Below are 48,814 nucleotides of genomic sequence, written 5' to 3' on the forward strand. Positions count from 1 at the left end.
GATCGAACAAGTTCTTGGCGTTGAGCTGCAGCGTGGTTCCCGTCAGGCGTTCGTCGAGCGCGCCGAAATCATAGGCGATCATGGCGTCCACCAGCGTGCGGCCCGGCACGTCCTCACGGACCTTCCCGCCGCGGTCATTGCCGCTGGCATAGAACCCCGGGATGTTGGTGGAGCTCAGATACTGCAACCCGGCACCGATCGTCAGGCCCTTGAGGCCGAGGTCGTCGAGCTTGTAGTCGGCCCAGATCGCGGCATTGTGATACGGGACCAGGGCCAGACGCTCGTCCTTCAGCGCGCCTTCGAGGTTACGCGCATCGGTATAGCTGTAGGCGGCGACGAGATTGAGGTTGCCGATGCTGGCGCGGGCCTCCAGCTCGATGCCCTGCGACCGCACCTTGCCGGTCTGGATCGAGAACAGGTTGTTCTCCGGATCCGTCATCAGGACATGGTCCTGATCGATCCGGTAGATGGCGCCGCTGATCAGGAAGTTCTCGCCCGCCGGCTGGTAGCGCAGTCCGACCTCGTACTGGTCGGCCTTGCTCGGCTCGAACTGCGTTCCGTCGGCGCTGACGCCGGCATTCAGCGCGGTCGGGTCGAAGGACTGGCTGAAGCTGGCATAGGGCGCCAGGCCGTTGTCGAACAGATAGAGCAGGCCGACGCGGCCGGTGAAGGCGCTGTCCGAGCGGTTCTGCTTCCGCTCGATGCCGAGGGCGTCGAGCGTCGCCTGGTTGCGGTAGCTGTTGTTGTAGGCGTCGGCCCAGTCGTAGCGGCCGCCGAGCACCAGGATCAGCTTGTCATAGATCTTCATCTGGTCCTGGAAATAGACGCCGATCTGCGAGCCTGAGTTCTTGAAGCCGGTGTTGTTGCTGTTGAGGGTGACGGTCGCGTCATAGATCGGGTCGAAGATATCGTTGAGCGGAGCGACCGAGCCGCCGAGGCGGTTGGTGTCGTAGCTGACGCCGTAGGTGTTGATGCCGGCCAGCAGCGTGTGCTGGACCGGCCCGGTCTCGACCTTGGCCTCCATCGAGGTGTCGGTGGTGAACCCGGTCGACAACTCGTCGCGATTGATCACGCCCCGGGTCAGGGAGTTGTCGGGCCTGAGCGTCCCGTAGCTCAGATAGTTCCAGTCCACTTCGGCATGGTAGTAGCGAAGCGAGTTACGCAGGATCAGGCTGTCGTTGAATTTGTGCTCGAGCTGGTACCCGAGGGTGTAGCTCTCGCTATAGTACTTGTCGTAGCCCTTCTGGCCGATGAACAGGTCGCGCGGGATCTTGCCTTCGCGCAGCTCGGTAAAGGGCATCGGCGGGGCGAAGCGGGTGTAGATCTCCTGATAGTCGCTCAGGAAGGTGATGGTGGTCGCGTCCGAGGGCCGGAAGGTGAAGGCGGGGGCGATGTACAGCTTGTCGTCCGGGACGTGATCGACCCAGTTGCCGGAATCGCGCCACAGGCCGGTCAGCCGGTAGGAGAGCTTGCCGTTGTCGTCGATCGGGCCGCCGGTATCGCCGGAGAACTGGGTCCGGCCATAGCTGCCGTATTCGGCGTTCAGCTCATGGAACGTCGTCTCGGTCGGCCGCTTGCTGATGGCATTGACCACGCCGCCGGGGCTGAGCTGCCCGTAGAGCACGGAGGAAGGGCCGCGCAGCACCTCGATGCGTTCGAGGCCATAGGGCTCCTGGTTGCCGTCATAGACGTTGGACTGCAGCCGCAGGCCGTCGCGCAGCATGCCGGATCCGCCGGTGGATACGTTGAAGCCGCGGATCATGAAGTCGTCGTTCAGCCGGCTGTAGGCGCCGGACTGGAAGGTGATGCCGGGGGTATAGGTCAGTGCCTGCGACAGGGTCTCCGCATTGGTCGCCGTGATCTGGTCGCGGGTCACCACCGAGATCGACTGCGGCGTCTCGATCAGCGGCGTGTCGGTCTTGGTGGCACTGAGGCCGGTGTTGGCAACAAAGCCCTGCACCGGTCCGGTCGGGTCCTCGCCCTGGCCGGTGACGACGATCGGGGCCAGGACGACGCCGTCTCCGGCATCCTGTGTCTGCGGCTGTGCCGGCGGCTGAACTTGCGTCTGCGCCATCGCGAACGTCCCGACCGATCCCCCGGCCGCGACGAGAATGGTTGTCGTTAGCAACTTCCGCACGCGATCGCGCGCGCCGTATCCAGCACCCATGCCACCCCATCCTTCTTATTCGGAACCGCGGGCACCGGCGGCCTGCGCCATGCCCGTCTTCGAATGCCGGGTGCTCATTATCAAGAATAATAATGACTCGCAATCTCAATTCGCGGGGATTTTCATCGAACTCCACGGATCGGCGGGTCCGCGCCGGCCGTCACGCCTTGTTGAGGCGGTCGAGGATGGTCTGAGCCTGGTCCAGGTGGCGCTTGACGATGGGCACCAGCTGGGTCGCGATCGCCTTCAGCGCCGGATTGGCGCCGAAGCTGCTGTAGTCCTGCTGCAGCTTCAGCGCCGCAGTGTGAGCTTCGACCTGGGTCCGCATGTACAGCCGGTCGAAATCCTGCTCGGTCGCGTTGGCCAAGTCCTGCAGCCGCTGGTCGTGTGGGGCATCCACGCTGGTCGGCAGGGAGGTCGCGACATTCTGCCCTTTGGCCGCCTCCGCCAGCTGCTCGCCGACCTTGGTGTGGTCGTCGATCATCATCCGGGCGAAGCTGCGGACCTCGTCGGAGGACGCTTTCTGCAGCGCCGCCTGGGCGGCCGAGATCTCGAACAGGTCGCTGATCGCGGTCTGCTCGACATAGCCGGCGGCGTCGGTCTGCGCCGGCTGCGCGGCAGCGCTCTGTGCCGATGCGGCCGGGACGGTGGCGAGGCTGGTCAGGGCGGCGAAGGCCGCAACCGCCAGGAGGCGTCTCATGGTCGGCTCCGTGCTGGAGACAGGCGGGCTCGCTTTTTCAACGAGACGCCCGGATCGCCGGTTCCGACGCCATCGGCACCGGGTCGACGCGGATCTCGGCGATCAGCGGCAGATGGTCCGAGACGTGCCGGCCCTCCGGATCGACCCAGCTGCGCAGCAGGACCTGGCGCGGCCGGCAATATACCCGGTCCAGTGTCAGCACGGGGCAGCGGGCCGGATAGGTGCGTTGCGGCGTCCGGCCCGGCAGCACCTCGGCCAGCGACCGCCGGACGGCGCCGTTCCAGGTCCAGTCGTTGAAATCGCCGAGCATCACCGAGGTCCGCGCCGCGCTGTCGGCGATCCGCGCCAGCATCGCCGCCTGGCGTCGCCGCTCGGCGAAGGCGAGGCCGAGATGGACCGAGGCGAGGTGAAGCGGCCCGCCCGGGGCCGAGACCATGGTCTCGATGGCGCAGCGCGGCTCCCGGCGGGAATGAGTCAGGTCGTGCAGCTGGATGGCGGACAGGGGCCAGCGGCTGATCAGCAGGTGCCCGTAGTGGCCGTCCGGCGCGACGATGGTCCGCGCCGCGGCGGTGTGGTTGCCGAGCGCCGCGGCCAGCCGGGCGAAGGGCGAGTCCGGGCCGGTGCCGCGGCCGCGCGAATCCACCTCCTGCAGGGCGACGATGTCGGGCTCGTGACGCTGCACCAGGGCGATCACCCGGTCCAGGTCGTAGCGGCCGTCCGGGCCGAGGCCGGCATGGATGTTCCAGGTCAGCAGGCGAAGCGGCGCGTCGGTCACGACCGGGAACGCCGCCTCCGGCTGACCAGCGCCTGCAGCCCGATCGACAGCGCGATCCAGGCGGCGATCACCGCCAGCAGGACGCCGATCTGCGCCGGCGACGGGTCGTTCAGGATCGACAGCAGGCGGTCGCCCAGCGTCGACAGCACCAACAGCCCTGGGGCCAGACCGATGGCCGTGCCCAGGACGAAGTCGAGGATCGGGATCCGCGCTGCGCCGGCCACCAGGTTGACCAGGGTGAAGGGCGCGATCGGGACCAGCCGGATGGTGGCCACGGCGACGACGCCGCGGCGGGCGATGCCGTCCCGGATCCGGTGCAGCCGCGGGCCCATCACGGCACGCAGGGCATTCTCGCCGGCCAGCAGGCCGACCAGATAGCCGGCGAGCGCGCTGGCCAGTGCGCCGGCCCCGGCGTAGGCCAGACCCGGCCAGGCGCCATAGGCGGCGGCGGTGGCGGCGATCAGCACCGTCACCGGGAACATCACCATGCCGCCCAGCACGAAGGCGGCGACGACCAGCGGCAAGGCCCAGCCAGTGCCGGCCAGGCCGTGCAGCGACTGCTGCAGCCGCTCCGGCTGGGCCCAGCCGGCGAGGTCGGTGGTGCCCCAGGCGAGCGCCAGCAGCAGGGCCGCGACGACGATCGGCACGATCCGCAGCAGGCCGCGCCAGCGCGCCCTGACCGAGGCCAGCGCGCGGTCGACCAGGCCGGTCGCCGGCAGCGGTTGGTGGGGATCGGCCACTGCCGCGATGGTCCAGCCGCTGTCCTCCGCGACCGCCTGGCCGTCATCGATCCGGACCAGGCGGCGCTCTCCGTCTCCCGTTCGGTCGAGGGCGGCGACCAGCGAGCCGGCCGTGCGGATCCGCCGCTCCATCTCCGTCGGCTCGACCCCGCAATGCTCGCCGAGCAGCCGGGCGCGGACCGCCCCGATGGCCTGGCGCTCCGCCGCATTCATGGCCTCGATGGTCAGGTCGCATTCGCTGTCGACGGCCATCGATCGGTTGCACAGATTGGCGGAGCCGATCCGCAGCAGCCGGTCGTCGACGATCATCAGCTTGGAATGGACCATGATGTCGGCGGTCGCGCCGTCATGGCCGGACTGGGGATGCAGCAGCCGGACGCGGTCGGCGACGCCGGCGGCGCGCAGGATCTCCACGAAGCGGATGCGGCCCGCCGCCATGGCGCGGTGCTCGACCCAGCTGTGATGGATCCGCGGCGCCGTCAGCACCGCCTGCAGCGTCGGCACCTCCCGCATCCGGCGGGCCAGGCGCTCGGCGATGCGGGCGCAGGTCAGGAACTGGTTCTCGATGTAGATCGTCTCCCGCGCCGTATCGACCATGTCCTCGAAAAGCGCCTCGATCTCGCGCACCTCGCCTTCGCCGGGATAGAGCGGCAGGGTGCGCGAGATGCCGACGACGACGTCGCGGAAGTCGGCTTCGAGCTTCTCCGGCCAAGGGACGGACCGGGTGGCGACGGCGGGCAGCGCCTCGCAGCCGGCGCGTTGCCAACGCCAGCGGGCAAGGTCGCCCAGGGCCCGGGCCGCCGCGCCGTCGACCGCCATCTGCACGTCGTGGAAGGGCGGGTAGGGGGCTCCGGCCGGGTCGATGCGGGCGGGCGCCTCCGGCCGGTGCTCGGAGGTGTCCCAGCGCCGGACGGTGAGGTCCAGCCCGCCGACGAAGGCGACCGCGTCGTCGATCACCACGATCTTCTGGTGATGCGAGGAGCCGACCGGGATCTCGTCATCCAGGCACAGCTCGATCTGCGGCGGCGTGCTCCATTGCAGGGCGAGCAGCGGCAGCGGCTCCCGCTCCAGCGTGTAGTAGAGCGAGTAGTTCCACAGCAGCAGCTTGACCGACAGCTCCGGCCGGTCGCGGACCAGGGCGCAGAGGAAGTCGCCAAAAGTCGCCGGCAGCCCGTCCGCCGGCTCGCCCTCTGGCCCGACCAGCCGGGTGCGGCTGTCGATGTCCCAGCCGATCACCACAATACTGTGCTTCGCCTGCCGCATCGCCGAGCGCAGCGCCCCGAAATAGGCGGCGGCGTCGACCAGCACCGCGGCGCGGTGGGCGCGCTCGATCCGCCAGACGTTCCGCCGCGGCCGCAGCACGGATGTTCGTTCTGCCTCATCCTCGACGGCGGCACTCCGAATGACCCTCACGGTGCGGATCCCTCACTTCATCTCCTGTCCAGTCAACGCGCGGAGGAGGGAAAATGTCGCCGCCGACGGGCTTGCCGCGGAAACGGCGGCCGTCTAGGAGAAGCGGCATTGCCGCCTGGAGACGAACCGCCATGAGCCTGCTGACCGACGGTGCCGCCGCCACCTGGGGCATCGCCGCGCTGGCCACGGGCGGGGTGATCCTGCGGCCCTGGCGCCTGCCCGAGGCGATCTGGGCGGCGATCGGCGCCGTGGCGCTGGTCGGGTTCGGACTGCTGTCCATCCCCGACGCGCTGGCGGCGATCGGCAAGGGTGCCGATGTCTACTTGTTCCTGATCGGCATGATGCTGCTGGCCGAACTGGCGCGGACCGAAGGCCTGTTCGACTGGGCGGCGGCGATCGCGGCACGCAAGGCCCGCGGGTCGGCCAGCCGGCTGTTCGGCCTGACCTATGTCGTCGGCATCGTCGTCACGGTGTTCCTGTCGAACGACGCCACAGCCGTGGTGCTGACGCCCGCGGTCTATGCCGTGGCCCGGGCGGCCGGGGCGGCGCCGCTGCCGTATCTGTTCATCTGCGCCTTCATCGCCAATGCGGCCAGCTTCGTGCTGCCGATCTCCAACCCGGCCAATCTGGTGGTATTCGGCAGCCAGATGCCGCCGCTGCTGACCTGGCTGTCCTGGTTCGCCCTGCCGTCGGTGCTGGCGATCGGCGCCACCTTCGTCGCGTTGCGCCTGACCCAAGCCAAGGCGTTGCGGGCGCCGATTGCGACCGGAGTGACGGTGCCCGCCCTGCCGCCGGGTGGCCACATGGCGGCCTGGGGCCTGGGCGTCACCGCCGTTGTGCTGCTGCTGGCCTCTGGCTTCGGGCTCGATCTGGGCCTGCCGACGGCGCTGGCCGGCCTCCTGACCACCGCGGCGGTGCTGCTGCATCGCCGGGCCGCGCCCTGGGCGCTGCTGCGCCGCATCTCCTGGGAGGTGCTGCCGCTGGTGGCCGGGCTGTTCGTGCTGGTCGAGGGTCTGGACCGCACCGGAGTGGTCCACCTCCTCGCCGCGGCGCTGCAGGACGGGGCTTCCCGCTCGGTCGACGGCGCCGCCTGGGGCACCGGCGCGATCGTGGCGGTCGCGACCAACCTGATGAACAACCTGCCGGCCGGGCTGATCGTGCAGTCGACACTGGCCCAGGCGCCGATGCCGCCGCAGATCGCCGGCGCGGCATTGATCGCCATCGACCTCGGCCCGAACCTGTCGGTCACCGGGTCGCTCGCCACCATCCTCTGGCTGGTGGCCCTGCGCCGCGAGGGGATCGAGGTCGGGGCGCTGCAGTTCCTGCGCCTCGGGCTCGTGGTGATGCCGCCGGCGCTGCTGCTGGCGTTGGCCGGATTTCTGCTGCGTTGGTGAGGCGCGCGCGGCTTACGCCGTCCGCACCCAGACCAGCATCTCGCCCGGATCGCGGTTGTCCCAGGCGTAGTAGGGCACGGCCCTGACCCGCACCGGCCGCTCGACCGCCGGGGTGGTGCGGTACAGCTCGTCGCCCCAATCGGCAGCCGATCCGGCCCGGGCCTCGCCCTCCAGCGTCACCACCCCGCCCAGCAGGCCGGGCTCCTCGCGCGCGGTCAGCGCCGCATCTGCCGGCAGCACCACGCTGTTCAGCGGCACGCCATGGTCGATGCCCTCCAGGCAGTAGACCAGCGGCCCGCGCCGGATCGCGGCGCGTCCGGCATCGTGGCGGATCTCCGGATGGGCGTGGATCCGCTCCACCGCCAGCTCCAGGTCCAGCCGCACCGTGTCGCCGGCCGCCCAGCGCCGGGTGATCGCGGCATAGCCGTTGCGGGTGATCGCGGCAAGATCCTGCGGCTCGCCGTTGACCGACAGGCTGGCCTTCCGGCACCAGCCGGGGATGCGCAGATGCAGGGTGAAGCTGGTCGGCGCTTCCGGCTCGACCGTCAGCGCGATGCCGCCGTCCCAGGGGTAGCGCGTTTCCTGCGCCAGCCGCACCTTGCCGCCGGCGACGTCCAGCGTGGCGGTGCTGTCGCCGTAGAGATGGACCGCGATGCCGTCCTCCGATTGCCCATACATGTAGCTGCCGATCGAGGCGGTGAGCCGGGCGATGTTGGGCGGACAGCAGGGGCAGCGGTGCCAGGTCCAGCGATGGTGGCCGCCGCGGCTCTCCAGCGGGTTCTCGTAGAAGAAGGTGGCGCCGTCCAGCGACAGGCCGGAGGAGGCGCCGTTGTACAGCGCCAGCTCCATCATGTCGGCGTAGCGGGCATCGGGGCCCAGGCCGAGCATCCGCCCGGCCCAGAACACCAGCCCGACCGCGGCGCAGGTCTCGGCATAGGCGCTCTCGTTCGGCAGGTCGTAATCGGCGGTGAAGCCCTCATTGTCGGCAGAGGGGCCGAGCCCGCCGGTGACGTAGAGGCGCTTGCTCGCCAGGTCGCGCCACAGCCGCTCCAGCGCCAGGCGCAGGCCGTCGTCGCCATACTCCATGGCGATGTCGGCCATGCCGCTGTACAGGTACATGGCGCGGACGGCGTGGCCGACGACCTTGTCCTGCTCGCGCACCGGCAGATGCGACTGGTTGTACTCATAGGTCTTGAAAATGTAGTCCTGCGGGTCGCGGCCCTGCTCGCGCGCCTCGGCATCGTAGAAATGCGGCTGCCGGCCGCGCTCGTCGATGAAGTAGCGGGCCAGGTCCATGTATTTCTGCTGCCCGGTGACGCGGGCCAGCTTGACCAGCGCCAGCTCGATCTCCTCATGGCCGCAATAGCCGGGCTTCTGGCCGGGCCCGGTACCCAGCACCTCCGCGACGTGATCCATGAAGCGGCACATGATGTCCAGCAGCTGGCGCTTGCCGGTGGCCTGGTAGTAGGCGACGGCGCCTTCGATCAGGTGCCCGGCGCAGTACAGCTCGTGGCAGTCGCGCAGATTGGTCCAGCGCAGCCCCGGCTGGATCCGCTGGTACCAGCTGCTGAGATAGCCGTCGGGTTGCTGCAGCCGGCCGTAGAGCGCGATGACGTGGTCGACCTTGCGCTCCAGCTCCGGGTTCGGGGTGCGCTGCAGGCAATAGGCCGCGGTCTCGATCACCTTGCCGAAATCGGAATCCCAGAACATCTGGGCGGTGACCAGCCCGCCATGGAACGGGATCTTCACCCCGGGCGCGGGCGCGTCGGGATCGATCTGCTGCAGCATCCCAGCCTCCTCGCAGCGCTGGTACAGCGTGTCGGCGGTTTTGGCGCAGACGGCGTCGATGCGGGAGCCCCAGAAGCCGCGGACCTCGACCTGCGGCACGGCGGGCGGGCGGAAGCGCGCGCGGGGCGCGATATCAGGGGCCAGGTCGGCGGTCATCCGGAACTCCATTGATCGATCGGTCGGTCAGGGAATGCTCGCGCCTACTTCACCGCGCCGGCCGTCAGGCCGCGGATGTAGAAGCGCTGCAGGGCGAGGAACAGGATCAGGCAGGGGATCATCATCACGGTGACGCCGGCCTGCACCGCGCCCCAGTTCACCGCGCCGAAGCGGCCGGAGCGGACGGCGGTCATCAGGATCGGCAGGGTGAACTTGTCCTGGTCGGTCAGCAGGATCAGCGCCGCCAGGAACTCGTTCCAGGCGGCCAGGAAGGCGAACAGCGCCACGGTGACGATGCCGGGGAACACCAGCGGCAGCATCACCCGGGCGAGCAACTGGAGACTGCCGGCGCCGTCGATCCGCGCCGCCTCCTCGATCTCGCGCGGCACCGCGTCGAAGGCGTTGCGCATCATGAAGATCGAGAAGGGCAACTGCAGCGTGACGTAGATCAGCACCAGCCCGGCCAGCGTGTTCTGCAGCCCCAGCCTGGTCAGCAGCAGGAACAGCGGCGTCAGGATCGACTGGAACGGGATCATGATGGTGGCGATGACCAGCACGAACAGCGCGTTCTTCAACGGGAAGCGGAAGCGCGAGAAGCCATAGCCGCCGAGCAGGCTGACGATCGAGGTGATGGCGGCGGTGGCCAGGGCGACGGTCAGGCTGTTGCCGGCATAGTGGCCGATGCCGGCGCCGAAGGCGTCGAGTGCTCTGTAGCTGTCGATGCTCCAGCCCGCGCTGGGCCAGGGCGGCAGCGGCGGCAGGTTGGCCTCCGACGCCGGCTTCAGGCTGGCCAGCATGGTCCAGGCGATCGGGGCCATGAACAGCAGCGCCGCGACCAGCGCCGCCGCCTGCAGCAGGAAGCCGGGTGCGGCCCGGCGCAGCGGCATGGTGGCACTCATGACTCGCCCTCCGGATGGCGCAAGAGGCGCAGCTGGATCACGCTCAGCACCAGCAGGATGGCAAGCAGCACCATCGACAGGGCCGCGCCATAGCCCAGGCGGAACGAGACGAAGGACTGGTTGAAGATCCAGTAGACGGCGGTGACGGTCTGGTTGCGCGGACCGCCGCCGAGGATGATGTAGAACTGGTCGAAGGCCAGCATCGACCCGGTGACCGACAGGATCAGCGCCAGGGCGATGGTCCGCCGCATCAGCGGCAGGGTGATGCGGCGGAACCGGGCCCAGGGGCCGGCGCCATCGATCTTGGCGGCCTCGAGATAGTCGGCCGGGATGCTCTGCAGCCCGGTCATCAGGATCACCATGGTGAAGCCCGCGACCTTCCACACCACCATGGCGATGATCGACCAGAAGGCCGGATCGAAATCGGCCAGCAGGTTGACCCGGCCCTCGGTCAGCCCCAGCGCCGCCGCCGCCGGGCTGAACAGCCCGGCATCGACGTTCAGCAGCCAGGCCCACAGCAGGCTGGCCGAGGCGAAGCCGACCACCACCGGCAGGAAATAGGCGGTGCGGTAGAAGCCGCCGAAGGGCCGCGGCTTCTCCACGAACAGGGCCAGCGGGAAGGCGGCGGCGAAGATCGCGATGGTGACGACGACGGTGTAGAGGGCGGTGAAGCGCAGTGCGTTCCAGAACCGGGTGTCGCGGGCGATGGCGAGATAGTTGTCGAAGCCGATGAAGCGCGACACGCCCATCAGCGGCCAGTTGTGCAGCGACATCCACGCCGTCATCGCCAGTGGCACCACGAAGAACACCACCACCAGCGCCACCGCCGGCAGCACGAAGAGCAGCCCTGCCCATTGGTGCCGGCGGATGGGGCGGCGGCGGGCGGCGGCCCGCGGAATGGCGCCGGCGGCCTGCGTCGTGGACATCAGGCCGGCCTTCCTGATGAGCCCAGCTCTTTCTCGTTCCGAGATGCCATCACCGCCCTCAATTCCCCGGGGCGCTGTCGATGATGCCCTGCATCGTCTCCTGGGCGTTGGCGAGGGAGCCGTCGACGTCGTCGCCGAAGAACACCTCGTTCACCATCTGCGCCCAGGGGCTGTTCAAGCTGTTGATGATGTCGTTGAAGACCACGGAATAGGGCGTCCGGCCCTTTTCCATCGCCTCGGCTGCGATCTTGTAGCGGGGGTCGAGGTCCTTCAGCGCCTCGCCCGAGATGTCGCTGCGCACCGGCAGGCTGCCGTAGCGGGCCAGCAGCGTCTGGCCTTCCAGCGAATAGGAGAAGTCGAGGAAGGCCTTGATCGCCTTCAGCTTGGTGGTGCCCTTGGTGACCACGAAATTGTCGCCGCCGGCGAAGGAGGACCAGCCGCCGGTCTTGCCCGGCAGGAAGGTGACGCCGTAGTCGATGTCCGGGAACTGCGTGTTCAGCGCGCCGATGGCGAAGGCGCCGGACGGCGCCAGGCCGATATTGCCACGGGCGAAGGCGGCGAAGAAGTTCGACCCGGTGTCGGTCCGCGCCCCTTCCGGCACCAGTCCCTTCTTGACCATGTCGCGATAGAAGGCGATGGCGTCGCGCATCTGCGGCGTGTCCAGCGTCGCCTTGCTGCCGTCCTCGGTCAGGATGTCGCCGCCGCTGGCCCAGATCAGCGGCGTGAAGGTGAAGATGTTGCAGCCGCCGCAGGCGCCCGAGAAGTAGAAGCCCTTGGTGTCGCCGCCCAGGGCCGCGACCTTTTCCGCCGCGGCCGCGATCTCGGCCCAGTTGGTCGGGCCCTTGTCGGGGTCGAGGCCGGCCTGGCGGAACAGCTTCTTGTTCCAGATCAGGACCGAGCTGTCGGCGGAATAGGGCAGGCCGTAGATCCGGTCCTTGTAGGTGCCGGTCTTCACATGCGCCGGCGACAGCTTGTCGAAATAGGGCAGGGATTTGGCGAGGTCAGTGATGTCCTCGAGCTGCCCGGCCGCGGCGAAGGACGGGGTGTAGATCAGGTCCAGCGACAGCGCGTCCGGCGCGGCGCCGCCGGCGGCCGCGGTGGCGTATTTCTGCACCAGCTCCGCGGTCGGCACGATCTGCAGCTCGGCCTTGTCCTCATGGCCCTTGTTGAACGCCTCGACGATGCGGGGCATGAAGTTCGACCCGTCGGACCGCACCCACAGGGTGAAGGTCTCGGCCGAAGCGGCGGAGACGGTGAGGGCCAAGAGGGCGATGCCCCCGGCCAGGCGCTGCATCAGACGCTTCATCTCGTGTCCTCCCTCGGTTCCGGCCGTCCTTCGGGGCGGCCTTGTTGCTCTGTTCGGTCCCTCAGCCTCCCGGCGGGGTGCCGCACGAGTCCCGCACCACCAACCGGCAGGGCAGCTTGCGGATGCCCGGCTCGATCGGCTCGCGGTCGACCAGCTTCAGCAGGGTCAGCCCGGCCTCGCGGCCCAGATCCTTCAGGTTCATGTCGACGGTGGTCAGCGGCGGGCGCGTCGCGGCGGCGACGATCTCCCAATTGTCGAAGCCGATCACGGCGACATCGTCCGGCACGCGGCGGCCGCGCTCGCGCAGCGCGTCGACCACGCCGCGGGCGATCTGGTCGTTGCCGCAGAACACCGCGTCGGGCGGGCGGCCGATGCCGTCGAACAGGTAGCCGGCCGCCTCATGCCCCCAGCCTTCGGTCCACTGGCCGGTCAGCACGCCCTGCTCGGGTTCTTCCAGCCCGGCCTCGCGCAGCACATCGCGATAGGCCTTGGCCCGCTGGTGCACGACGCGGAAGCTGGACGGGCCGGTGACATGGGCGATGCGCCGCCGGCCCAGCCGGGCCAGGTGCTCGACCGCCAGCCGGGCCCCGGCCTCGTCATCGGAGACGAAGCCGATCGACTCCGGGTCGGGTTCGGTGAAGGCGTAGATCACCGGGATGCCGAGGTTCGACAGGTCGACCGGCAGATGGCGGTCGATCCGCTTGCCCGAGGCGATGATGCCGTCGACCCGCTTCTCCAGCATGGCGTCGACATGAGTCTGGGCCAGCCTGGGGTCGTCCTCGATGTTGCACAGGAAGACCGAGACGCCGTTGCCGACCAGCGCATCGGCGATGCCGGCCATCACCGGCAGGGTGAAGCGGCCATAGGTGTCGTTGGTCAGCAGGCCGACCGTGAAGCTGCGGCGGCGCGACAGGCTCTGCGCCAGGCCGTTCGGGCGGAAGCCCAGCGCCTTGGCCGCCTGCCGGATCCGCTCCCGCGTCTCATCGGCCATCCGGCCCTGATCGTTCAGCGCCTTCGACGCCGTGGCGACGCTGACCCCGGCAGCCCGCGCCACGTCGCGCAAGGTCACCGGCCGGCCAGGCCCGTTCGGAGCGGATCGTGGTGACCTCTGGTCCATGCCGAGCCCGGTCGCACCTTGCTGAGAAAGTGGTTTCTCTTGTCACTTTCGTGACGTTTGTCTTTCTGAGTGAGAAACCGTTTTCTCAAACACGGTAAGCGAAGTCGGCAGGCGACGGCAAGCGTGAATCGAGCAGGGCCTCTTCGGAACGGCGACCTATCCCCTTGCCGTCATTCCCGCGAAAGCGGGAATCTCTTGCCGGTCATGGCATGACGAGATCCCCGCTTTCGCGGGGATGACGGGTTGGGGGCTGAAGGCGTCCTGCGGCGTCAGGCCGCCCGTACGAAGTGGTTGCCGGCGATCTGGCGTACGCCGCCGGTCATGCGGGCGGCGTCGCGGGCCTGGGCGACGAGGTCGGATTGCAGCTGCGAGGCCTCGCCCTGGAACGGCCGCTCCGGATCAGGCACGGCGGAGAGCAGCAGCTGGGTGTAGGGGTGCTGCGGCGAGTCGATCACCGCGCCGGTGTCGCCCCATTCGACGATCCGGCCGGCATACATCACCGCGATCTCCTCGGCGACGTAACGCGCCGTGGCGATGTCGTGGGTGATGTAGAGGAAGGCCATGCCGCGCTCGCGCTTCATCCTTTCCAGCAGGTTGAGCACGCCGAGCCGGATCGAGACGTCGAGCATCGAGGTCGGCTCGTCCGCCAGCACCACCTCGGCTCCGACCGCCAGGGTGCGGGCGATGTTGACCCGCTGCCGCTGCCCGCCGGACAGCTGGTGCGGGTATTTCGGCGCGGTGGCCTCGGCGTCCAGCTCCACCGCCGCCAGCAGCTCCATCACCCGGGCGTTGAGCGCCTTGCGGTCGGCCATGCCGGCATGCAGGGCGAGGGGGCGGGCGATGTGGTGGAAGATGGTGTGCACCGGGTTCAGCGACCCGAAGGGGTCCTGGAACACCATCTGCACCGCGCGGCGATAGGCCAGGAGCTCGCCCTTGCCGTCCAGCGCGGCGACGTCGCGGCCGCGGAACAGCACCCGACCGGCCGAGGGCTGGTGCTGCAACATGAGAATCCGGGCGCAGGTGGTCTTGCCGCTGCCGGATTCGCCGACCAGCGCCAGGGCGCGGCCGGCATGGAGGTCGATCGACACGTCGTCCAGCGCCTGCAGCGGGCCGAAGCGCTTGCCGACGCGATCGAGGGCGAGGAGGGGGGTCATGGCGTCGCCTCCGCGGCATCCTGCAGCGCCGTGCGCCGGGCCCCGTGCACCGAGGGGAAGGAGGCCCAGAGCTTGCGCGTATACTCATGGGCCGGGGCGCGGAAGATCTGCTGCGCCGCCCCGACCTCGACCAGCCTGCCCTTCAGCATCACGCCGATGCGGTCGCAGAACTGCACCATCAGGCTGAGGTCATGGGTGATGAACAGGATCGAAAAGCCCAGCTTCCGCCGCAGCCCGTCGATCTGCTGCAGGATCTCGCGCTGGACCACGACGTCCAGCGCCGTGGTCGGCTCGTCCATCACGATCAGCTTCGGGTTCAGCGCCAGGCAGATGGCGATGACGATGCGCTGGCGCATGCCGCCGGAGAACTGGTGCGGATAGTCGCGCAGCCGCGCCGGGTCGATGTCGACCATGCGCATCAGCTCGACCGCGCGGTCATGCGCCTCGGCCTTGCTGCAGCCGGTGTGGGTGGCCAGCACGTCGCGGAACTGTGCCTCGACCGTCAGCACCGGGTTCAGGGCGTTCATCGCGCTCTGGAACACCATGCCGACCTCGCGCCAGCGGAAGCGGCGCAGCGCCTCGCCGTCCAGGCGCAGCACGTCCTGCCCGTCGAAGCGGATCTCGCCGCCGCTGATCAGCGCCGGCGGCTTGTGCAGCCGGGTGATGGCGAAGGCGATGGTGCTCTTGCCGCAGCCGGATTCGCCGGCCAGGCCGAACACCTCGCCGCGGCCGATGTCGAAGCTGACACCGTCCACCGCCCGGAAGTCGCCGCGGTCGCCGACATAGTCGACGGTCAGGCCCTGCAGCGACAGCAGCGGCTGCGGCGTCGCGCTCATATCCGGGCTCATGGCCGCGCCTCCCGCAGCCGGGCCAGACGCTTCCACCGCGCCATCGACCGGCCGATGCGCAGCTGCGGGTTGGCGACCTCGTCGATGGCGAAGTTCGTCAGCGACAACCCGGCGCCCAGCAGGGCCAGCACGGCGCAAGGCGACAGCAGCTCCCACCACGCTCCGACCGCCATGGCCGAGGCGTTCTGGGCGTTGAACAGCATAATGCCCCAGGAGATGGTCTGCGGGTCGCCCAGGCCGAGGAACTCCAGCGTCGCCTCCGTGATCACGGAATAGATCACGCTGCCGATGAAGTTGATGCCGACGATCGACACCAGGTTGGGCAGCAGCTCGAACAGCATGATGCGCCAGCGCGGCTCGCCGATCATCTCCGCCGAGCGCACGAATTCCTTTTCCCGCAGCGCGAAGGTCTGGGCCCGGGTCACCCGCGCGCCCCAGGCCCAGGATGTGGCGCCGATGATCAGGGTGATGACCAGCGGGCTGGCCTGGCCGATGAAGGCGGCCAGCACCAGCAACAAGGGGAGGTTGGGGATCACCAGCACGACATTGGTGGCGAAGTTCAGCGCCTCGTCGACCTTGCCGCCGAGATAGCCGGCGGTGATGCCGACCGCGGTGCCGATCACGGTGATCAGCAGCCCGGCGCCGAAGCCGACCGCCAGCGAGGTGCGGGCGCCATAGGTCAGCTGGGCGAAGACGTCGTAGCCGTTGCGGGTGGTGCCGAGCACATGGGTGGCCGACGGCTCCTCATGCGGGCGGCCGACCCGGCGCGCCGGGTTGTAGTCGGTCAAAAGCGGCGCGATCAGCGCCATCACCACCAGGGCCATGACGATGAACAGGCCGATCGCGGCCTTGCGGTTGGACAGGGCGGCCAGGATCATCCGCATGGTTCAGCTCCTGCGCAGCCGGGGGTCGAGCCGGGCATAGGCGATGTCGGCCAGGAAGTTCGCGGTCAGCATCGCCAGGGTCATGATCAGCAACTGACCCTGGATCACCGGATAGTCGCGCCCGAGGATCGCCTTGTAGAGGGTGTTGCCGAGGCCGGGATAGTTGAACACCACCTCGGTCACCAGCGACCCGCCCAGGATCTTGCCGATGGCGATGGCCAGGTTGGTGACGCCGGGGAGGAGGGCGTTGCGGGCGCCGTACATCAGCATCACCCGTCGGTCGGCCAGGCCCTTGGCCCGGCCCATGGTGATGTAGTCCTCGCCCAGCAGGTTGATCATGTTGTTGCGCATGGTGACCAGGAAGTCGCCGGTCAGCACCACAGACAGCGTCAGGACCGGCAGGATCGCGTGGTACAGCACGCTGAGGATGTACTGGGCGGACAAGGCGGGATCGATCGAGGTGTCGGCGGCATAGCCGGTCGGGAACCACTGCAGGGTGAAGCCGAAGACGAACAGCCCGAACAGCGCCACCACCACCGCCGGGGTGGCGGTGGAGATGATGGCGGTGGTCGACACCGTGACGTCGAAGCGGCTGCCGCGGCGCCAGGCGGCGACGATGCCGAGCAGCGTGCCGAGCACGAAGCTGAGCACCGTCGCCCCGCCCATCAGCACCAGGGTCCAGACCAGGGCGCGGCCCAGCACGTCGGAGACCGGGGTCGGGAAGTACTTCACCGAGATGCCGAGGTCGCCGGTGAAGACGCTGCCGAGATAGGTCAGGTATTGCTGCCACAGCGGCCCGTCGACGAAGCCGAAGGTCTGCTTCAGCGCCGCCAGGTTCTCGACCGACAGTCGGGTGCCGGATTGCGAGAACATGATGTCGATCGGATCGCCCGGCATCAGCCGCGGGATCAGGAAGTTGATGCTTGCGGCCACCAGGAAGGCGACCAGGTAGAAGAACAGTCGTCGGGCGACGAAGGCCATATCATGCCCCGGCTTGGTGGATGGGCCTGAGCCACCCCCTCACCCGAAATCGCTGGCGCGATTTCGACCTCTCCCCGGGGGAGAGGTGAAAGCGCCGCTTCCCATTTCCCTCTCCTTGGGGAGAGGGAGGGGCCCGACGCCAAAGGCGGCGGGAGGGTGAGGGGGTGGGCCGTGGCAGGAAAGGACGCTCCGTCTACTGCACCGGCCGCAGCGCCAGCAGGTGCAGCAGCCGCTCGTGGTTCGGGTCGTAGTTCTGCGGGCTGACGAAGGGGTTGTCGGCAGTGGCCCAGCCGGTGAACCGCTTCGAGTTGTACTCGTACCAGATCGGGTTGTTGTAGATCGGCACCACCGGCAGCTTCTCCGCCAGCAGCGTCTGCGCCTGGTCCAGCAGGTCCTTGCGCTTGGCGTCGTCGGTGGTCTGGGTGTAGGCGTCCAGCAGCTGGTCCAGCTTCGGGTCGAAGAAGCGCTGTGCCGAGAACCGGGTCTTGCCCTTGTTCCGGGAATGGAAGGCGTCGTCCATCTGGTAGTAGGGCGTGGCGCCGACGTACCAGGAGTTCAGGGCCATGTCGAACTTGCCGTCCAGCAGGCTCTGGCGCCACACCGCGCCGTCCGGCGTCGCCAGCTTGACGTCGATGCCGATCTGATTGAGACCCTCGATCGCGATCTGCGAGGTGCTGATCCAGTCGGTCCAGCCATTCGGCACGATCAGGTCGAAGGACAGCTTCTCGCCGTCCGGCGTGTCGCGGAAGCCGTCGCCGTCCTTGTCCTTGAAGCCGGCCTGGTCCAGCAGCGCCTTGGCCGCCTCCAGATCGTACTGGGTGTATTTGCCGTACTGCTCCTTGACCTTCGGGTCGGCCCAGCTCTCGAAGCGCCTGCCGAAAGTGCCGGGGTCGTCGTTCAGCGTCGGGTAGCCGTAACCGGCGACGTTGACCATGGCGTCGCGGTCCATCGCCATGCTGACGGCGCGGCGGAACTCGACGCTGTCGAAGGCCTTGCGGTGCACCGGGTCCGGGCTCTCCAGGTTCATGATCACCGCCACCAGGCTGCCCGGCGGGAACCAGTAGCCGTGATGGTCCTTGTCGGAGGCGACATAGGTCTTATCGATGTCCGGCAGGAACGAGGCGAACCAGTCCAGCTCGCCGGCGGTGGCCGCGGCCAAGGCCTGGTCGTTGTTGGCGATCTGCGGGAAGCGCAGGCAGTCCACCTTCAACGACGCCGCGTCCCAGTAATGCGGGTTGCGGCACTGCTCATAGACCTGCGGGGTGAAGCGGGTGACCTCGGTCATCGGTCCGGTGCCGACCGGGTTCTCGTTCAGGAAGGTGACCGGGTCGGCCACGTCCTTCCAGGCGTGCTGGGCGATGATCGGCATTTCGACGATCTTCTCCGGCCCCAGCGCGGTCGGCTCCTTGAAGGTGAACTTCACCTTGGTCGGACTCAGCTTCTCGACGCCGTCGATCACCTGCCAGATGCTGTTGAAATCCAGCGCCGGGAACTTCTTCATCAGCTCGAAGCTGAACACCACGTCGTCGGCGGTGAAGGGCTGGCCGTCCGACCACTGCACGTTCTCGCGCAGGTCGAAGGTCACCGCCTTCAGGTCGTCCGCCAGGCTCATCGCCGTGGCCAGGCGGTAATAGGGCTTGTTGCCCTGCAGCTTGCCGAACACCACCAGCGGCTCGTAGATGAAATCCATCGTGCTCTGGCGGTACGAGGTGCGGTTGAACGGGTTGAAGTTCCGCACCCAGTTCGTCTCCTCCTCGATATGCATCGACAGGACGGTCTGGGCGACGGCCGTGGCGCTGGTCGCCGCCAGCAGCGCGGCGGCGAGCAGGAATACGGATTTCTTCTGTCTCATGACATAGGCCTCCATGCGTTGGTCTTATCGTTGATGCGGCGCCGGCCCGATTTCCCGGGCCGGCGGTCCGGGTGGATCAGGCCGCGGCCAGCAGCGCCTCGACCTCGGCGTGCAGCGCGGTGACGTCGGCGGCGGCGGCGCCCAGGCGCCGCTCCGCCGCTGCCAGCCGGGCAACCGCGGCGTCGTCCAGCGGCCGGGCCCGGGCGGCGGCGCGCCGCATCTCCGGCAGCTCGCCGTGGCAGTGCAGGGCGATGTCGCAGCCGCCGTCCAGCACTTGGGCGACGCGGTCATGCACCTCGCCCTGCAGCGAGTTCATGAACACGCAGTCGGAGATCAGCACGCCCTCGAAGCCGAGGCGGCCGCGGATCACCTCTTCGGTAATGACCGGAGAGACCGAGGCCGGGCGGTCGGGGTCGAAGGCGCTGTAGACGACGTGGCTGACCATGGCCCAGGGCGTGTCGCGCAGCCGGGCGAAGGGCAGGAAGTCGGTGGCGTCCAGCGTCGCGGCGTCGGCGGTCACCACCGGCCGGGTCTTGTGGCTGTCCTCGGTGGCGCGGCCATGGCCGGGGATGTGCTTCATCACCGGCATCAGCCCGACCTCGAGAAAGCCGTCCACCACCTCGCGGCCCAGCGCCGCCACCAGCTCCGGGTCGCCGCCGAAGGCGCGCTCGCCGATCACCGCGTCGGCGCCGGGCATCAGCAGGTCGAGGACGGGAGAGCAGGCGCTGTTCAGCCCGACCTCGCGCATCATCCGGCCCATGGCGACGGAGGACAGGCGGATGGCACGCTTCGCCGCCGGCAGGTCGCGCTCGGCCAGCCGGCCGAAGCTTCTGAAGCTGCGGAACATGGGCCAGGCGCCGGAATCGAGATGCGAGACGCGGCCACCCTCCTGGTCGGTCAGCACCGGCGCGTCCGGCCGGCCCACCGCCTCGCGGAAGGCGGCGCACAAGGCGCGCAGCTGCTGCGGGTCCTTCATGTTGCGGCGGCCGAGGAACAGGCCGTAGGGGTTGGCCTCGCGGAAGAAGGCCAGCTCCTCCGCCGACAGGGTCGGCCGCTGGATGCCGAGGACGAGCGCAAGCGGTCGGCCGCCCATGGACGCATTGGCTGCGGTCACGTCTCTGAACCTCCCATGTCTGCGATGAGACGGCCCGCCTAGGTCGGGCCGCGCCGTCGGATCACTCCGTCGTCTTGGACCGTATCATGCCGTGGTATAGACCACTTGTCGAACCCGGAATCTCGATCGCCCCGACGATTTTCTCGTAGAAGGCGACCGGGCCGGCGCCGCCGATGATGGCGTAGCCGTGGCCGAGGTTGCGCATCGTCTCCATGGTCTCGCGCAGCAGCGCCTCGCCGATGCCCTTGCCGCGCTGGCCGGGGTCGACGCCGGTCGGGCCGAAGAAGCCGATGGCGGTGGCGTTGTGGCAGGCGAAGCCCAGCAGGGCGCCGTCCTGGACCGCGACCAGGCAGCCGACCGGAAGATGGGCGAAGGCGACCTCGACCTCGCTGGCCCAGCCGTCGCCGAAGCGCTCCGCCACCCAGCGGGCGACCGCGCGCTTCTCCGGCGCGATGGCGGGGCGGATGGTTATGCCGGCGGCGGCCATGGCGGCGCGCGACTCCGTCGGCGGCTCCAGCGCATAGAGCTTGACCAGAAGATCGGCCATCCCTGTCTCCTTGTTATTCCGCAATAACGAAATATGTCCCGTTATTGCGTTCCAACAGCTAAAGCCGGGAACGGCCGCGGCGTCAATATGGAAGGGGGAGGAGCGTGTCGTTCACCCCACGCTGCTCTTCCGCTCCACCAGCGCGAAGGGCAGGGTGACGTCGCCGCCGGCGTCGGGTTCGCCGGTGATGCGGCGGCCCAGCAGCGCCATCGCCTCCACACCCATGCGGCGGCGCGGCTGGCGGATCGTGGTCAACGGCGGCTCATAGGTGCCGGCGAACTGGATGTCGTCGAACCCGGCCACCGCCACGTCGCGCGGCACCTCGCGGCCGCTGACGCGCAACGCCCGGATCGCGCCGATCGCCATCTCGTCATTGCTGCAGAACACCGCCGTCGGCGGGGCGGGGAGGGCCAGCAGCGCTGCCATCGCCGACTCGCCGCTCGGGATGGTGAAGTCGCCATGGTGGACCAGGCCCGGCTCCGCCTTGATCCCGGCCGCGCGCAGCCCGGCGCCGTAGCCGGCCAGGCGCTGCCGGGTCAGGATGTTGCTCTCCGGCCCGGCAATGTGGCCGATGCGGCGATGGCCCAGCCCGGCGAGATGGGCCATCACCGCGGCCGCCGCGCCGGCATTGTCGATGCCGACCACCGGCACCCGGCCGCCGGGGATCGCCTCCGACACCGCCACGATCCGGCCGTCGAAGTCGCGGTCGCGCTGCAGCCGAGGCGGCAGCCGGCCGTTCAGCAGGATCAGCCCGTCGACCGCGCCGGTCAGCATCTGGCCGGCATGCCGGTCCTCGCGCGCCGGGTCCTTCGCGGTGTTGCCGACCAGCATGCTGAAGCCGCGCGCTGCCGCCTCCTCCTCGATGCCCAGCAGCACCTCGGAGAAGAATGGGTTGCCGATGTCCGGCACCAGCACCAGGATCTGCCGTGCCTCCTGCCGGCGCAGGCCGCGCGCCAGCGGGTTCACGGCATAGCCGGTCTGGCGCACCGCCGCCTCGATCCGCTCGCGCGTCTCGGCCGTGACAAGAGGCGAGCCGGTCAGCGCCCGGCTGACCGTCGCCACCGAAACCCCGGCCAGCCGGGCGATGTCGACCATCCTGGTGCGGTTCCGCCCATTCCCGGAAGAAGGCAATATTCGATCCTCGATTCCACGGTTGACGCCCCAATGTAATCGATTGTACGATCCGGTCAAAATACGGAATGCGCTGCAGTTCCAATGTTCGCCGCCCGTTCTGCGGGCGGTGATGGGTCCGATGAGCCGGTAACCGAATAATTCGAGGGAGGAAACTTATGAATTTTCCCCAACGACTTCTGCTGTCTGCCGCCTTTTGCGGTGCAATATCAGCGGCGGCTGCGGGAACGGCGACGGCACAGACCGTCGACGTGATCCATTGGTGGACCAGCGGCGGTGAATCCAAGGCGATCAGCGTGTTCGCCGAGGAGTTCAAGAAGCGCGGCGGCACCTGGATCGACAGCGCCGTGGTCGGCGGCACCGCGGCGCGGCAGGCGGCGATGAACCGGATCGCGGGCGGCGACGCGCCGGGCGCCATCCAGTGGAACATCGGCGTCGCCGTCACCAACCTGGCGAAGGAAGGGCTGCTGGCCGATCTCGACGACCTCGCGGCAGCCGGGAAGTGGCAGGAGAAGCTGCCGCCGCTGATCGTCAAGAACGCCTCCTATGACGGCCATTTCTACGCCGTGCCGACCGACATCCACGGCGACAACTGGCTGTGGTATTCGACCAAGATCTTCCAGGAGATGGGCGCCGAGCCGCCGAAGACCTGGGACGAGTTCTTCCCCCTCGCCGACAAGATCAAGGCCAAGGGCTACACCGCGCTGGGCGTCGGCGGCGAGCCGTGGCAGGAGGCGCTGCTGTTCCGCTCGGTCCTGATCGGCGCCGGCGGCAAGGAGACGTATAAGAAGGTCTATGTCGACCACGACGCCGACGCCGCGGGCGGGCCGGAGATGGTCAAGGCCTTCGAGACCTTCGGCAAGCTGCGCGCCTATGTCGACCAGGGCAGCGCCGGCCGGAAGTGGAACGACACCACCATCATGGTCGCCACCAACAAAGCGGCGATGCAGATCATGGGCGACTGGGCCAAGGGCGAGTTCGCCGCCGCCGGCCTGACCCCGGGCAAGGAGTTCGGCTGCGCCCGGCCGCCCGGCAACCAGGACGCCTATGTCCTGACCGTCGATGTCTTCGCCTTCCCGAAGCTGGACGACGCCGAGAAGACCAAGGCCCAGAAGCTGCTGGCCGAGGTGATGATGGACCCGGCCACCCAGGTCGCCTTCAACAAGTTCAAGGGCGCCTTGCCGCCGCGGACGGATGCCGATGTCGGCACCCTCGACATCTGCTCGCAGGAAGGCCAGAAGGTGATGTCCAAGGTCGAGAACCAGCTGCCGAACACGGCGCTGGCCTTCAGCAGCGACGTCGAAGGCCAGCTGCAGGACCTGATCACCCAGTTCTGGACCAGCCCGGAGATGAAGCCGGAGGACGCGGCCAAGCAGTTCTCCGAGATCGTCGCCAACGCCGACATCTGACCGACCACCTCAACCGGACCGTTCCGCCGTCCCGGCGGGGCGGTCCCCGGGAGGGATCATGGCTGCGCTTCGCATCCGCTACCTGACGGCCAAGGCCGTGATGGCGCCGACCGTGCTGGTCATGGCCACGTGCTTCTACGGCGCCATCCTCTGGACCATCTATATCTCCTTCACCCGCTCCAGCCTGGTGCCGAATTACGATTTCGCCGGCATCGCCCAGTACGTCCGGCTGTTCAGCACCGCGCGCTGGTACACCGCCTTCGGCAACATGTTCGTGTTCGGCGGGCTGTTCATCGCCCTGGCCCTGGCGCTGGGCACGCTGCTGGCGGTGCTGATCGACCAGAAGGTGAAGGGGGAGGGGGTGTTCCGCACCATCTTCCTGTACCCGCTGTCGATGTCCTTCATCGTCACCGGCCTCGCCTGGCAGTGGTTCCTGAACCCGGCGATGGGGCTGCAGGATTTCGTCCGCGGCCTGGGCTGGGAGGGCTTCACCTTCGACTGGATCATCGACCGCGACCGCGCCATCTACACCCTGGTTCTGGCCGCGGTCTGGCATTCCTCCGGCCTGATCATGGCGATCATGCTGGCCGGGCTGCGCGGTATCGATCATGAGATCTGGCGCGCCGCCAGGGTCGAAGGCATCCCGCGCTGGCGCACCTATCTGTCGATCGTGCTGCCGATGCTGCGGCCGCTGGTCGTCACCTGCGTCGTGCTGCTGGCGATCGCGGTGGTGAAGAGCTACGACCTGGTCGTCGCCATGACCCGCGGCGGCCCCGGCAACGCCACCGACATGCCGGCCAAATTCGTGGTCGACCTGACCTTCGAGCGCGCCAATATCGGCCTGGCCTCGGCGGGCGCCGTGGTCATGCTGGTCGCGGTGCTGGCGGCGCTGGCGCCCTATCTCTACATCGAGCTGTCGCGGAGGGCGCGATGACCGACACCGCCGTCGCCGGCGCCATCCCCCGCGCCGCCCGCCGCCCGGCCCGCAAGGCGTCGGCAAGCCGGGCCGGGCTCTATGCCTTCCTGGTGCTGGCCGCGCTGTTCTTCGCCATCCCGCTCTTGATCGTGCTGTCGACCTCGCTGAAGCCGATGGACGAGATCCGCGAGGGCTCGATCTTCGCCCTGCCGATGGCGCCGACGCTGGAGCCCTGGTCCAAGGCCTGGCTGTCGGCCTGCACCGGCCTGTTCTGCGACGGGCTGCATGTCGGCTTCTGGAACTCGGTCCGCATCCTGGTGCCGAGCGTGATCCTGTCGGTGCTGGCCGGGGCGCTGAACGGCTATGCCCTGGCGCAGTGGCGCTTCCGCCATGCCGACAAGATCCTGACCGCGTTGATGCTGGGCGCCTTCATCCCGTACCAGGTGATCCTGTATCCGCTGGTCAAGATCTTCTCCGGCCTCGGCCTGTACGGCACGCTGCCCGGCATCGTGCTGATCCATGTCATCTTCGGCCTGCCGACGCTGACCCTGATCTTCCGCAACTTCTACGCCGGCTTGCCGGAGGAGCTGGTGAAGGCGGCGCGGGTCGACGGCGCCGGCTTCTTCCGCATCTTCTTCCAGATCATGCTGCCGATGTCGGTCAACATCCTCATGGTCGCCCTGATCCTGCAGGTCACCGGCATCTGGAACGACTACCTGCTGGGCTACATCTTCGCCGGCCGCGAGAACCTGCCGATGACGGTCCAGCTCAACAACATCGTCAACACCACCACCGGCACGATCGAGTACAACGTCAACATGGCGGCCACGGTGCTGACCGCGCTGCCGCCGCTGCTCGTGTACTTCCTGTCGGGCCGGTACTTCGTCCGCGGCATCGCCTCGGGCGCCGTGAAAGGATAGGCCCATGTCCTCCGGCATCCAGATTCGCGCCCTGAACAAGTCCTATGGCGCGCTGCACGTGCTGCGGCAGATCGACATCGAGGTCGAGCCCGGCGCCTTCACCGTGCTGCTCGGCCCGTCCGGCTGCGGCAAGTCCACCCTGCTCAACGCCATCGCCGGCCTCGACGACGTCGATTCCGGCGAGATCGTGATCGGCGGCGTCGACGTCACCGACGCCGAGCCGAGCGCCCGCGGCCTGGCCATGGTGTTCCAGTCCTACGCCCTCTATCCGACCATGACGGTCCGCAAGAACCTGTCCTTCGGCCTGCGCGTCAGCCGCATGCCGAAGGAGGAGGTGGAGAAGCGCGTCGTCTGGGCCGCCGACCTGCTGCAGATCCGCGAGCTGCTCGACCGCAAGCCGGGCCAGCTCTCCGGCGGGCAGCGCCAGCGCGTGGCGATCGGCCGGGCCCTGGTGCGCGAGGCCCAGGTGTTCCTGTTCGACGAGCCGCTGTCCAATCTCGACGCCAAGCTGCGCACCGAGATGCGGGTCGAGATCAAGCGCCTGCACCAGGAGCTCGGCTCAACCATCGTCTACGTCACCCACGACCAGATCGAGGCGATGACGCTGGCCACACGGATCGCGGTGATGAAGGGCGGGCAGGTCGAGCAGTACGCCGACCCGCAGACCCTCTACGAGAAGCCGGCGACCCTGTTCGTGGCCGGCTTCGTCGGGTCGCCGGCGATGAACTTCCTGCCCGGCACGGTGGTGCCGTCCGACGGCATCGCCGCGCGGATCGACGGCCACGACCTGCCGCTTGGCGCGTATCCTTTCCTGTCCGAGCCGGCGGCGGGGGACGAGATCGTGCTCGGCTTCCGGCCGGAGGATATCGGCCTGGCCGAGGACGGCGCGCCGGGCGTTCCGGTCGAGGCGCCGCTGCTCTTCACCGAGCCGATGGGCGCCGATACGCTGGCCTGGTTCGACCTGGCCGGCAAGCGCGTCTCCGTCCGCCTGCCGCCGGACCGGGCGCGGGCGCTGTCGGGCGGCGCCCGGCTGGCGCTCGACCTGTCCAAGGCCTCCCTGTTCAGCACCCAGACCGAGCGCCGGCTGTAAGGCCGGCCACGGACCAGACGCCGGCTCCAGACCGGCTTCAAACCCCAGAGGAAGCGATGTCCACTCCGGATGTGATCTCCATCCAGCTCTACAGCCTCCGCAACTATGGCGACCTCGACAAGCAGCTCGACGCCGTGGCCGCCGCCGGCTACCGCCATGTCGAGACGATCCAGTCGCATTTCGACGATGCCGCCGGCACCCGGCGGAAGCTCGACAGCCGCGGCCTGACCGCGTCCTCCGGCCATATCGGCCTGCCGGCGCTGCGCGAGCGGCTGGACTGGGTGGTCGCGGGCGCCAAGGCCGTCGGCCTGACCCAGCTGTTCATGCCGGCGCTGCCGGCCGACGAGCGCAAGGGCGACGCCGCCCGCTGGCACCAGGCCGGGCAGGAGCTCGGTGAGTTCGCCGCGAAGCTGGCCGACAAGGGCATCAAGCTCGGCTACCACAACCATCATTGGGAGCTGGAGGCGATGGCGGATGGCCGGCCGGCGCTGGCGCATTTCTTCGACGGCGCCAACGGCCATCCGCTGACCTGGCAGGTCGACGTCGCCTGGCTGGCGCGCGGCGGGGCCAACCCGTCCGAGTGGCTGGTGAAGGAGAAGGCGCGGGTGGCCTCGGCCCATGTCAAGGACATTGCCCCGGCCGGCCAGAAGACCGACGAGGATGGCTGGACCGATGTCGGCACCGGCACGCTCGACTGGCCGCGGCTGTGGCGCGAATGCCGGGCGGCGGGCGCCGAGTGGATGGTGGTCGAGCACGACAATCCCAAGCACCCCGACGCCTTCGCCAAGGCCAGCTTCGACTTCCTCAAGGCCCTGCCGGCCTGACCGACCCTCGGAGACTCCATCCATGACCCCCGTCACCCTCGGCATCATCGGCTGCGGCAACATCAGCGACGCCTATTTCCGTGGCGCCGCCGGCTCCAGCCTGGTGCGAGTCAAGGCCTGCGCCGACCTGCGGCGCGAGGCCGCCGAAGCCAAGGCCCAGCAATACGGCGTCGCCGCGCTCACGGTCGATGATCTGCTGGCCGACCCGGAGATCGAGATCGTCATCAACCTGACCGTGCCGCTGGTCCATGCCGCGGTCGGGCTGCAGATCATCGCCGCAGGCAAGCACGTCTATTCCGAGAAGCCGCTGGCGGCGACGCTGGCCGACGCCCGCGCTTTGGCCCAGGCAGCGGCCACGGCCGGGCTGCGCATCGGCTGCGCCCCCGACACCTTCCTCGGCGGCGCCCACCAGGCCTGCCGCCGGGTGATCGACGAAGGCCGCATCGGCCAGGTGGTCGGCGGCGCCGCCGCGGTGATCTCGCGCGGCATGGAGAGCTGGCACCCGAACCCGGAGTTCTTCTTCAAGCCGGGCGGCGGGCCGATCCTCGACATCGGGCCGTACTACGTCACCCAGCTGATCAACCTGCTCGGGCCGGTGAAGCGGGTGGCGGCGGTCGCCACCAAGGGCTACCCGACCCGCAAGGTCACCAGCGAGCCTTTGGCCGGCCAGATCATCCAGGTCGAGGTGCCGACCACGGTCAACGGCGTGCTGGAATTCGAGAGCGGTGCCAACATCTCGCTGACCGCCTCCTGGGACGTGTGGAAGAACAAGCGCATCCCGTTCGAGATCTACGGCACCGAGGGCTCGCTGCTGGTGCCCGACCCGAACTTCTTCGGCGGCGCGCCGCAGATCACCGACCAGGGCGGCGACTGGCAGGATGTCGACATCGCGGCGCATCCCTTCGGCGTGCCGAACCGGCCGCTGAAGGACGGCCGGTCGGTGGCCGACTACCGCATCATCGGCGCGCTCGACATGGCGATCGCGATCCGCGAGGGCCGGCCGCACCGCGCCTCGGGCGACCTGGCGCTGCACGCGCTCGAGGTGATGGAGGCGTTCAGCCGCTCCTCGACCGAGGGCCGCCACGTCACCATCGAGAGCGTCTGCCAGCGGCCGGAGCCGGTGCCGCTGGGCACCGACGAGTCGGTCTTCGTCACGGCGCGCAAGGCGGCGTAGGTCGCTTTATCGTCGATAACCCCCTCTCCCTGCGGGAGGGGGTTAGGGGGAGGGGGTTTGCGCCGAAAGAACCGGCTCCGGCCTTGATCCGGCCGCGCGCCCCCGCCATTCTCGGCCGTCACCGACCGGGACCGCCATGACCGCCCTCGACGCCGCTTTCCTCGCCCGCCTCGACGCGCTGCTCGGCCCGGGCGGGGTCGCACGCGCCGAAGCCCTGGTCGGCGTCGATCCCGGCTATCACCCCGACAACCTCGCAGCCGGCCTCCAGGCCTCGCCCCGCACCGTGGACGAGGCCTCGGCGGTGCTGGCGCTGTGCCACGAGGCGGGCGTCGCCGTCGTGCCGCATGGCGGCCGCACCGGCCTGGTCGGTGGCGGCGCCTCGCAGCCGGGGCAGATCGTGCTCAGCACCCGCCGGCTCGACCGCATCGTCGAGATCGACACTGCCGCGCGCCTTGCCGTGGTCGAGGCCGGGGCGACGCTGCAGCAGCTGCAGGAGGCGGCGGCCGAGCATGGCCTGACCCCCGGCATCGACCTCGCCGCCCGCGGCTCCGCCACCATTGGCGGGCTGATCGCGACCAATGCCGGCGGCATCGAGGCGTTCCGCCGCGGCACCATGCGCCACCGGGTGCTGGGCCTGGAATTCCTGGGCGCCGACGGCACCGTCGTCTCCGACCTGGTGCGGGTGCTGAAGAACAACACCGGCTACGACCTGAAAGACCTGATCGCCGGTTCGGAGGGCACGCTCGGCATCGTCACCCAGGCCGTGATCCGGCTGGAGCGGCTGGTACAGCCGGTGGCGACGGCGCTGGTCGCCTGCGCCTCGGCCGAGGCGGCGCTGACCGTGGCCGAGCGGCTGCGCGACCGCTTCCCCGGCCGGCTGCGGGCACTGGAGATCCTGTGGCACGCCTATGCCGAGACCGTGGCGCAGGAGCATGGCGTGGCCCTGGCCGGCTTCGGCCTCGACCCGGCACCGGTCTATCTGCTGACCGAGGCCGAGCAGGACCCGGACATCGACATCGCCGCGGCGATGGAGGCGGAGATCGGGGCGCTGTGGGAGGAGGGGCCGGTGACCGGCGCGGCCCTGGCGCAGAACGAGCGGCAGCGCGAGATGTTCTGGCGCATCCGCGACGATTCCGACGCGGTCAGCCGGCCCTGCCCGGACGCCAAGACCTTCGACGTCTCGGTGCCGCTGTCGGGGCTGCCCGCCTATGTCGAGCGGATCCGCTCGGACCTGGCCGCGACGTTCTCGCCGGCGATGCGGGTCTATGTCTTCGGCCATCTCGCCGACGGCAACCTGCACGTCATGGTCGGCGACCGGCCGGAAGGGTCGGAGGCGCGGATCGAGGCGATCCTCTATGACGGCCTGGCCGATTCCGGCGGCTCGTTCTCCGCCGAGCACGGCATCGGGCTGGAGAAGCAGGACGCCTTCCGCCGCTACGGCGACCCGGCCCGGCGGGCGGCGATGGCGGCGATCAAGGCGGCGCTGGACCCGAAGGGGATTCTCAATCCCGGGAAGATCTTGGGATAATCGCCTGTTTTCGTTAATTTTTTGTCATGCCCGGGCTTGACCCGGGCATCCGGAAACTGTCGACATCTTCTGGATTGCCGGGTCAAGCCCGGCAATGAGGGGGAGGCCGTCACGCGAGCGGCCGGGCCTTCAGCCACAGGAACAGCGGCAGCCGCATCCATTGCTGCAGCCGGTCGCTGCCCTCGGGGTGGTCCGGCTGCGGCTCGCGGATCGAGGTGATGGCGAGGCCGGCCGCCTCCAGCGCCGCGGCATAGGCCTCCAGCGGCTGCGACCAGCCGGCGAAGTCCATGCGCAGCCCGTCGCGCTCCTCGCTGCCCTCGAAGCGCTCGCGGCCGTAATAGCTGCCCTCGAAGATGAAGGGCGCGTCCGGCTCCGGCCCGGCGAAGCGGCCGCGGTCGCGAAACGGATGGACCAGCGACACCATCAGCGTGCCGCCCGGCCGCAGCACGCGCCGGACCTCGCGCAGCGCGCCCGGCACGTCCTCGACATCCATCAGCATGTTGTAGGCGACCCCCAGGTCGAAGCGGCCATCCGCGAAGGGCAGGGCGGCGGCGTCGGCCACCGCGTACTCCTGCGCCGATCCGGCTTCGGCCGCGATCTCCACCAGCTCGGCCACGGTGTCGGCGGCGGTGACGCGCCAGCCCAGCGCCGTCAGCTCGCGCGACACCCGGCCCTCGCCGCAGCCGAGGTCCAGCGCCTCGCCCGAGCCGCGGCCGAGATAGCCGGTCAGCGCGTCGCGATAGGCCCAGAAGGCGTCGTGGCCGGGCTTCCGCGCCCAGGCCGTCCAGTCCCGGGCGACGCGGGCCCAGTGCTCCCGGTCGGTCGAAGTCTTGGTCATGACGGGCCTCCGGCAGGCGGGGAGGGCGGCCGAACCCGGCCGCCCTGCCGGCTACTTGACCTTGGAGAACGCCGTCGGCTTCAGGATGGCGTTGGTGATGTAGGACACGATCGGGCCGTCGCGCTCGGTTCCGGCGCGCTTTTCCAGCCATTCCGGATCGGTGGCGAAGGCGGTCCATTTCTGCTCCCGCTCGGCCAGCGACTCCCATTCCAGCAGGTAGTACAGGGCCTGGTTGCTCTCGCCGATCTCGACCGTCCAGAAGCCGGCCTGGCGGATGCCGAAGCGCTCCCAGATCTTCAGGGTGATGGTGTCGAAGCGGTTCAGCAGCGCCGGCAGCTTGCCCGGCTCGCAGTGATAGACGCGCAGCTCGTGAATCATTCCGATCTCCTCCCGCAGGGGAGGGGACTCTGGCCTCGCCGCGTCCCGATTGCAATCGTCCGGCAAAAAAAGCCGGCGCCGCTCAACCCTTGTCGGCGTAGGGGTTCTTCGGCTGGCGCAGCATCATCCGGATCGGCACGCCGGCCAGGGCGAAGCTGTCGCGCAGCCCGTTCACCAGGTAGCGCAGATAGCTGTCCGGGAACTCCTCGGCCTGGGACACGAACAGCGCGAAGGTCGGCGGCCGACCCTTGACCTGGGTGATGTAGCGGATCTTCAGGCGGCGGCCGCGCACCAGCGGCGGCGGATGCGCCTCCAGCATCGCCGGCAGCCAGCGGTTGAGCGGGCCGGTGCGCACCCGTCGGTTCCACACCTTGTGGATGTCCAGCACCGCGTCCATCAGCTTGTCCAGCTTCTGGCCGCGCAGGGCGGAGACGGTGACGGTCGGCACGCCGCGCACTTGCGGCATCGAGGTCTGCAGCTTGTCGCTCAGCTGCCGCAGCGCCGCCGCATGGTCCTCGACCGTGTCCCATTTGTTGATCGCGATGACCAAAGCGCGGCCTTCCTCGATCACGTGCCGGGCGATGGTCAGGTCCTGCTTGTCCATGATCGCGCCGGCGTCCAGCAGCAGCACGCAGACATGGGCCAGCCGGATCGTCTCCAGCGTGTCGCCGACCGACATGAACTCGACCTTGTCGTCGACCTTGTCGATCCGGGCCTTGCGCCGCAGCCCGGCGGTGTCGACCAGGTGGATCGCCTGGCCGCGCCAGGTCCAGTCGACGCCGATGGCGTCGCGGGTGATGCCGGCCTCCGGCCCGGTCAGCACCCGCTCCTCGTCCAGCAGGGCGTTCATCAGGGTCGACTTGCCGACATTCGGGCGGCCGATGATGGCCAGGCGGATCGGCCGGGCCAGGTCGCGCTCCGGATCGACCGTGTCGCCCTCGCCCTCCTCCTCCGGCATCGGGGCGTCGTCACCGTCGTCGAAGGCCCCGGTGTCCTCGTCCTCGGCCGGCATCAGCGGCCGCAGCGCGTCGACCAGGTCGACCAGCCCCTCGCCATGCGCGGCGGAGACGGCGATCGGCTCGCCCAGGCCCAGCGACCAGGCCTCGTGCAGCCCGGCCTCGGCGGCGCGGCCCTCGCATTTGTTGGCCAGCAGCAGCACCTTGCCGCCCTGGCGCCGCAGCCATTGCGCGAAGTGCTTGTCCAGCGGCGTCACCCCGGCGCGGGCGTCGATCAGCATCAGCGCGACATCGGCCTCGCGCAGCGCCGCCTCGGTCTGCTGCCGCATCCGTGCCTCGAGGCTGTCGTCGAACGCCTCCTCCAGGCCGGCGGTGTCGATCACCCGGAAGCTCAGATCCGCCAGCCGGCCCTCGCCGATGCGCCGGTCGCGCGTCACCCCCGGCGTGTCGTCGACCAAGGCCATGCGCTTGCCGACCAGCCGGTTGAACAGCGTCGACTTGCCGACATTCGGCCGGCCGATGATGGCGAGGGTAAAGGGCATGTGTGCTCGGGACTGCTCAGCGATAGGCGGTCAGCGTGCCGCCGGTGCCGACAATATACAGGGTTCCGTCGGCGACCACCGGGGTGATCCGCGTCGCGTCGGTCTCGAAATGGCCGGTGACCTCGCCGGTCTTGGGCGAGACCAGAACGCCGTTGCCGGTCGAGGAAGCCAGGACCAGCGTGTCGCCGGCCAGCACCGGGCCGGTCCAGGTGATCGGGCCTTCCTTGTCCTCGGGATCGGTCCAGCGCTCCAGCTCGCGGGTCCAGCGCACCTTGCCGGTGTTGCGAGCCAGCGCCACCACGACGCCGTCATTGGAGACCAGATAGACGGTGTCGCCGGCCACCCAGGGCATCTGGGTGCCGCTGATCGGCTGCTCCCAGACCGTGATGCCGGAGCGCATGTCGATGCCGACCGCCTGGTTGCCGTGGCTGACCGCGACCACCAGTTCGCCGTCGATCGCCGGCAGGGCGGTGATGTCGGCCAGGCCGGCCAGGGCGCCCGCGGCGCGCGCGGCGCCGCCGCCGACGCTGGCCGACCACACCGGCCGGCCGTTCTCGATGCGCAGGCCGTACAGCTCGCCCGAGGAATAGGGCACCACCACCACGCCGGCATCGACCGCGGCGCTGCCGCCGCCGAGCAGGGCGGAGGCTTCGGTGATGCCGCTGTGGTTCCACACCTCGGTGCCGGTCTTGGCGTCCAGCACCTCGGTCTGGTTGTCGACGGTGATGGTGACGACGCGGCCCTGGGTCACGGTCGGCGCGCCGCGCACCGGCCCGGCCAGCTTGCTGCGCCAGATCAGGCCGCCATTGGTCGGGTCGACCGCCACCGCCTCGCCGAAGCCGGTGGTGGCGTAGACCGTGCCGTCGGCATAGGCGGCGCCGCCGCCGATCGGCACGCTGTCCTGCTCCGGATCCGCCACCCGCACCCGCCAGTAGGAGCGGCCGGTGGCGGCGTCGAGCGCGTTCAGCCGGCCGGAAGCGTCGGTGATGTAGACCTTGCCGTCGGCGATCACCGGGCCGGTCAGCAGCGCCGTGCTGCTGCTGTCGCCGCTGCCGATGCTGCTGCTCCAGGCCCGCTGGAACGGGATCTTCAGCGCCAGGTTGCCGTTGACGTGGTTCACCGCGCCGCCCGGGTTGCGCCAGTCGGGGTTGGTGCGCACCGCCGGCAGCACGGCCGGCTGCCCGGCATCGGCCGCCGGCTCCAGCCCCTGGGTGCGGCTGATCACCGCGATCCGTTCGCCCGGCAGCGGGGTCTTGGCGTCCTTGAACCAGCTGCAGGCGCTGAGGAACCCGGCGAGCGCGAGAATGGAGATCCGGGGCAGCAGGTGGCGTCGCCGCATGGCGTGGTCCCTCAATTGCTCGAAATGCTGAGGAGCTGGTCGGCCCGGCTGCGCACGCCGGGGGGCGCGACGGGGTCCTTCGACAGCGCCTCGAAGATCTCGCGGGCCTTGGCCGCATCCTTCTGGCGCAGGGCCAGCAGGCCCTGCAGCTCGCGCGCCGAGCTGCGCCAGGGCGCACCGTCGGCGGCCAGCGGCGCCAGCTCGTCGTTCAGCGCCGCGGGGTCGCCGTCGTCGAGCCGGGCCATGACCGAATAGAGGCGGGCGAGGTCGCGCACCACCGAATTGACGCCGCTGTCGCCGGCGATCTGCTGGTAGATCTTGCCGGCCTCGTCGCGCTTGCCGGCGTCGAGCGCGGCGCGCGCCTCCAGCAGGTGGGCCAGGGCGGCGCGGTCGGCGCTGCTGTCGGCGGCGACGGCGGCGTAGATCGAGGCGGCGTTCTGCGGATCGGCCGCAGCCTGCTGCTGGGCGTCGGCCAGCGCCTTGGTCTGCGACTGCGCCTGGCTCTGGCTGTAGCTGCGCCAGCCGACGAAGGCTGCGGTGCCGAGGACGATCGCGACCGCGCCCGCGATGATCAGCGTGCCGTGGCGGTTCCAGATCGCCTTGACGCGATCCTCGCGCAGGGCTTCGTCGACTTCGCGGAAGATATCGGTCATTCACAGGGTTCCGAACAGGGCGCCGCCTCGGCCGGGCGTCGCGGCCGAGCCGCCTTACCTAGACGATTGGTTCCGGGAAGACAATCCAGCGGTGTGGCGGCGATATGGCGATGTGTGGCGGCGGGGCGATCCGGCCGTTCCTGCGGTCGCAGCGAGTCTGTCTGGACGCGGCGCCGGATTTGTCCAACACTCCCGTCACCGACTCAACGATGTCGAGGCGTCCCGTCGGCGCATGTCGCAGGTTTTCGATCTCTCCCAGATACGGCGCCGCCGCGGGCGCGTCTATTTCAACCGCGGCGAACTCGGTCAGCTGCTCGGCCTCTATTTCGATCGCGTCGCCGCCGGCGAATGGCGCGACTACGCGATCGACCACGGCGTCGGCATCGCCGTGTTCAGCGTGTTCCGGCACAGCCACGACCGGCCGCTCTATGGCATCGCCAAGGTGCTGGCCGCGCAGGGGACGGAATACTGCGTCTATGAGGGCCGGCACCGGCTCCGTCGCAGCCACACCCTGGCCGAGGCGCTGGAGATGTTCGAGCGCAAGCTGACGCTGGTCCGAGAGTGACCCCCGAGTCCCTATTCCTTATCCAGGCGGCATCATGACCGACTTCGCCTTCTATCCCAGCCTGCAGGACCGCGCCGTGCTGGTCACCGGCGGCGGCTCCGGCATCGGCGCCGCCCTGGTCGAGCATTTCGTCCGCCAGAACAGCCGGGTGGTGTTCTGCGACATCGACGCGGAGTCGTCGCGGGCGCTGGCCGAGCGGCTGGCGGGGGAGGGGCTGGCGGCCCCGGCCTTCCTGCCCTGCGACCTGCGCGACATCGACGCGCTGCGCGCCATGGTGCGGGCGGCGGAGGCGGCGGTCGGGCCGATCCGGGTGCTGGTCAACAATGCCGGCCACGACCAGCGCCACAGCATCGACGAGGTGACGCCGGAATACTGGGACGACCGGCTGGCGGTGAACCTGAAGCACCAGTTCTTCGCCGTGCAGGCGGTGCGGCCGGCGATGCGCGATGCCGGCGGCGGGTCGGTGATCAATTTCGGCTCGATCTCCTGGCGCGCCGGGATGGGCGGCATGCCGGCCTACACCACGGCCAAGGCGGCGATCGAGGGCCTGACCCGCAGCCTGGCGCGCGACCTCGGGGTCGAGGGCATCCGGGTCAACTGCGTGCTGCCCGGCGCGGTCCGGACCGAGCGGCAGGTCAAGCTCTGGTACACGCCGGAATACGTCGAGCGGATCATGGCGTCGCAATGCCTGAAGGGCTTCGTCGAGCCGGAGGACATCGCCCGCATGGTTGCCTTCCTGGCCTCCGATGACGCCCGGATGTGCACCAGCCAGACCTATGTCGTCGACGGCGGCTGGATCTGAGGGATCATCCGATCGTGCTACCGGCACGGCCGTCTGATGGCGGACCCGAAGCTTCCGGTGCCCACGGACTTTAACGTCCGCTGCGCGCCGGTTCTCGAAACCACCACCAGCCGGCTCACGCCGACGCAGTCTCGAACGAGCTCTGACGAGTTAGGCCAGACGCGAAAGCAGGTTGGGTTCGCGAAGCGAACCCGCAATCCTATCGGCCGGTGTGGCGGCGGGAGGCTGGGTTCGGAAGGCGAACCCAGCCTACGCAGTGGGCTTGCCTAAGCCGTGGGCTTGAACCCCGCCCTCTCTCCATAGGCGAAGCACTCTTCCGCCGAAGGGATCGCCCGCGACGTGCTGTACGAACCCAAGCTGAGCGCCGCGACGCAGACACCCAGCCGCAGCCCTTTCTCCACCGGCCAGCCCTCGTGCAGGCCCAGCATGACGCCGGAGGCCAGGGCGTCGCCGGCGCCGTTGGTGCTCTTGACCTTGTCCGGCGGCACCCAGGCCGCACCCTGGCGCCAGAAGCGTCCGTCGCGGTCGGCGGCGACCACCCCCTCCGGGAAATGCACCACCGCCAGGGTCGACACGCCCATGCGGATCAGCGCCGCCGCCGCCGCCTCGACCAGGGCCCAGTCGGGCCGGCCGCCGCGATGGGTCTCGACGCCGGTCAGCGCCGTCGCCTCCAGCTCGTTGATGATGATGCTGTCGAGCAGCGGCAGGCAGGGCACGGTCAGGTCGCGAAGCCGGTCGCCGGCCACCCCGACCAGCTCCAGATTGGTGCGGTGGCCCGAGGCGCGGGCGCGGGCCAGCACCTCGGTGAAGCCGTTGCCGTTGCCATGCGGCGCGTCCATCCGGGCATGCACCCCGGGCGAGCCGACATGGAAGATCTTGGCGGTCGATCCCGCCAGGTCGAAATGCTCGGGCGAGAGCAGGGCGTTGACCCCCTCCTGGTAGAAGAAGGTCCGCCGACCGCCCTCGGCCACGATCATCACGTCGGTGTAGGCGGTGCGCCCGCCCGGCAGCACCGCGATCCGGCCGGCGCCGACGCCATGGTCGCGGCAGACGTCGAGCGCCAATCGGCCATAGGCGTCGTCGCCGACCACGCCCACCACCTCGATCGGGAAGGGGGCGCCCAGGCGGGCGAGGTCGATCGCCATGTTGAAGCCCGGGCCGCCGGAATCCGGCGTCTCCTCCACGATCTTGGCGACGTGCTCCTGCGGCGGGAACCGGTCGATGACCTTGTTGACGTCGATGCAGATCGTGCCGCCGCAGATGATGCCGGACCGCTCCATCTCAGCCCTGCTTCAGCACGGCTTCGGTGGTCTGCACGTCGTCGGCCAGCGGCCGCAGCGGGGTGATGCCCTGCTTCTGCAGCTCGCCGTGATAGGCGCGCACCGCCTCCTCCGGCGCGATCGTGCCGTCGGCCACCTGGCGCATGAAGCTCACCATCGCCAGCGGCGATTCCGCCAGGTTGATCTTGCGGCCGAACAGGGCGACGCGGGCGCCGTATTTCTCGGCCTGGTGCAGCAGCTCGAAGCAGTCGCGGGTGGTGCCGGCGCCGCCGCCCAGCACGCCGACGATCAGGCTGGAATCGAAGCTGGCCAGCTCCTCCAGCGCCTTCGGGCCGTTGAAGGGAATCTTCAGGAATTGCGGCCGGTCGGCCTTCATCACCCCGGCCAGGCAGCGCAGGATGCAGTCGTTCAGGTAATGCGGCTGCAACTCCGGGTCGATGCCGCTCGAGACGTTCGGGTTGAACACCTCGAAGAAGTAGTTGAAGCCGTTGGCGGCGCAGTCGGCGCGAAATTCGGCGAAGGCCTCCAGCGACCGGATGTCGGAATCGAGGTCGTTGTTGAAGGTGACGGAGTAGAGGCCGAGATCGGTGCCGGTGACCGGCGCCTTCGGATCGGGCGCGGTGCCGCCATGCCTCACCCGCGGCAGCAGGGCCGAGCGGAACGGCCGCGAGGGCTGTTTGGGGTAGGAGCAGCCGCGCACCACCCAGACATCGGTGGTGTCGTTGGCGCGGATCGCCGGCTTGACGCGGCTGTTGCGGAAGGTGCCGCTCTCGACCAGCCGCTCCAGGTTCGAGGCCGAGACCAGCATGATGTCGACAATGTCCTGCTCCACCACCTGGCGGATGGTGTCCAGGAACTCGTCGCGGGTGCGGTAGCGGGTCCAACTGCCGTCCGGCGCGCGCTTCGGGCCGGTCGAGGTCAGGCTCGGCCCCATGTCGCCGTCCTTGGCGTCGGCGATGATGAAGTCGCTGCGCTTGTACTGTCCGGCGCGGATGCGGGCCAGCTTCTCGTCCAGGCGGGTCATGCTCTGTCTCTCGTGTTTCGGTCAGGGGAAGGGAAAACGGGGGTCATGCGGCCGGCTCGCCGTTGGGAGCCGGCTGGTCGCCCGGCATCGCCCCGGTCATGATCGCCACCACCTCGGCCATGCTGTGGCGCTGCGGCGAGGTCACGGCGACGCGGCGGCCCAGGCGCATGACATGGATGCGGTCGGCGACCTCGAACACATTCGGCATGTTGTGGCTGATCAGGACGACCGGCAGGCCGCGGTCGCGGATGGTGCGGATCAGGTCCAGCACCTGGCCGGTCTCGCGCACGCCCAGCGCCGCCGTCGGCTCGTCCATGATCACCAGCTTGCGGGCGAACACGGCGGCGCGGGCGACGGCGACGCCCTGGCGCTGGCCGCCGGACAGGCTTTCGACCGCATGGGTGATCGAGGGCAGGCGGAAGCGCAGCTCGTCCATGTGGCGCTGCGCCTCGCTGCGCATCCGCGGCTTGTCGAGCAGCCGCAGCCAGCGGCCGAGCGGCCCGGGCCGGCGCAACTCGCGCCCCAGATACAGGTTGGCGGCGATGTCCAGCGCCGGGGCCACGGCCAGGTCCTGGTACACCGTCTCGATGCCGCGGCGGCGGGCGTCCAGCGGGCCATGGAACCGCACCGGCTGGCCGTCCAGCAGCACCTCACCCTCATCGGGCGTGACGGCGCCGGACAGCACCTTGATCAGGGTCGACTTGCCGGCGCCGTTGTCGCCGATCACCGCCAGCACCTCGCCATCGCGCAGCTCGAAATCGACGCCGCCCAGCGCGGTGACATGGCCGTAGCGCTTGACCACGCCGCGGGCCTCGAGGACGGTCGCGGTCATACCCGCCTCCATCGCGACAACTGGTCCAGCGCGACTGCGGCGATGACCAGGACGCCGGTGACCAGGTCCTGCCACAGCGGGTCGATGCCGATCAGGGTCAGGCCGTTGCGCAGCACGCCGACGATCAGCACGCCGATCAGCGTGCCGATCAGGCTGCCGCGGCCGCCGAACAGGCTGGTGCCGCCGATCACGACGGCGGTGATGCTGTCCAGATTGGCGTTCTGCATCGCGTTGGGGTCGGCGTTCGGGATCCGCCCCAGCGCCAGCCAGGCGCCGATGCCGTACAGGAACGCCGCGAACAGGTAGACCGACAGCAGTCGGCGCTGCACAGGGATGCCGACCAGCCGCGCCGCTTCCGGGCTGTTGCCGATGGCGTAGACATGCTTGCCCCAGGCGGTCTGATTCAGCAGGTACCAGACCAGCCCGTAGAGGCCGAGCATGATGATGATGCCGTAGGTGATCACGGCGCCGCCCAGGCGCAGCGTGTTGCCGGTCCAGGCCAGCAGGTCGTCCATCACCGGGAAGGCGCCGCCGCCGGAGAACAGCCGGGTGGCGGCGGTGACGATGCCGAGCAGGCCGAGCGTGACGATGAAGGGCGGCAGCTTCAGCCGGCTGACCAGCGTGCCGGTAATGAGGCCGACCAGGCTGCACAGCCCGATCGCCAGCAGCAGCGAGGGCAGGGCGGCGTAGCCTTCATCCACCAGCTTGCCGGCGACGATGGTGCCCAGCACGGCGACGGCGCCGGTGGCGAGGTCGATGCCAGCGGTCAGGATCACCAGCGTCTGGCCGATCGCCAGCGTGCCGATGATCACCGATTGCTGCGCGATCAGCGACAGGTTGCCCGGGGTCAGGAAACGGTCGCTCATCGCCGTGAACACGGCGGCGAAGGCCACCAGCACGATGAGCGGGCCGAGCGGCGGGGTGGTCAGCACCCGCGCCGCCCGCCCGATCCAGGACGAGGAAGGGGCCATCGCTCTCTCGTTCGGGAGGACCGAGGGATGGGCGGGCCCGCTACGGCCCGCCCGGCTCGCGCTGGTCGTCAGCCCCAGCAGTTCTTCTCACCGAATTCGAGATCCTTCGAATCCAGCCCCGGCAGCGGCTTGCCGGTGATCAGGAAGGAGCCGGTGTTGACGAAGCCGGTCGGCTTCTTGCCGCTCTTGGCGTACTCCGCCACGGCGTCGACGCCCATCTGCGCCATCTTGTAGGGGAACTGCATCACCGTCGCGGCGACGCGCCCGTCCTTGACGTATTTGACGCCCAGGCAGCCGCCGTCGATCGAGGTGACGACGACGTCGTCGGTCTTGCCGGCCGCCTTGATCGCGGCATAGGCGCCCTGCGCCGCGGGCTCGTTGATGGTGTAGACGACGTTGATGTCGGGATGGGCCGACAGCAGGTTCTCCATCGCCGTCTGGCCCTTGTCCTGGGCGCCGTTGGTGTTCTGCTTGCCGACGATCATGGCGTCGCCCTCGGCGATGCCGAAGCCCTTGAGGAAGCCGTCATGGCGGAAGGTGTCGACCGTGCCGCCGGGCGTGCCGTCCAGCATCGCCAGCTTCGGCGCCTTGTCGCCCAGCGCCTTGCGGGCGTACTGGCCCTGCTGCACCCCGGCCTCGAAATTGTCGGTGGCGAAGGTGGCGTCGACCGCGTCGGCCGGGTCGGTCGCGGTGTCCAGCGCGATCACCAGGATGCCGGCATCGCGCGCCTTCTTGACCGCGCCGAGCACGCCGGTCGAGTTGTTCGGGGTGATCAGGATGCCCTTGGCGCCGGCGCTGATCAGGTCCTCGATCGCGGCCACCTGGCCCTCATTGTCGCCGTCGAACTTGCCGGCGCGGGCGATCAGCTTCAGGCCCTTGGCCTTGGCCTCCGCCTCGGCGGCCTGGCGCATCTTGACGAAGAACGGGTTGACCTCGGTCTTGGTGACCAGGCCGACGATGGCCTCCTGCGCCATCGCCGCGGTGCTGCCGGCGGCCAGGGCCAGCCCAATGGCACCGGCGGCGAGCAGGCCGGCGAGGCGGCGGGATCTCGGAGCAAGCGCAGATCTGTGCGATCGGATCATCGCGGTTTCCTCCTGTTTGCGGGCGGGCGCTTCTGCGGCGCCGGCCCTGCGCATTGGCCGGACGATTGTCCGACATCGGAACGATAGATCGGACTTTTGATCGGAGTCAATCCGATGATCTGGACCTTTTGACTGGAAAAGAGCATTAATCGGCGATGGCCATGTCAGACCCCGAGATCCACGCCCTAGGCACCGCTGGCGCCGGCCATGTGCTGTCGCTGATCTTGTCCGGCCAGGCGCGGTCGCGGGCCGACCTCGCCCGCATCTCCGACCTGTCCCGTGCCACCATCACCCAGCGCCTCGGCGTGCTGTTCGAGGCCGGGCTGCTGCAGGAGGCGGAGGAGACGCAGGCCAGCGGCGGCCGCCCGGCCCGGGTGCTGAAGCTGAACCAGGGCTTCGGCGTGGTGCTGGCGGCGGATGTCGGCGAGAGCCGGATCCGGGTCGCCGCGACCGATCTCGGGCCGACTGTGCTCGCGGAGCGGCTCGGGGATCTCGACGTCGGCAGCGGGCCCGTGCCGATCCTGACCTGGATCGCACAGCAGTTCCGCGACCTGCTGGCGGAGACCGGCCGGCCGGCGTCGGAGGTTCTGGGCATCGGGTTGTGCCTGCCGGCCCCGGTCGACCATGCCGCCGGGCGGGTCATGGGGCCGTCGGTGATGACCGGCTGGGACGATTTCGACATCCCGGGCTGGTTCGCGTCCGACTATGCGGCACCGGTGCTGGCCGAGAACGACGTCCGGCTGCGCACCCTGACCGAGCACCAACAATTCTGGCCGGAGGAGCGGCAGCTGGTCTACATCAAGGCCGGCACCGGCATCGGCAGCGGCATCGTCACCGAGGGCCGGATGCATCGTGGCGCCCGCGGCGCGGCGGGCGACATCGGCCACATCCAGCTGCGCGACGCCGAGGCGCCGCTGTGCCGCTGCGGCAAGCTGGGCTGCGTCGAGGCCTATGCCGCCGGCTGGGCGATCGCCCGCGACCTGCGGGCCCAGGGCTTCGAGGCGCGGGACGCGCGCGACGTGATGGATCTGGTCGGGCGCAACCGGCCGGAGGCGGTCAGCCTGGTGCGCCGGGCCGGCCGGGTGCTGGGCGAGGTCGCGGCCGATGTGGTCAGCGTGCTGAACCCCAACGTCATCGTGGTCGGGGGGACCCTGTCCGAGGCGGGCGAGCACCTGCTGGCCGGGGTCCGCGAATTCGTCTACCAGCGCTGCCTGCCGCTGGCGACGCGCGACCTGACCATCGTCGCCGCCCGCGCCGGCGAGCTGGCCGGGCTGCTGGGCGCGGCCCGGCTGGTGGTCGACACCCGGCTGCAGCCGCAGGCGGTCGACCGCCTGATCGCGGAGCGACGGACGGCGGGCTGAGCACAGCTCGGCATGACTGGCCGCGCAAGTTGCCGAGGTGGCAGCTTTCCCTCATGCTGTCAGATATGCGAAGGGCGCACGCTCGGGGGGGCGCTGCCGTGCGGATGACCGATGAGGGGGCCAGGACCTACGCGAAGGGCCGCATTCTCCTGTCGTCTGAGGGCAGGGGCTGGCGCGGCATCTCCGCCGAACTGCGGTCTCACCCTGCCGGCGAAAGGCCGGCGAATGTCCTTTCCGTCACCGAGATTGCCGTCATGGTCCGCGGCACGGCGGTCGTGACCCGGCAAGCAGAAGGTGTTCGGCAACACATCGTCACGTCTTCCGGCACGATCGGGCTGTCGCCCGCCAGCGTGCGCGAAGATTACAAGCGCGTAGAAACAGACATCGACGAGATGCTGCACATCTATCTCTCGCCAAGCCCGTTCGCAGCTCTTGCCAAACACACGTCGGAAAGCTTCGACGCGGCGTCGGTGAGATACGATGCGGGCTTCAGGGATCCCCTCATCGAGCAGATCGCGGCCGAGATCCTCGGCGAATTGCGGTTCGAAACCTCCTGTGGGGACCTGCTGGTCGAGACGTTGGCCGACGTGCTCGCGGTGCGGCTGCTCAACAACTACTCCAGCATCGGCGCTGGCCACCGCCGTGCATCCCGGCGATCAAGAGGGCTGGATGCGCGTCGGCTTCAGCGGGTCACCGAATATATTGATGCGAATCTGCAGAAGGAGATCACGGTCGACGCACTCGCTTCGGCGGCCTCACTCAGCCGTTTCCATTTCTCGCGAATGTTCAAAGTGACGACCGGGCAATCGCCGAGCCGCTTCATCGGACAGCGGCGGCTGGATCTGGCCAAATCGCGCCTGGTGCAGGGGGCATCGATCGCCCAGGTCGCGTTCGATTGCGGGTTTTCCTCGGAATCGAACTTCATCCGGTCATTCCGCAGGGCGACGGGCCTCACCCCGGGGCAGCACCGAGATCGCGTTCCTGCTTCCATTCGTTGCCGGCCTGGATGGTTCCAACACAGCACGCCGTGAATGGAAAACAGCACGGCGGGAGAACGCCATGCACGGACAGCGATCTATGATCCGACCGATCAGCGCGGAATCGCAGAGACGGAGGCAATCATGGCCGGCGAACCCAATGGCGATAACGGATTTGCAGACCCTGACCGCCGCGACGTTCTGCGCGCCGCGGGTGCTGCCGCGATCGGTGGAGTGGCCGTCGCGGCCCAGGCGGCGAGGTCTCCTGCCTTGGCCCAGTCCGCCGACGGCTCAAAGCCGAGCGGCGCGGCGGGAACGCGCGATCAGGCACTGCTCGGCGCCCGGCTCCAGGGCGTGCAGCACTTCGGCCTCACGGTCCAGAACATGGACCGCGCCTTCGCGTTCTACACCGAGGTGCTCGGCGGCACCGAGGTGATGCGCGACGGGGATTTCCACGGCGAGAAGATCCACAACACCCTGCTGACCGATCAGGAGATCGTCGCCCGGGAGCGGGGAGTCAATCCGCGCACCATCGGGGTGCCCGACCTGAGGGACGGCGGGCAGCGCCTCGACGTGCGCTTCGTGCAGTTCGACAATGTCGTGATCGAGCTGCTGCAGTACCGCGACGCCCAGCAGACGATGGGCAGCGGGGACAGCTGGGCCGAGCCGCGGGACCATATGAGCCCGGCTTATCCGCGGTCGATGCACATCTGCTTCTACATCCGCGACGATGTCGACTTTAACAAATTCATCCACGACCTGGAGGCAGAGTCGGCGCGCCGCGGCATGACCCAGGTGAAGGCCAACCGCGTGATCACGGTGACGTCGGAACAGGAGCGCCTGGCGGCGCCGCTCGACGCCAACACCAACAGGATCACGGAAGGCAAATCGAACGGATGGTCCCTGATCTATTGCAAAGGGCCGGAGGGCGAGCAGCTCGAGTTCGTTCAGGCGCTCGGGCCCGTGAAGCAGACCTTCGAGGATGCCATGGCAGCCCGCCGACGCATGCTCGCGGCCGCAGCGGAGTGACCAGCCATGTCCAGGACGATGCGTCCCGTGCTTGCGGGCCTTGCCTGCGTCGCCGGCGTGACTTCGGCGATGGCGCAGGAGGGACCTGGCAAGGGCTATTCGCAGGTGCCGCAAGGCGCCTACTCGGTCGTGGCGGAGGTGCGGGCAAAGCCCGGCAAGGAAGCCGAGCTGCGCGCCGCCACGCTGCCGCTTGTCGCACTGGTCCGGAGCGATCCGAAGAATTTCGTCTACTTCCTTCAGGAAGACCGCGCGGCGCCGGGGCACTTCATCTTCTACGAGATCTTCGCCGATCGGGCCGATTTCGAGGCCCACAACGCCATGCCCTATGTGAAGGAGTGGTTCGCCAAGCTGCCCGACCTCGCCGATGGCGGCGTCAAGGTCATGACGATGGAGATCCTTGCGGGACCTCCAGGCTAGCCACGCAGAACTGATTGCCCTCGGGGTCGGACATCACCGTGTAGCGCTCGGCCTCACGCTGGACCTTGGCGCCGAGCGCCAGTAGGCGTCGCACCTCCGCCGGCCGGTCGGATGCGGCGATGTCGAGATGGACGCGGTTGTTGCTGTAGTCCCGCGTCGGGACCTGGTGGAAGCACAGGCTCGGCCCCGGCCCGTCGACCAGGACGACGGGGTCGGTCTCCGGTGTCAGGCCCAGCGCGGCCAGCCGGTCGATCTCCGCCTGGTCGTAGGGCCGCACGGCATAGCCGTCGAGCGCCGCGGCCCAGAACCGGGCCTGGGCCGGCGCCTGCCGGCTCTCGAACACGATCTCCCGCAGCCGTCCCATCGGGCGCCCTCCTTGAGTCAGAGCGGCAGGCGCACCGTGCAGCGCAGCCCGCCCATCGGCGAGGTCGACAGCACCAGGTCGCCGCCATGCCGGCGCGCCACGTCGCGGGCGATGGCGAGGCCGAGGCCGGTGCCGCCGGTCTCCTGGTTGCGCGATTCATCCAGCCGGACGAAGGGCTTCATCGCCTCCTCGCGCTGGTTCGGCGGAATGCCGGGGCCGTCATCGTCCACCACCAGGGCGACGGCGCTGTCGTCCTGGACCACGGACAGCCAGACGTGCTGGGCATGGCGCCGCGCATTGGACAGCAGATTCGCCAGGCAGCGCCGCAGCGCCTCGCGCCGCAGCGGCAGGATGTGGCTCTCCGGGGCGTCGAAGGCGATGTCGGCGCCCTCCCGCCGGGCCGCCACCACCACCTCCTCGAGGAAGGCGGCGAGGTCGGTCGGCGTCGCCTCTTCGGTGCCTTCTCCCCGGGCAAAGGAGAGATAGGCGTCGATCATCTGCCGCATCTCCTCGACATCGTTGCGCAGCTCGTCGATGTCCGGCCCGTCGCCGAGCATGGCCAGCTGCAGCTTCATCCGGGTCAAGGGGGTGCGCAGGTCGTGGCTGACCCCGGCCAGCATCTCGGTGCGCTGCTGGATCTGGCGGCGGATGCGGTCGCGCATCTCGATGAAGGCCTCGGAAGCCTGGCGGATCTCCTCCGCCCCATGCGGCCGGAACCCCGGCATGTCGCGGCCCTTGCCGAAGCGGTCGGCGGCGATCGCCAGCCGCCGGATCGGGCGCAGCTGGTTGCGCATGAAGATGATGGCGACGGCCGACAGGATCACCGTCGACCCGATCATCGACAGATAGAACAGGTTGGTGGTGAAGCTGGACAGCCGCTTCGACGGCACCTCGACCGTCAGCACGCCGGCCGGCAGCTGCATGCGGACGACATCGGTGTCGTTGTCCGTATCGGAGAGGATGGTGAAGTCGTAGGGCTGCGACGCGCGCATGGCCCGGGCGAGGGCGCGCTGGCCTTCGTCCAGCGCATCGCTGCCGGTCGGCCCCAGCTCGACGCCGGGATCGAAGCCGTAGATCAGCCCGGTGTTGCGCTGTGCCCGCAGGAACACGGCGCCGCGGGCGATGGGTGTCATGCCCCCCGAGATCTCGTCGATGGTCAGGCCGATCTCGCCGGAGACGGTGCGGGCCATCGTCGTGGTGATCACGTCGATATGGCGGCCGAAGAAGACATAGGTCGAGATCGCCTGGGCCAGGATCATCGGGGTGACGATGATCACCAGCGCCCGGCCGAACAGGGTGCGCGGCAGGAACCGCTTGATCCGTGCCCGCAGCCGGAGGGGTGTGGACAGCCGGGGCAAAGCGGGGGAGGGCATCATCCGTCGGGTCTCAGCACATAGCCTTCGCCGCGCACGGTGTGGAGATAGCGGGGCAGGCGCGGGTCGGGCTCGATCTTACGCCGAAGCCGCGTCACCTGCACGTCGACCGCCCGCACGCCGCCATCGACCGTGCCGGATTCGGTCAGCGCCTCGCGCGACACGGTCTCGCCGGCATGCTGGGCCAGGATGCGCAGCAGGTTCTCCTCGCCGGTGGTCAGGCGCACGCGCTCGCCCTCCTGCAGCAATTCGCCGCGCTCGATGTCGAAGCTGAAGGCGCCGAGCCGGATGGTGCCGGCGGCCCGCGGCGGCGGCGGCGCCAGGCGGCGCAGGATGCTGTTGATGCGCAGCACCAGCTCGCGCGGCTCGAACGGCTTCGGCAGGTAGTCGTCGGCGCCGCTCTCAAGCCCGGCGATGCGGTCCTCCGGCTCGCCGCGGGCGGTCAGCAGCAGGATCGGCGTGCTCATCCGCTGGCGCAGGTCGGCGGTCAGCTGCAGCCCGGTCTCGCCCGGCATCATCACGTCCAGGACCAGGAGGTCGAAGGCGATCGCCGCCAGCTTCTCCCGCGCATCCGCGGCATCGACCGCGGCGGTCACCAGGAAGCCGTTCTCCACCAGGTATTTGCGCAGCAGCTCGCGGACGCGGCGGTCGTCCTCGACGACCAGGATGTGGGCGGGCTCGTCGGCGGTCATGGTCATGGGCTTCTACCGGCTGGCGACGCGGGGGGCGGGGACCGGAGCGTCCGGCTCCTCCTCCATCACCGCCGGCTCGCTCAGCGCGATCAGCCCCTCCAGCACCTTGCGGAAGCCGTCCACGGCCTCGGCCCCGGCGCTGCGATAGGCCTGGCCGATCAGCCGGCGCTGGCTCTCGAACAGCTGGCGCTCCAGCACGGCGCCCGTGTCGGTCAGGGTCAGCAGGCGCTGGCGCCGGTCGCGCTGGCCCTGCTGCTGCTCGACATAGCCGCGCTCGACCAGGTCGTTCAGGACTCGGCCCAGGCTCTGCTTGGTGATGCGCAGGATCGCCAGCAGCGCACTGACCGTGATCTCCGGATGCCGCCCGATGAAATAAAGCGCACGGTGATGGGCCCGGCCGAGACCCAGGGTTGCGAGCAGCGCATCGGGCTCGGCAGTGAAGCCGCGATAGGCGTAGAATAGCAACTCGATGCCTTGGCGGATCTCCTCCTCGCGGAGGAAGAGCGGATTCACGGGCGATTTTATGTCAGCCATGTTGACTTGTTTTGACCCCGAATGTTACCGCTCACGGTCCGACGGCGATACAAATGACAATGCGGGAAAGGCCCATCATGTCGACGACTCCCTTCCATGACCGTGACGGCTGGATATGGATGGACGGCAAGCTGGTCGAATGGCGTAGCGCCAACATCCACGTCCTGACTCATGGCCTACACTATGCCAGTTCCGTGTTCGAAGGGGAGCGGGCTTACAACGGCCGGATCTTCAAGGGCACGGAGCACTCGAAGCGGCTGGAGTTCTCGGCGACCACGCTCGGCATGAAGCTGCCCTACAGCACGGCGGAGCTGGATGCGGCAAAGGCACTGACCCTCGAGAAGAACGGTCTGACCGACGCCTATCTGCGCCCGGTCGCCTGGCGCGGGTCGGAGATGATGGGCGTGTCGGCCCAGGCCAACACCATCCATGTCGCCATCGCGGTGTGGGAATGGCCGAGCTACTTCTCGGCCGAGGCCAAGATGAAGGGCATCCGCCTGACCCTGTCCGACTGGCGCCGCCCGTCGCCGGACTCGGCCCCGGTGCATGCCAAGGCGGCCGGCCTGTACATGATCTGCACCCTGGCCAAGCACAAGGCCGAGGCCGCGGGCTACCAGGACGCGCTGATGTACGACTACCGCGGCTATGTCGCGGAGGCGACCGGCGCCAATGTCTTCATCGCCATCGACGGCAAGCTGCACACCCCGACCGCCGACTGCTTCCTGAACGGCCTCACCCGCCAGACCGCGATCGAGCTGGCCCGCCGCAACGGCATCGAGGTGATCGAGCGGCACATCCAGCCGGAGGAGCTGGCCAAGGGGACCGAGGTGTTCCTGACCGGCACCGCGGCCGAGATCACCCCGGTCGGCGAGATCGGCGCGCATCGCTTCACCCCGGGCCAGATCTGCAAGACCATGATGGACGCCTACTCGGCCGAGGTCCGCAAGGAGCCGAAGGCCGCCGCGGCCTGAGGCTGCGCTGAACCAGGACAGGGGCGCGTCTCGGAAGCGGGACGCGCCCCTTTTCGATTCCAAGACCATCAGCCTACGCCG

At 69.2% G+C, this 48,814-nt stretch carries 46 protein-coding genes; 15 read left to right on the forward strand and 31 right to left on the reverse strand.

Annotation, left to right across the window (positions count from 1 at the left end; translation table 11 throughout):
• The 4 genes from FFK22_RS27905 to FFK22_RS27920 all read right to left on the reverse strand — a co-directional run.
• A partial coding sequence (locus tag FFK22_RS27905; RefSeq protein WP_186002691.1) for a TonB-dependent siderophore receptor occupies positions 1-2,074 on the reverse strand: 2,074 nt, incomplete at its 3' end.
• A gap of 253 nt (positions 2,075-2,327) precedes the next feature.
• Positions 2,328-2,867, reverse strand: coding sequence for a DUF4142 domain-containing protein (locus FFK22_RS27910; RefSeq protein WP_138890523.1), 540 nt, complete (start codon positions 2,865-2,867; stop codon positions 2,328-2,330).
• 37 nt (positions 2,868-2,904) lie between these two features.
• Entirely contained in the window at positions 2,905-3,642 is a 738-nt protein-coding gene (locus FFK22_RS27915) for an endonuclease/exonuclease/phosphatase family protein (protein ID WP_221938908.1), read from the reverse strand.
• Entirely contained in the window at positions 3,639-5,795 is a 2,157-nt protein-coding gene (locus tag FFK22_RS27920) for a VTT domain-containing protein (protein ID WP_186002692.1), read from the reverse strand. The genes FFK22_RS27915 and FFK22_RS27920 overlap by 4 nt, the downstream gene beginning before the upstream one ends.
• Before the next feature lie 131 nt (positions 5,796-5,926).
• Here FFK22_RS27920 and FFK22_RS27925 point away from each other — a divergent pair, with 131 nt between their 5' ends.
• Positions 5,927-7,189: an arsenic transporter gene (locus tag FFK22_RS27925; RefSeq protein ID WP_138890525.1), complete on the forward strand. Its 1,263-nt coding sequence runs from the start codon at positions 5,927-5,929 to the stop codon at positions 7,187-7,189.
• A 12-nt stretch (positions 7,190-7,201) separates the two neighbouring features.
• On the opposite strand, the gene FFK22_RS27930 is transcribed toward FFK22_RS27925, so the two are convergent.
• The 13 genes from FFK22_RS27930 to FFK22_RS27990 all read right to left on the reverse strand — a co-directional run bounded on the left by FFK22_RS27930 (position 7,202) and on the right by FFK22_RS27990 (position 21,856).
• Complete coding sequence (locus FFK22_RS27930; protein ID WP_138890526.1) at positions 7,202-9,133, reverse strand: glycoside hydrolase family 127 protein; 1,932 nt, start codon at positions 9,131-9,133, stop codon at positions 7,202-7,204.
• Positions 9,134-9,177: 44 nt separating this feature from the next.
• Positions 9,178-10,032: a carbohydrate ABC transporter permease gene (locus FFK22_RS27935; RefSeq protein WP_138890527.1), complete on the reverse strand. Its 855-nt coding sequence runs from the start codon at positions 10,030-10,032 to the stop codon at positions 9,178-9,180.
• Complete coding sequence (locus tag FFK22_RS27940; protein ID WP_138890528.1) at positions 10,029-10,958, reverse strand: carbohydrate ABC transporter permease; 930 nt, start codon at positions 10,956-10,958, stop codon at positions 10,029-10,031. Before FFK22_RS27940 ends, FFK22_RS27935 begins: the two co-directional genes overlap by 4 nt.
• A gap of 58 nt (positions 10,959-11,016) precedes the next feature.
• Entirely contained in the window at positions 11,017-12,264 is a 1,248-nt protein-coding gene (locus FFK22_RS27945; RefSeq protein ID WP_138890529.1) for a sugar ABC transporter substrate-binding protein, read from the reverse strand.
• A gap of 61 nt (positions 12,265-12,325) precedes the next feature.
• Positions 12,326-13,333, reverse strand: a complete 1,008-nt coding sequence (locus FFK22_RS27950; RefSeq protein WP_221938909.1) for a LacI family DNA-binding transcriptional regulator — start codon at positions 13,331-13,333, stop codon at positions 12,326-12,328.
• A 317-nt stretch (positions 13,334-13,650) separates the two neighbouring features.
• Positions 13,651-14,535 (reverse strand): ABC transporter ATP-binding protein, encoded by an 885-nt coding sequence (locus tag FFK22_RS27955; RefSeq protein ID WP_138890531.1) that lies wholly within the window; start codon positions 14,533-14,535, stop codon positions 13,651-13,653.
• Entirely contained in the window at positions 14,532-15,383 is an 852-nt protein-coding gene (locus tag FFK22_RS27960) for an ABC transporter ATP-binding protein (RefSeq protein ID WP_221938910.1), read from the reverse strand. The genes FFK22_RS27955 and FFK22_RS27960 overlap by 4 nt, the downstream gene beginning before the upstream one ends.
• Positions 15,380-16,267: an ABC transporter permease gene (locus FFK22_RS27965; protein WP_221938917.1), complete on the reverse strand. Its 888-nt coding sequence runs from the start codon at positions 16,265-16,267 to the stop codon at positions 15,380-15,382. The genes FFK22_RS27960 and FFK22_RS27965 overlap by 4 nt, the downstream gene beginning before the upstream one ends.
• Positions 16,268-16,270: 3 nt before the next feature.
• Complete coding sequence (locus tag FFK22_RS27970; RefSeq protein ID WP_138890532.1) at positions 16,271-17,248, reverse strand: ABC transporter permease; 978 nt, start codon at positions 17,246-17,248, stop codon at positions 16,271-16,273.
• 193 nt (positions 17,249-17,441) lie between these two features.
• Positions 17,442-19,100 carry an ABC transporter substrate-binding protein gene (locus FFK22_RS27975; RefSeq protein ID WP_138890533.1) on the reverse strand — a complete coding sequence of 553 codons (1,659 nt, stop codon included), beginning with the start codon at positions 19,098-19,100 and terminating at the stop codon, positions 17,442-17,444.
• Positions 19,101-19,176: 76 nt separating this feature from the next.
• The gene (locus tag FFK22_RS27980) at positions 19,177-20,214 is read right to left on the reverse strand and encodes a glycoside hydrolase family 3 N-terminal domain-containing protein (protein ID WP_221938911.1); all 1,038 of its coding nucleotides are present in this window, start codon (positions 20,212-20,214) and stop codon (positions 19,177-19,179) included.
• Between the two features lie 61 nt (positions 20,215-20,275).
• Positions 20,276-20,761 (reverse strand): GNAT family N-acetyltransferase, encoded by a 486-nt coding sequence (locus FFK22_RS27985; protein WP_138890534.1) that lies wholly within the window; start codon positions 20,759-20,761, stop codon positions 20,276-20,278.
• A 111-nt stretch (positions 20,762-20,872) separates the two neighbouring features.
• On the reverse strand, positions 20,873-21,856 hold the full coding sequence (locus FFK22_RS27990) for a LacI family DNA-binding transcriptional regulator (protein WP_138890535.1): 984 nt from the start codon (positions 21,854-21,856) through the stop codon (positions 20,873-20,875).
• 287 nt (positions 21,857-22,143) lie between these two features.
• Here FFK22_RS27990 and FFK22_RS27995 point away from each other — a divergent pair, with 287 nt between their 5' ends.
• From FFK22_RS27995 to FFK22_RS28025, 7 genes are all read left to right on the forward strand, one after another.
• Complete coding sequence (locus FFK22_RS27995; protein ID WP_221938912.1) at positions 22,144-23,301, forward strand: ABC transporter substrate-binding protein; 1,158 nt, start codon at positions 22,144-22,146, stop codon at positions 23,299-23,301.
• Positions 23,302-23,359: 58 nt separating this feature from the next.
• Complete coding sequence (locus FFK22_RS28000; protein ID WP_138890536.1) at positions 23,360-24,235, forward strand: carbohydrate ABC transporter permease; 876 nt, start codon at positions 23,360-23,362, stop codon at positions 24,233-24,235.
• Positions 24,232-25,137, forward strand: a complete 906-nt coding sequence (locus tag FFK22_RS28005) for a carbohydrate ABC transporter permease (protein ID WP_138890537.1) — start codon at positions 24,232-24,234, stop codon at positions 25,135-25,137. Before FFK22_RS28000 ends, FFK22_RS28005 begins: the two co-directional genes overlap by 4 nt.
• 4 nt (positions 25,138-25,141) lie before the next feature.
• The gene (locus FFK22_RS28010; protein WP_138890538.1) at positions 25,142-26,227 is read left to right on the forward strand and encodes an ABC transporter ATP-binding protein; all 1,086 of its coding nucleotides are present in this window, start codon (positions 25,142-25,144) and stop codon (positions 26,225-26,227) included.
• Positions 26,228-26,283: 56 nt separating this feature from the next.
• Positions 26,284-27,051 carry a sugar phosphate isomerase/epimerase gene (locus tag FFK22_RS28015; protein ID WP_138890539.1) on the forward strand — a complete coding sequence of 256 codons (768 nt, stop codon included), beginning with the start codon at positions 26,284-26,286 and terminating at the stop codon, positions 27,049-27,051.
• Positions 27,052-27,073: 22 nt separating this feature from the next.
• Positions 27,074-28,225: a Gfo/Idh/MocA family protein gene (locus FFK22_RS28020; RefSeq protein ID WP_138890540.1), complete on the forward strand. Its 1,152-nt coding sequence runs from the start codon at positions 27,074-27,076 to the stop codon at positions 28,223-28,225.
• A 136-nt stretch (positions 28,226-28,361) separates the two neighbouring features.
• The gene (locus FFK22_RS28025) at positions 28,362-29,753 is read left to right on the forward strand and encodes an FAD-binding oxidoreductase (RefSeq protein WP_138890541.1); all 1,392 of its coding nucleotides are present in this window, start codon (positions 28,362-28,364) and stop codon (positions 29,751-29,753) included.
• 109 nt (positions 29,754-29,862) lie between these two features.
• Here the strand turns inward: FFK22_RS28025 and FFK22_RS28030 are convergent, their stop codons facing one another.
• The 5 genes from FFK22_RS28030 to FFK22_RS28050 all read right to left on the reverse strand — a co-directional run bounded on the left by FFK22_RS28030 (position 29,863) and on the right by FFK22_RS28050 (position 34,459).
• Positions 29,863-30,591, reverse strand: a complete 729-nt coding sequence (locus FFK22_RS28030) for a class I SAM-dependent methyltransferase (RefSeq protein ID WP_138890542.1) — start codon at positions 30,589-30,591, stop codon at positions 29,863-29,865.
• Between the two features lie 51 nt (positions 30,592-30,642).
• Entirely contained in the window at positions 30,643-30,969 is a 327-nt protein-coding gene (locus tag FFK22_RS28035) for an NIPSNAP family protein (protein ID WP_138890543.1), read from the reverse strand.
• Between the two features lie 82 nt (positions 30,970-31,051).
• Entirely contained in the window at positions 31,052-32,467 is a 1,416-nt protein-coding gene (gene der, locus FFK22_RS28040) for a ribosome biogenesis GTPase Der (protein WP_138890544.1), read from the reverse strand.
• A gap of 16 nt (positions 32,468-32,483) precedes the next feature.
• The gene (locus tag FFK22_RS28045; protein WP_138890545.1) at positions 32,484-33,806 is read right to left on the reverse strand and encodes a PQQ-binding-like beta-propeller repeat protein; all 1,323 of its coding nucleotides are present in this window, start codon (positions 33,804-33,806) and stop codon (positions 32,484-32,486) included.
• 11 nt (positions 33,807-33,817) lie between these two features.
• On the reverse strand, positions 33,818-34,459 hold the full coding sequence (locus tag FFK22_RS28050) for a tetratricopeptide repeat protein (protein WP_138890546.1): 642 nt from the start codon (positions 34,457-34,459) through the stop codon (positions 33,818-33,820).
• 232 nt (positions 34,460-34,691) lie between these two features.
• Between FFK22_RS28050 and FFK22_RS43250 the strand changes: the two genes are divergently transcribed.
• Both FFK22_RS43250 and FFK22_RS28060 read left to right on the forward strand, forming a co-directional pair.
• Positions 34,692-35,024 carry a DUF2794 domain-containing protein gene (locus tag FFK22_RS43250; RefSeq protein WP_186002693.1) on the forward strand — a complete coding sequence of 111 codons (333 nt, stop codon included), beginning with the start codon at positions 34,692-34,694 and terminating at the stop codon, positions 35,022-35,024.
• Between the two features lie 34 nt (positions 35,025-35,058).
• The gene (locus tag FFK22_RS28060; protein ID WP_138890548.1) at positions 35,059-35,826 is read left to right on the forward strand and encodes an SDR family NAD(P)-dependent oxidoreductase; all 768 of its coding nucleotides are present in this window, start codon (positions 35,059-35,061) and stop codon (positions 35,824-35,826) included.
• A gap of 266 nt (positions 35,827-36,092) precedes the next feature.
• Here FFK22_RS28060 and FFK22_RS28065 read toward each other — a convergent pair whose 3' ends face one another.
• The 5 genes from FFK22_RS28065 to FFK22_RS28085 all read right to left on the reverse strand — a co-directional run bounded on the left by FFK22_RS28065 (position 36,093) and on the right by FFK22_RS28085 (position 41,015).
• On the reverse strand, positions 36,093-37,106 hold the full coding sequence (locus FFK22_RS28065) for a carbohydrate kinase family protein (RefSeq protein ID WP_138890549.1): 1,014 nt from the start codon (positions 37,104-37,106) through the stop codon (positions 36,093-36,095).
• A gap of 1 nt (position 37,107) precedes the next feature.
• Positions 37,108-38,130: a hypothetical protein gene (locus FFK22_RS28070; RefSeq protein ID WP_138890550.1), complete on the reverse strand. Its 1,023-nt coding sequence runs from the start codon at positions 38,128-38,130 to the stop codon at positions 37,108-37,110.
• A gap of 43 nt (positions 38,131-38,173) precedes the next feature.
• Positions 38,174-38,962, reverse strand: coding sequence for an ATP-binding cassette domain-containing protein (locus tag FFK22_RS28075; RefSeq protein ID WP_138890551.1), 789 nt, complete (start codon positions 38,960-38,962; stop codon positions 38,174-38,176).
• On the reverse strand, positions 38,959-39,933 hold the full coding sequence (locus FFK22_RS28080; protein WP_138890552.1) for an ABC transporter permease: 975 nt from the start codon (positions 39,931-39,933) through the stop codon (positions 38,959-38,961). Before FFK22_RS28080 ends, FFK22_RS28075 begins: the two co-directional genes overlap by 4 nt.
• Before the next feature lie 68 nt (positions 39,934-40,001).
• Complete coding sequence (locus tag FFK22_RS28085; RefSeq protein WP_138890553.1) at positions 40,002-41,015, reverse strand: substrate-binding domain-containing protein; 1,014 nt, start codon at positions 41,013-41,015, stop codon at positions 40,002-40,004.
• Between the two features lie 161 nt (positions 41,016-41,176).
• On the opposite strand from FFK22_RS28085, the gene FFK22_RS28090 reads away from it, so the two are divergent.
• From FFK22_RS28090 to FFK22_RS28105, 4 genes are all read left to right on the forward strand, one after another.
• Complete coding sequence (locus FFK22_RS28090; protein ID WP_221938913.1) at positions 41,177-42,376, forward strand: ROK family transcriptional regulator; 1,200 nt, start codon at positions 41,177-41,179, stop codon at positions 42,374-42,376.
• A 104-nt stretch (positions 42,377-42,480) separates the two neighbouring features.
• Positions 42,481-43,407: an AraC family transcriptional regulator gene (locus FFK22_RS28095; RefSeq protein WP_306770182.1), complete on the forward strand. Its 927-nt coding sequence runs from the start codon at positions 42,481-42,483 to the stop codon at positions 43,405-43,407.
• Positions 43,408-43,497: 90 nt separating this feature from the next.
• A complete protein-coding gene (locus FFK22_RS28100) occupies positions 43,498-44,382 on the forward strand; it encodes a VOC family protein (RefSeq protein WP_138890567.1) in 885 nt (294 codons plus the stop codon).
• A gap of 27 nt (positions 44,383-44,409) precedes the next feature.
• Positions 44,410-44,799: a putative quinol monooxygenase gene (locus FFK22_RS28105; protein WP_221938914.1), complete on the forward strand. Its 390-nt coding sequence runs from the start codon at positions 44,410-44,412 to the stop codon at positions 44,797-44,799.
• Here the strand turns inward: FFK22_RS28105 and FFK22_RS28110 are convergent.
• Genes FFK22_RS28110 through FFK22_RS28125 form a run of 4 tightly spaced genes read right to left on the reverse strand, consistent with a single transcriptional unit; the run spans position 44,762 to position 47,741 of the window.
• Positions 44,762-45,163, reverse strand: coding sequence for a VOC family protein (locus tag FFK22_RS28110; RefSeq protein ID WP_138890557.1), 402 nt, complete (start codon positions 45,161-45,163; stop codon positions 44,762-44,764). The two genes, FFK22_RS28105 and FFK22_RS28110, sit on opposite strands and share 38 nt — an antisense overlap.
• A gap of 17 nt (positions 45,164-45,180) precedes the next feature.
• A complete protein-coding gene (locus FFK22_RS28115) occupies positions 45,181-46,539 on the reverse strand; it encodes an ATP-binding protein (RefSeq protein ID WP_138890558.1) in 1,359 nt (452 codons plus the stop codon).
• Entirely contained in the window at positions 46,536-47,234 is a 699-nt protein-coding gene (locus FFK22_RS28120) for a response regulator (RefSeq protein WP_221938915.1), read from the reverse strand. The genes FFK22_RS28115 and FFK22_RS28120 overlap by 4 nt, the downstream gene beginning before the upstream one ends.
• Before the next feature lie 6 nt (positions 47,235-47,240).
• Complete coding sequence (locus FFK22_RS28125) at positions 47,241-47,741, reverse strand: MarR family winged helix-turn-helix transcriptional regulator (RefSeq protein WP_221938916.1); 501 nt, start codon at positions 47,739-47,741, stop codon at positions 47,241-47,243.
• Positions 47,742-47,839: 98 nt separating this feature from the next.
• Between FFK22_RS28125 and FFK22_RS28130 the strand changes: the two genes are divergently transcribed.
• Positions 47,840-48,733 carry a branched-chain amino acid aminotransferase gene (locus FFK22_RS28130; RefSeq protein WP_138890560.1) on the forward strand — a complete coding sequence of 298 codons (894 nt, stop codon included), beginning with the start codon at positions 47,840-47,842 and terminating at the stop codon, positions 48,731-48,733.
• The last annotated feature ends 81 nt before the right edge of the window (positions 48,734-48,814 follow it).

The organism is Mycobacterium sp. KBS0706, from assembly GCF_005938675.2.
GTDB lineage: Bacteria > Pseudomonadota > Alphaproteobacteria > DSM-16000 > Inquilinaceae > Inquilinus.

What these genes read in the sequence shown, in the direction of transcription:
- FFK22_RS27910 (WP_138890523.1), bottom strand. Translation starts at nt 2,867, where the DNA reads ATGAGACGCCTCCTGGCGGTTGCGGCCTTCGCCGCCCTGACCAGCCTC.
- FFK22_RS27925 (WP_138890525.1), top strand. Translation starts at nt 5,927, where the DNA reads ATGAGCCTGCTGACCGACGGTGCCGCCGCCACCTGGGGCATCGCCGCG.
- FFK22_RS27930 (WP_138890526.1), bottom strand. Translation starts at nt 9,133, where the DNA reads ATGACCGCCGACCTGGCCCCTGATATCGCGCCCCGCGCGCGCTTCCGC.
- FFK22_RS27935 (WP_138890527.1), bottom strand. Translation starts at nt 10,032, where the DNA reads ATGAGTGCCACCATGCCGCTGCGCCGGGCCGCACCCGGCTTCCTGCTG.
- FFK22_RS27940 (WP_138890528.1), bottom strand. Translation starts at nt 10,958, where the DNA reads ATGTCCACGACGCAGGCCGCCGGCGCCATTCCGCGGGCCGCCGCCCGC.
- FFK22_RS27945 (WP_138890529.1), bottom strand. Translation starts at nt 12,264, where the DNA reads ATGAAGCGTCTGATGCAGCGCCTGGCCGGGGGCATCGCCCTCTTGGCC.
- FFK22_RS27955 (WP_138890531.1), bottom strand. Translation starts at nt 14,535, where the DNA reads ATGACCCCCCTCCTCGCCCTCGATCGCGTCGGCAAGCGCTTCGGCCCG.
- FFK22_RS27960 (WP_221938910.1), bottom strand. Translation starts at nt 15,383, where the DNA reads ATGAGCCCGGATATGAGCGCGACGCCGCAGCCGCTGCTGTCGCTGCAG.
- FFK22_RS27965 (WP_221938917.1), bottom strand. Translation starts at nt 16,267, where the DNA reads ATGCGGATGATCCTGGCCGCCCTGTCCAACCGCAAGGCCGCGATCGGC.
- FFK22_RS27970 (WP_138890532.1), bottom strand. Translation starts at nt 17,248, where the DNA reads ATGGCCTTCGTCGCCCGACGACTGTTCTTCTACCTGGTCGCCTTCCTG.
- FFK22_RS27975 (WP_138890533.1), bottom strand. Translation starts at nt 19,100, where the DNA reads ATGAGACAGAAGAAATCCGTATTCCTGCTCGCCGCCGCGCTGCTGGCG.
- FFK22_RS27985 (WP_138890534.1), bottom strand. Translation starts at nt 20,761, where the DNA reads ATGGCCGATCTTCTGGTCAAGCTCTATGCGCTGGAGCCGCCGACGGAG.
- FFK22_RS27990 (WP_138890535.1), bottom strand. Translation starts at nt 21,856, where the DNA reads ATGGTCGACATCGCCCGGCTGGCCGGGGTTTCGGTGGCGACGGTCAGC.
- FFK22_RS28000 (WP_138890536.1), top strand. Translation starts at nt 23,360, where the DNA reads ATGGCTGCGCTTCGCATCCGCTACCTGACGGCCAAGGCCGTGATGGCG.
- FFK22_RS28005 (WP_138890537.1), top strand. Translation starts at nt 24,232, where the DNA reads ATGACCGACACCGCCGTCGCCGGCGCCATCCCCCGCGCCGCCCGCCGC.
- FFK22_RS28010 (WP_138890538.1), top strand. Translation starts at nt 25,142, where the DNA reads ATGTCCTCCGGCATCCAGATTCGCGCCCTGAACAAGTCCTATGGCGCG.
- FFK22_RS28015 (WP_138890539.1), top strand. Translation starts at nt 26,284, where the DNA reads ATGTCCACTCCGGATGTGATCTCCATCCAGCTCTACAGCCTCCGCAAC.
- FFK22_RS28020 (WP_138890540.1), top strand. Translation starts at nt 27,074, where the DNA reads ATGACCCCCGTCACCCTCGGCATCATCGGCTGCGGCAACATCAGCGAC.
- FFK22_RS28025 (WP_138890541.1), top strand. Translation starts at nt 28,362, where the DNA reads ATGACCGCCCTCGACGCCGCTTTCCTCGCCCGCCTCGACGCGCTGCTC.
- FFK22_RS28030 (WP_138890542.1), bottom strand. Translation starts at nt 30,591, where the DNA reads ATGACCAAGACTTCGACCGACCGGGAGCACTGGGCCCGCGTCGCCCGG.
- FFK22_RS28035 (WP_138890543.1), bottom strand. Translation starts at nt 30,969, where the DNA reads ATGATTCACGAGCTGCGCGTCTATCACTGCGAGCCGGGCAAGCTGCCG.
- der (WP_138890544.1), bottom strand. Translation starts at nt 32,467, where the DNA reads ATGCCCTTTACCCTCGCCATCATCGGCCGGCCGAATGTCGGCAAGTCG.
- FFK22_RS28045 (WP_138890545.1), bottom strand. Translation starts at nt 33,806, where the DNA reads ATGCGGCGACGCCACCTGCTGCCCCGGATCTCCATTCTCGCGCTCGCC.
- FFK22_RS28050 (WP_138890546.1), bottom strand. Translation starts at nt 34,459, where the DNA reads ATGACCGATATCTTCCGCGAAGTCGACGAAGCCCTGCGCGAGGATCGC.
- FFK22_RS43250 (WP_186002693.1), top strand. Translation starts at nt 34,692, where the DNA reads ATGTCGCAGGTTTTCGATCTCTCCCAGATACGGCGCCGCCGCGGGCGC.
- FFK22_RS28060 (WP_138890548.1), top strand. Translation starts at nt 35,059, where the DNA reads ATGACCGACTTCGCCTTCTATCCCAGCCTGCAGGACCGCGCCGTGCTG.
- FFK22_RS28065 (WP_138890549.1), bottom strand. Translation starts at nt 37,106, where the DNA reads ATGGAGCGGTCCGGCATCATCTGCGGCGGCACGATCTGCATCGACGTC.
- FFK22_RS28070 (WP_138890550.1), bottom strand. Translation starts at nt 38,130, where the DNA reads ATGACCCGCCTGGACGAGAAGCTGGCCCGCATCCGCGCCGGACAGTAC.
- FFK22_RS28075 (WP_138890551.1), bottom strand. Translation starts at nt 38,962, where the DNA reads ATGACCGCGACCGTCCTCGAGGCCCGCGGCGTGGTCAAGCGCTACGGC.
- FFK22_RS28080 (WP_138890552.1), bottom strand. Translation starts at nt 39,933, where the DNA reads ATGGCCCCTTCCTCGTCCTGGATCGGGCGGGCGGCGCGGGTGCTGACC.
- FFK22_RS28085 (WP_138890553.1), bottom strand. Translation starts at nt 41,015, where the DNA reads ATGATCCGATCGCACAGATCTGCGCTTGCTCCGAGATCCCGCCGCCTC.
- FFK22_RS28090 (WP_221938913.1), top strand. Translation starts at nt 41,177, where the DNA reads ATGTCAGACCCCGAGATCCACGCCCTAGGCACCGCTGGCGCCGGCCAT.
- FFK22_RS28095 (WP_306770182.1), top strand. Translation starts at nt 42,481, where the DNA reads ATGACCGATGAGGGGGCCAGGACCTACGCGAAGGGCCGCATTCTCCTG.
- FFK22_RS28100 (WP_138890567.1), top strand. Translation starts at nt 43,498, where the DNA reads ATGGCCGGCGAACCCAATGGCGATAACGGATTTGCAGACCCTGACCGC.
- FFK22_RS28110 (WP_138890557.1), bottom strand. Translation starts at nt 45,163, where the DNA reads ATGGGACGGCTGCGGGAGATCGTGTTCGAGAGCCGGCAGGCGCCGGCC.
- FFK22_RS28115 (WP_138890558.1), bottom strand. Translation starts at nt 46,539, where the DNA reads ATGATGCCCTCCCCCGCTTTGCCCCGGCTGTCCACACCCCTCCGGCTG.
- FFK22_RS28120 (WP_221938915.1), bottom strand. Translation starts at nt 47,234, where the DNA reads ATGACCATGACCGCCGACGAGCCCGCCCACATCCTGGTCGTCGAGGAC.
- FFK22_RS28130 (WP_138890560.1), top strand. Translation starts at nt 47,840, where the DNA reads ATGTCGACGACTCCCTTCCATGACCGTGACGGCTGGATATGGATGGAC.